Annotated in this window: 45 protein-coding genes and 5 tRNA genes (2 of these 50 cut by a window edge); 40 read left to right on the top strand and 10 right to left on the bottom strand. The window is 40.5% G+C overall.

Translation table 11 applies throughout. The features are described from left to right. From AC4PG5_RS04795 to AC4PG5_RS04770, 6 genes are all read left to right on the top strand, one after another. A protein-coding gene (locus tag AC4PG5_RS04795; protein ID WP_492030298.1) for a DUF1015 domain-containing protein crosses the window boundary here: on the top strand, positions 1 to 987 show its 3' portion. 261 nt of this gene lie to the left of the window's left edge; the window shows 987 of its 1248 coding nt (coding positions 262-1248); the start codon falls outside the window, past its left edge; it ends in the stop codon at positions 985 to 987. Between the two features lie 186 nt (positions 988 to 1173). Further along, positions 1174 to 1776 (top strand): IMPACT family protein, encoded by a 603-nt coding sequence (locus AC4PG5_RS04790; protein ID WP_492030297.1) that lies wholly within the window; start codon positions 1174 to 1176, stop codon positions 1774 to 1776. A gap of 48 nt (positions 1777 to 1824) precedes the next feature. After that, a complete protein-coding gene (locus AC4PG5_RS04785; protein ID WP_492030296.1) occupies positions 1825 to 2913 on the top strand; it encodes an HpaII family restriction endonuclease in 1089 nt (362 codons plus the stop codon). Positions 2914 to 2928: 15 nt separating this feature from the next. Further along, positions 2929 to 3492 carry a nitroreductase family protein gene (locus AC4PG5_RS04780; protein ID WP_492030295.1) on the top strand — a complete coding sequence of 188 codons (564 nt, stop codon included), beginning with the start codon at positions 2929 to 2931 and terminating at the stop codon, positions 3490 to 3492. 131 nt (positions 3493 to 3623) lie between these two features. Continuing rightward, positions 3624 to 3983 carry a hypothetical protein gene (locus AC4PG5_RS04775; protein WP_492028355.1) on the top strand — a complete coding sequence of 120 codons (360 nt, stop codon included), beginning with the start codon at positions 3624 to 3626 and terminating at the stop codon, positions 3981 to 3983. Between the two features lie 47 nt (positions 3984 to 4030). Next, positions 4031 to 4915 (top strand): IS3 family transposase, encoded by an 885-nt coding sequence (locus AC4PG5_RS04770; RefSeq protein WP_492028354.1) that lies wholly within the window; start codon positions 4031 to 4033, stop codon positions 4913 to 4915. A 596-nt stretch (positions 4916 to 5511) separates the two neighbouring features. Here the strand turns inward: AC4PG5_RS04770 and gcvP are convergent. From gcvP to AC4PG5_RS04750, 4 genes are read right to left on the bottom strand one after another with little or no spacing between them, the layout of a single operon-like run. Continuing rightward, a complete protein-coding gene (gene gcvP / locus AC4PG5_RS04765; RefSeq protein WP_492030294.1) occupies positions 5512 to 8364 on the bottom strand; it encodes an aminomethyl-transferring glycine dehydrogenase in 2853 nt (950 codons plus the stop codon). An 18-nt stretch (positions 8365 to 8382) separates the two neighbouring features. Continuing rightward, entirely contained in the window at positions 8383 to 9021 is a 639-nt protein-coding gene (locus AC4PG5_RS04760; RefSeq protein ID WP_492030293.1) for an MBL fold metallo-hydrolase, read from the bottom strand. A gap of 30 nt (positions 9022 to 9051) precedes the next feature. Then, positions 9052 to 9672 carry a 16S rRNA (guanine(527)-N(7))-methyltransferase RsmG gene (rsmG, locus tag AC4PG5_RS04755; RefSeq protein WP_492030292.1) on the bottom strand — a complete coding sequence of 207 codons (621 nt, stop codon included), beginning with the start codon at positions 9670 to 9672 and terminating at the stop codon, positions 9052 to 9054. A gap of 28 nt (positions 9673 to 9700) precedes the next feature. Further along, positions 9701 to 10558 carry an RsiV family protein gene (locus tag AC4PG5_RS04750; RefSeq protein ID WP_492030291.1) on the bottom strand — a complete coding sequence of 286 codons (858 nt, stop codon included), beginning with the start codon at positions 10556 to 10558 and terminating at the stop codon, positions 9701 to 9703. Positions 10559 to 10817: 259 nt separating this feature from the next. Here AC4PG5_RS04750 and AC4PG5_RS04745 point away from each other — a divergent pair, with 259 nt between their 5' ends. From AC4PG5_RS04745 to AC4PG5_RS04715, 7 genes are all read left to right on the top strand, one after another. After that, complete coding sequence (locus tag AC4PG5_RS04745) at positions 10818 to 13028, top strand: heavy metal translocating P-type ATPase (protein WP_492030290.1); 2211 nt, start codon at positions 10818 to 10820, stop codon at positions 13026 to 13028. Between the two features lie 98 nt (positions 13029 to 13126). Next, positions 13127 to 14266 (top strand): carboxynorspermidine decarboxylase, encoded by a 1140-nt coding sequence (gene nspC, locus AC4PG5_RS04740; protein ID WP_492030289.1) that lies wholly within the window; start codon positions 13127 to 13129, stop codon positions 14264 to 14266. A gap of 116 nt (positions 14267 to 14382) precedes the next feature. Next, a tRNA-Gly gene (locus AC4PG5_RS04735) sits at positions 14383 to 14455 on the top strand. A 29-nt stretch (positions 14456 to 14484) separates the two neighbouring features. Further along, a tRNA-Leu gene (locus tag AC4PG5_RS04730) sits at positions 14485 to 14566 on the top strand. A gap of 24 nt (positions 14567 to 14590) precedes the next feature. After that, positions 14591 to 14673 (top strand) — tRNA-Leu (locus AC4PG5_RS04725). A 9-nt stretch (positions 14674 to 14682) separates the two neighbouring features. Continuing rightward, a tRNA-Gly gene (locus tag AC4PG5_RS04720) sits at positions 14683 to 14755 on the top strand. A 23-nt stretch (positions 14756 to 14778) separates the two neighbouring features. Further along, positions 14779 to 14851 (top strand) — tRNA-Gly (locus tag AC4PG5_RS04715). A 125-nt stretch (positions 14852 to 14976) separates the two neighbouring features. On the opposite strand, the gene AC4PG5_RS04710 is transcribed toward AC4PG5_RS04715, so the two are convergent. Then, complete coding sequence (locus tag AC4PG5_RS04710; RefSeq protein WP_492030288.1) at positions 14977 to 15717, bottom strand: DUF4391 domain-containing protein; 741 nt, start codon at positions 15715 to 15717, stop codon at positions 14977 to 14979. Positions 15718 to 16082: 365 nt separating this feature from the next. Between AC4PG5_RS04710 and AC4PG5_RS04705 the strand changes: the two genes are divergently transcribed. Continuing rightward, positions 16083 to 16946, top strand: coding sequence for an endonuclease/exonuclease/phosphatase family protein (locus AC4PG5_RS04705; RefSeq protein ID WP_492030287.1), 864 nt, complete (start codon positions 16083 to 16085; stop codon positions 16944 to 16946). Positions 16947 to 16955: 9 nt separating this feature from the next. Then, the gene (locus tag AC4PG5_RS04700) at positions 16956 to 18971 is read left to right on the top strand and encodes a glycoside hydrolase family 97 protein (protein WP_492030286.1); all 2016 of its coding nucleotides are present in this window, start codon (positions 16956 to 16958) and stop codon (positions 18969 to 18971) included. Here the strand turns inward: AC4PG5_RS04700 and AC4PG5_RS04695 are convergent. Beyond that, positions 18948 to 19541, bottom strand: coding sequence for an RNA polymerase sigma-70 factor (locus tag AC4PG5_RS04695; protein WP_492030285.1), 594 nt, complete (start codon positions 19539 to 19541; stop codon positions 18948 to 18950). The two genes, AC4PG5_RS04700 and AC4PG5_RS04695, sit on opposite strands and share 24 nt — an antisense overlap. Positions 19542 to 19691: 150 nt before the next feature. On the opposite strand from AC4PG5_RS04695, the gene AC4PG5_RS04690 reads away from it, so the two are divergent. Both AC4PG5_RS04690 and AC4PG5_RS04685 read left to right on the top strand, forming a co-directional pair. Further along, positions 19692 to 20690: a FecR family protein gene (locus tag AC4PG5_RS04690; RefSeq protein WP_492030284.1), complete on the top strand. Its 999-nt coding sequence runs from the start codon at positions 19692 to 19694 to the stop codon at positions 20688 to 20690. Positions 20691 to 20854: 164 nt separating this feature from the next. Continuing rightward, positions 20855 to 22054: a uracil-xanthine permease family protein gene (locus AC4PG5_RS04685; RefSeq protein ID WP_492030283.1), complete on the top strand. Its 1200-nt coding sequence runs from the start codon at positions 20855 to 20857 to the stop codon at positions 22052 to 22054. Positions 22055 to 22181: 127 nt separating this feature from the next. On the opposite strand, the gene AC4PG5_RS04680 is transcribed toward AC4PG5_RS04685, so the two are convergent. After that, positions 22182 to 23534, bottom strand: a complete 1353-nt coding sequence (locus AC4PG5_RS04680; RefSeq protein WP_492030282.1) for an MATE family efflux transporter — start codon at positions 23532 to 23534, stop codon at positions 22182 to 22184. A 298-nt stretch (positions 23535 to 23832) separates the two neighbouring features. Between AC4PG5_RS04680 and AC4PG5_RS04675 the strand changes: the two genes are divergently transcribed. The 8 genes from AC4PG5_RS04675 (at position 23833) to AC4PG5_RS04640 (ending at position 34692) form a co-directional block, all read left to right on the top strand. Next, positions 23833 to 26634, top strand: a complete 2802-nt coding sequence (locus AC4PG5_RS04675) for an NPCBM/NEW2 domain-containing protein (protein WP_492030281.1) — start codon at positions 23833 to 23835, stop codon at positions 26632 to 26634. A 61-nt stretch (positions 26635 to 26695) separates the two neighbouring features. Beyond that, positions 26696 to 27346 carry an HAD family hydrolase gene (locus AC4PG5_RS04670; RefSeq protein ID WP_492030280.1) on the top strand — a complete coding sequence of 217 codons (651 nt, stop codon included), beginning with the start codon at positions 26696 to 26698 and terminating at the stop codon, positions 27344 to 27346. Positions 27347 to 27525: 179 nt separating this feature from the next. After that, positions 27526 to 28347, top strand: coding sequence for a 3-methyl-2-oxobutanoate hydroxymethyltransferase (gene panB / locus AC4PG5_RS04665; protein ID WP_492030279.1), 822 nt, complete (start codon positions 27526 to 27528; stop codon positions 28345 to 28347). Between the two features lie 6 nt (positions 28348 to 28353). Continuing rightward, positions 28354 to 29505: an MFS transporter gene (locus AC4PG5_RS04660; RefSeq protein WP_492030278.1), complete on the top strand. Its 1152-nt coding sequence runs from the start codon at positions 28354 to 28356 to the stop codon at positions 29503 to 29505. Between the two features lie 205 nt (positions 29506 to 29710). Then, positions 29711 to 30712 carry a YitT family protein gene (locus AC4PG5_RS04655; RefSeq protein ID WP_492030684.1) on the top strand — a complete coding sequence of 334 codons (1002 nt, stop codon included), beginning with the start codon at positions 29711 to 29713 and terminating at the stop codon, positions 30710 to 30712. Positions 30713 to 31496: 784 nt separating this feature from the next. Further along, positions 31497 to 31757, top strand: coding sequence for a hypothetical protein (locus AC4PG5_RS04650; RefSeq protein WP_492030277.1), 261 nt, complete (start codon positions 31497 to 31499; stop codon positions 31755 to 31757). A 47-nt stretch (positions 31758 to 31804) separates the two neighbouring features. Next, on the top strand, positions 31805 to 32689 hold the full coding sequence (locus AC4PG5_RS04645; RefSeq protein ID WP_492028354.1) for an IS3 family transposase: 885 nt from the start codon (positions 31805 to 31807) through the stop codon (positions 32687 to 32689). Between the two features lie 860 nt (positions 32690 to 33549). Continuing rightward, entirely contained in the window at positions 33550 to 34692 is a 1143-nt protein-coding gene (locus AC4PG5_RS04640; RefSeq protein WP_492030276.1) for an acyltransferase family protein, read from the top strand. 344 nt (positions 34693 to 35036) lie between these two features. On the opposite strand, the gene AC4PG5_RS04635 is transcribed toward AC4PG5_RS04640, so the two are convergent. Continuing rightward, positions 35037 to 37250: a RelA/SpoT family protein gene (locus AC4PG5_RS04635; protein ID WP_492030275.1), complete on the bottom strand. Its 2214-nt coding sequence runs from the start codon at positions 37248 to 37250 to the stop codon at positions 35037 to 35039. Between the two features lie 106 nt (positions 37251 to 37356). Here AC4PG5_RS04635 and AC4PG5_RS04630 point away from each other — a divergent pair, with 106 nt between their 5' ends. From AC4PG5_RS04630 to AC4PG5_RS04575, 12 genes are all read left to right on the top strand, one after another. Beyond that, positions 37357 to 38874 (top strand): DUF4301 family protein, encoded by a 1518-nt coding sequence (locus AC4PG5_RS04630; protein WP_492030274.1) that lies wholly within the window; start codon positions 37357 to 37359, stop codon positions 38872 to 38874. A gap of 53 nt (positions 38875 to 38927) precedes the next feature. After that, positions 38928 to 40094: a formate-dependent phosphoribosylglycinamide formyltransferase gene (purT, locus tag AC4PG5_RS04625; protein ID WP_492030273.1), complete on the top strand. Its 1167-nt coding sequence runs from the start codon at positions 38928 to 38930 to the stop codon at positions 40092 to 40094. Between the two features lie 421 nt (positions 40095 to 40515). Further along, positions 40516 to 42039 carry a F0F1 ATP synthase subunit beta gene (atpD, locus tag AC4PG5_RS04620; protein WP_492030272.1) on the top strand — a complete coding sequence of 508 codons (1524 nt, stop codon included), beginning with the start codon at positions 40516 to 40518 and terminating at the stop codon, positions 42037 to 42039. Between the two features lies 1 nt (position 42040). Further along, positions 42041 to 42289, top strand: a complete 249-nt coding sequence (gene atpC, locus AC4PG5_RS04615) for an ATP synthase F1 subunit epsilon (RefSeq protein WP_492030271.1) — start codon at positions 42041 to 42043, stop codon at positions 42287 to 42289. A gap of 14 nt (positions 42290 to 42303) precedes the next feature. After that, complete coding sequence (locus AC4PG5_RS04610) at positions 42304 to 42729, top strand: hypothetical protein (protein WP_492030270.1); 426 nt, start codon at positions 42304 to 42306, stop codon at positions 42727 to 42729. Next, positions 42726 to 43823: a F0F1 ATP synthase subunit A gene (gene atpB / locus AC4PG5_RS04605; protein WP_492030269.1), complete on the top strand. Its 1098-nt coding sequence runs from the start codon at positions 42726 to 42728 to the stop codon at positions 43821 to 43823. Before AC4PG5_RS04610 ends, atpB begins: the two co-directional genes overlap by 4 nt. Before the next feature lie 26 nt (positions 43824 to 43849). Then, a complete protein-coding gene (atpE, locus tag AC4PG5_RS04600; RefSeq protein ID WP_492030268.1) occupies positions 43850 to 44104 on the top strand; it encodes an ATP synthase F0 subunit C in 255 nt (84 codons plus the stop codon). Between the two features lie 9 nt (positions 44105 to 44113). Then, positions 44114 to 44617: a F0F1 ATP synthase subunit B gene (gene atpF, locus AC4PG5_RS04595; protein WP_492030267.1), complete on the top strand. Its 504-nt coding sequence runs from the start codon at positions 44114 to 44116 to the stop codon at positions 44615 to 44617. Between the two features lie 2 nt (positions 44618 to 44619). Beyond that, the gene (locus AC4PG5_RS04590; RefSeq protein ID WP_492030266.1) at positions 44620 to 45180 is read left to right on the top strand and encodes a F0F1 ATP synthase subunit delta; all 561 of its coding nucleotides are present in this window, start codon (positions 44620 to 44622) and stop codon (positions 45178 to 45180) included. A gap of 22 nt (positions 45181 to 45202) precedes the next feature. Further along, positions 45203 to 46786: a F0F1 ATP synthase subunit alpha gene (atpA, locus tag AC4PG5_RS04585; RefSeq protein WP_492030265.1), complete on the top strand. Its 1584-nt coding sequence runs from the start codon at positions 45203 to 45205 to the stop codon at positions 46784 to 46786. Positions 46787 to 46820: 34 nt separating this feature from the next. Then, positions 46821 to 47705, top strand: a complete 885-nt coding sequence (locus AC4PG5_RS04580) for a F0F1 ATP synthase subunit gamma (RefSeq protein ID WP_492030264.1) — start codon at positions 46821 to 46823, stop codon at positions 47703 to 47705. 41 nt (positions 47706 to 47746) lie between these two features. After that, a complete protein-coding gene (locus tag AC4PG5_RS04575; RefSeq protein WP_492030263.1) occupies positions 47747 to 50254 on the top strand; it encodes a helix-turn-helix domain-containing protein in 2508 nt (835 codons plus the stop codon). Positions 50255 to 50273: 19 nt separating this feature from the next. On the opposite strand, the gene AC4PG5_RS04570 is transcribed toward AC4PG5_RS04575, so the two are convergent. Continuing rightward, a complete protein-coding gene (locus AC4PG5_RS04570; RefSeq protein WP_492030262.1) occupies positions 50274 to 51173 on the bottom strand; it encodes an SDR family oxidoreductase in 900 nt (299 codons plus the stop codon). Positions 51174 to 51178: 5 nt separating this feature from the next. Then, positions 51179 to 51703 (bottom strand): occludin, encoded by a 525-nt coding sequence (locus tag AC4PG5_RS04565; protein ID WP_492030261.1) that lies wholly within the window; start codon positions 51701 to 51703, stop codon positions 51179 to 51181. 201 nt (positions 51704 to 51904) lie between these two features. Here AC4PG5_RS04565 and AC4PG5_RS04560 point away from each other — a divergent pair, with 201 nt between their 5' ends. From AC4PG5_RS04560 to AC4PG5_RS04550, 3 genes are all read left to right on the top strand, one after another. Beyond that, positions 51905 to 53575: a formate--tetrahydrofolate ligase gene (locus AC4PG5_RS04560; protein ID WP_492030260.1), complete on the top strand. Its 1671-nt coding sequence runs from the start codon at positions 51905 to 51907 to the stop codon at positions 53573 to 53575. Positions 53576 to 53746: 171 nt separating this feature from the next. After that, positions 53747 to 56485 carry a TonB-dependent receptor gene (locus AC4PG5_RS04555; RefSeq protein ID WP_492030259.1) on the top strand — a complete coding sequence of 913 codons (2739 nt, stop codon included), beginning with the start codon at positions 53747 to 53749 and terminating at the stop codon, positions 56483 to 56485. A 39-nt stretch (positions 56486 to 56524) separates the two neighbouring features. After that, positions 56525 to 57671 carry the 5' portion of a DUF4876 domain-containing protein gene (locus AC4PG5_RS04550; protein WP_492030258.1) on the top strand. 101 nt of this gene lie beyond the right edge of the window, so the window shows 1147 of its 1248 coding nt (coding positions 1-1147); the start codon lies at positions 56525 to 56527; its stop codon lies off the right edge, out of view.

The following is a 57671-nucleotide window of genomic DNA, read 5'->3' as shown; positions in this document are numbered from 1 at the left end:
GAGAATTATTATATCTACGCTCAAACGATGAATGGGAAGACTCAATATGGTTTGGTCGTTGGAGCCTATGTCCCTGATTATATGAGTGGGGTGATCAAAAAGCATGAGCTGACTCGTCGTGATAAGGAAGAAGATCGTATGAAACATGTGCGTGTAAATAATGCTAATGTGGAACCGGTGTTTTTTGCCTATCCTGATAATGATTTGTTGGATCGAATTATTGGAAAATACTCTTCTCAGAAGCCGGAATATGATTTTATAGCACCTGGAGACGGATTTGGACATACGTTTTGGGTGATTGATCAACAAGAAGATATTGAAGTGATCACTTCTGAGTTTGCTAAAATGTCTGCATTGTATATTGCTGATGGACATCACCGCTCGGCTGCAGCAGCTTTGGTCGGTGCAGAAAAAGCTAAACAGAATCCGAATCATCGTGGTGATGAGGAATATAACTATTTTATGGCGGTGTGTTTCCCGGCTAGCCAACTAACCATTATTGATTATAACCGAGTGGTTAAGGATCTTAATGGACGAAGTACTGAGGAATTCATTAGTGAGTTGCAGAAGAACTTCGTGGTTGAGAAGAAAGGTGCGGATGTTTATCATCCAACAGATTTGCATAACTTCTCACTTTATATTGATCAGAATTGGTACAGCTTAACCGCTAAAGCCGGAACTTACAATGATCATGATCCGATTGGTGTGCTTGATGTGACGATCTCTTCTAATTTAATTTTGGATGAGATCTTAGGCATTAAAGATTTGCGTTCGGATAAACGAGTGGATTTTGTCGGTGGTATACGCGGACTCGGTGAATTGAAGAAGCGCGTCGATAGCGGTGAAATGAAAGCAGCCTTGGCACTATATCCAGTTTCAATGAAACAGTTAATGGATATTGCTGATACTGGAAACATCATGCCTCCAAAGACAACTTGGTTCGAACCAAAGTTACGTTCAGGTCTTGTTATACATAAACTTTCGTAATTCTTATTTATAGTCGCTCTATTATTTTGAGCGTATTGTTTTTAATACTGTGCAACCAGAGTTTAAGCATCTTCACCGTGCTATGACTTTTGGTTGCACATTCTTTTTGTTTCATCGTTATTAATAATTGAGAGGTAAATAGACGTATTTATCTTTTTTTTCTGTAAAAGCTGTATCTTTGCAGTTATGAGTGAAGATACTTATAAAACAATTATCGAACCAGTTGAAGCTATTTACACAGAAAAGAGGAGTAAGTTTATTGCAATCGCATATCCTGTATCCTCTGTCGAGGAGATAAAATCACATCTTGAGGTCTGTCAGAAAAAATACTACGACGCCCGACACGTTTGTTATGCTTATATGTTGGGATTCGAACGGACAAACTTTAGAGCGAACGATAATGGTGAGCCTTCAGGTACGGCCGGTCGTCCTATTCTAGGTCAGATTAATTCAAATGAGCTGACTGACATCCTAATTGTTGTGGTCCGTTATTTTGGAGGAATCAAATTAGGGACGAGCGGACTCATAACGGCTTATAAAGCTGCTGCCGCAGATGCCATTGCTAATGCGTCAGTGATAGAAAAGACGGTTGATGATCTAATTACCATTGCTTTTGAATATCCGTTTATGAATGATGTGATGCGTGTCGTGAAAGAAGAAGAACCGGAAATCGTTTCACAGTCGTATGATATGGATTGCTTGATGACGTTACGTATTAGACGGTCGATGATGGATCGATTACGTGCTAGGTTGGAAAAGGTGGAAACGATCCAGGTCATTGAGGAATGATAGATTAATTATAGAGTTAGAATAAACATTTAAATTAAGATTTTGAGTATGGCATTTGAAGCAACTAAGCGGGAGTGGAGCGAATTATATACATTTTTTCGCTTGTTGGCCGATGGCAAAGTGGTGATGGGAGATCCGCAAGCTAAAGCTAGCGAGAACAATCGTCCGATTGCAATGGTTCAACGTGAGGAGCATGATGGTACACGGTGCTATTATATAGAAGGTGAAACGATTCGCATTAAAGGTGAAGAGTTTGAGAAGGAAGTTGCTCGTGAAGATTTTGCGGTTGTTGCCGGATTGATTTTAGATGCGATGAAGGAGTCGACTGAAAATGAGGTCGCTTCACCCGATGGGGTGGAAGAGTTTCTTGATGAACTCGCTATCTTTAACTTGGAAGCACAAACGAATGATCGGACAGATTTGTCTATTGCCTTCTATCATCCGGAAGCTCCACTTCATGGATTCAATGTGCGTTCTCGATTGAGTGTCATGTCTCCGCTACTGGACGGAGGGCGAACAGCCAATTTGAAATTGGAGCAATCCGGTGTGAAATTTGCAACGCCTACCGTAAATAAGGTGAATGCTGATTTTGAAGATGCTCCGAATGAGGTGGCTGCACGTATGTTGATGATTGAACGTCTAGGTGGTGTTTTAAAATATTCAGATGTTTGCGACCGCGTTTTCCGATCGAACTTATTGATGATCGATCTTCATTTCCCAAGGTTGCTTGCCGAAATGATTCGGGTGATGCATTTAGATGGACTGACACGCATTAGCGAATTGACTGATTATATGAAGCAAGTCAACCCTCTAAAGATTAAAGAAGAGCTGATTGTCAAACACGGCTATTACGAGTTTAAAATGAAACAATTCCTATCGGCCTTAGCTCTAGGAATGCGTTCGGCTAAGATCTACAACGGTACGGATTCTGCTGTTGAGGGTTTCTTAATGGTCGATCGTAATGGAGAGATTCTTTGTTACCATAAATCGGATAAAGAAAACTTCGAGAACTTTTTGTTTTATAATACCAAGTTTGAACGTGGGGCTCTTGAAAAAGATAAATACGGTTATTTGGAGAGAGAGAATGGACTTTATTACTTCAAACTAAATGCAAAAATCGGATTTGTAAAACGATAATTGAACTCCAAAAATATGAATAAGGTTATTGACGCAATAAAATCACGACGGAGTATTCGTTCGTATACTTCTGAACAAGTGCCCGAAGAACAGTTACTGGAAATCCTTCAAGCGGGTGTTTATGCTCCTAGTGGGATGAATTATCAGACTTGGCATTTTGTAGGCATACAGAATGGTGAGAAACTAGAAAAACTCAATACGGTGATTAAGCATGCATTTGGTCGAAGCGATCAGAAGTTGCTTCAAGAACGATCTCAAAGTGAAACTTATTGCTGCTATTATCACGCACCAACGTTGATCATCGTTTCTAATGATCCTACTCAATGGTGGGCACCAATGGATTGTGCTTGTGCCATAGAAAATATATTTCTTGCCGCTCATTCGCTAGGTATTGGGTCGTGTTGGATTAATCAGCTAGGAACGACTTGTGAGGATTTGGAAGTGCGTGAATTTATTACGAGTTTAGGCGTTCCTGCTCATCATAAGGTCTATGGCTGTGTCGCTTTAGGCTATCCTAGTTCGGATTTGGTCTTAAAAGAAAAACAGTTGAAGCCGGGAACAATAACTCTGGTGAAGTGATTGATTCATTCATTCATTCATTCATTCATTCATGCTATTGTGCTCTACTATAGTATTTAAGGCTATTTAGATGATCATAATAGCAAAGCATGTCTTTTTTTAAATAAGGTTGACTCCTAACATGATTGATTATGAAAATTGAAGATTATTTGAAGGCCCCCACTTGGGCCCCAAAGATTCCTGAGATTTATCGCCTTCGTATGGTTGATGGTCTGTTAATTTCTGAGATTATGCAAAAAATGGAGTGCAGTCGTACGTCGATTTATCGAGCTTTAAGTATCTTTGAGTCAGACAACCCTCAAATCGCCGAAATGATGAAAAAAGAAGGCAAATCTGTAATCCCAGAAGATTACAAACGACTCTTATCAGAGATCACCAAACTAAAGAAGGAACTCGCTCAAGAGCGTCTACGTGGTGATTTCTATGCAGAGATGGTTGAATTGGGCAAAGACGTTTATGGTCTTGACTTAAAAAAAGCTGGCACCAAGTAGCCTATAGACTTCACACACGGGATGAAAAGCGTTATCGTATTCTTCCCATGTGTCGCCTACTTGGTGTAACCAAGCAAGCCTATTACAAGCATGAGAATACGCTACTCTCTACTCTTGCTCGAGAAGCCTTTGTCGTTGAGTTTATCAAAGAAATTCGAGTCAAAGATCCTGGAATTGGAGGCAGCAAACTTTGGTTGATGTATCGTACGAGGTTTGGAGAAAAGAACAGCGTGGGCTATAATCGCTTCTATGATATTATAGAACGCTATGGTTTGAAAGTCCGCAAGCGTAAGCGTCGCGTTCTTACCACAGACTCTAGGCATCATTTCCCGATTTATCCCAATCTTATCAAAGACTTCATACCGGATGCTGCTTGCCAGCTCATGGTTAGCGATATAACCTATCTGCCTCTGTGGATAAATGAGCAAGGTGAATATACCTTCTGCTATCTATCTTTGGTTACTGACTATTACAGCAAAGAAATCATCGGATATAGTGTTGGGAAAACTTTAGAGACTAAATATACGTTAGAAGCTTTAAAAATGGCTCTAAAGCATTATAGCAAAAAAGGATTTGATCATCTTGTTCATCATTCGGATCGTGGGGTACAATATGCAAGTTATGTTTATACCAACCTGTTAAAGACACACGGTATAGTTATAAGTATGACTGAAAGTGGTAATCCCAAAGATAACGCTGTGGCCGAACGCATAAATAATACCATAAAGAATGAACTGCTTAAAGGAATGGAGTTTTATACCATAAATGATTTGAAAAAAGCTTTGCATTTGGCCATAGAATTCTATAACAACGAACGCCCACATTGGAGCTTAGAAGGCATGACGCCTAAACAAGCTGCTCAATGCACAGGGGAATTAAAGAAGAAATGGACTAGTTATAGAGAAATTGCCATTAAAAGGAAGTATGCATAAAAAATAGAATAACTTTGCATGACTTCTTAATATTATCTGAGCAGAAAAGCGCAACTGCTAAATAAATGATTTACTTGACTTTTTATTATTTGATATCAGTGTAGTCAACTCATCTTATCAATAAAAAGAAAAGTAGTCAACGTGATTTATTAATAAGTTTAACTAGGGTCAACTCATCTTATCAATAAAAAAAGAAAGAGTCAACCTGAATTAAAAGTAAGTTTAATCAGAGTCAACCGACATGGTGAATAAGGCAAAAAACGGTCAACTAAAATGGTTAACTGACAGCATTTATTGCTTCCTCTTCATTAGATACGGTTCTTGTTGTTCCGGAGTACGGTCGTCGGAGCGTTGGAATACGGTCGTTGTGACGCTGGAGTGCGGTCGTCAGGTCGCTGGGATACGGTTCTTTTGGACGTGGAATACGGTGCTGTTTTTTTGAGCTTACAATGAATAAAAATATGGGGATGTGTCCGTTTCGGCACATCCCCATTTCTGTATAATTATTGGGTTGATAGATCTTTTTTTGATCGCCTTTCATGATTAAGTCAAACCCTCTCTTTGTTCGACTGCATCATGAGAAAACCCTCAAAAGCTTAGATATTGCAGCAACCACCCAAGCTTGGTTGTAAGTTGCGATCGCCCAATGTGTTATCGACGCGACCAACGTTAACCCAGAACTTGTTTAAGCGTACACTCTCAATCGGGTAAGCAGCTTTCTCACGAGAATATGGATGAGTCCAATTGTCTGCAACAACTTCATACTCTGGATGTGGAGCATTGACTAGAACATTATCTTCGCGACTTTGCTCACCTGTTTTAACTTCTTCAATTTCATGCCAGATCTCAAGCATCGTATCTACAAAGTTATCTAACTCAGCCAAACTTTCACTTTCGGTTGGCTCTACCATAAGTGTTCCATGTACCGGGAAAGAAAGAGTCGGAGCATGGTAGCCGTAATCCATCAGACGCTTAGCAATATCATTTTCTGATACGCCAGTTTCCTGTTGAATATTTCGGCATTCTAGAATCATTTCATGGCCAACAAAACCGTTTGTTCCGCGATACACAATACCGTAAGTGTCTTGTAAGCAAGCTGCCAAATAGTTTGCGTTTAGAATGGCAATCTTTGTGGCTTGAGTTAATCCTTCAGTACCCATCATGCGGATATAACCATAAGTGATTGGCATGACTCCGGCACTACCGAATGGAGCAGCTGATACTTGATTGGTTGAATCGCCGAATAAGTCGTGACCCGGTAAGAATGGAATAAGATGTTCAGCAACTCCGATCGGACCAACACCGGGACCGCCACCACCGTGAGGGATTGCAAAGGTCTTATGAAGATTGAGATGGCAGACGTCTGCCCCTATAAAGCCAGGGTTGGTTAATCCGACTTGAGCATTCATATTCGCTCCATCCATATAGACTTGGGCGCCACATGCGTGAATGATTTGGCAGATCTCTTTGATCTCTGTCTCAAAAATACCATGTGTCGATGGGTAGGTGATCATTAATGCAGCCAAATCATTCTTATTGGCTTCTGCTTTCTCTCGAAGATCATTCACATCGACATTTCCATTTTCATCGCAAGCACAAGTTATCGTGGAAAATCCGGCTTGGATCGCTGAAGCGGGGTTCGTTCCATGAGCTGAAGCCGGTATCAGTACCTTGCTACGATGGCCTTCTCCTATACTTTCAAGATAAGCTCTGATGACTCTTAGTCCGGTATATTCACCTGCAGCACCAGAGTTTGGTTGTAAGCTGATTCCTGCAAATCCGGTGATTTCCTTAAGCTCGTTACCGAGGTTTTCGATCATTTCTCTATAACCTGCAGCTTGTTCTTGAGGAACTAAAGGATGAATGCTGTTCCATTTGGCAGAGCTCAATGATAACATTTCTGAAGCTGCATTTAGCTTCATTGTACATGAACCTAATGAGATCATGGAATGTGCAAGTGAAATATCTTTGCGATCGAGGCGTTTCATGTAACGCATCAATTCGGTTTCTGTGCGGTATTTAGAGAAAACCTCATGTGTTAAAAAGGCTGTTGTTCTCTTTAATGAAGGGTGAATATGAACTTCTTCAGTTAATTCCTCTCTCTTTTGATAATCTTTTCCGGCTGCAATGGCAAATATGGCTAATAAAACATTGGCCTGTTCAAGATCGGTCGTCTCATCGATGCTAAATCCGACGTCACCGTCTTCAAAATAACGGAGATTGACTTTCTTCTCCAAGGCGATAGTGCGCATTTGTTGGATAGAAACTCCTGCCGGAAGTGTAAATCGGAGGGTATCGAAGTAGAATTCGTTGGTTTGGCGATAGCCTAACGCCTGAATATCTTTATCAAGCATAGAAGCGATGCTGTGGATGCGTGAGGCAATCGAGGTGATGCCCTCTTGTCCGTGATAGACCGCATAGAAGCCGGCCATTGTAGCTAGGAGAGCTTGTGCGGTACAAATATTTGAAGTGGCTTTTTCACGTTTAATATGTTGCTCGCGTGTTTGTAATGCCATTCGGAAACACATTTTGCCATATTTGTCTTTCGACCATCCAATGATTCGTCCTGGAATGTTACGTTTGTATTCGTCGCGAGTAGCAAAATAACCGGCCGATGGCCCACCGTAGAACATTGGAATTCCCCAACGTTGGGTACTACCGAACACGATATCCGCTCCCCATTCTCCCGGAGGAGTTAATAAGGCCAAACTCATGATGTCGGCTGCTACTGCAACTTTACATTCTGCTGCATGAGCTTTTTCGGTGAATGCTTTATAATCTTTGATTTCTCCGTCAGCATTCGGGTACTGTATGACGCAACCAAAGATGGCTGGAGAAGCCTCAAATTCTTCATATTTTCCAATGAGCAGATTGATTCCTTGAGGGATTGCTCTGGTTCTCATAACGGCCAACGTTTGTGGGAAGATTCTCTCATCGACGAAAACCGTATTTGCACCCGACTTCTGCTGAGCACGAGAGCGCAAAGCGAACATCATTGAAACCGCTTCTGCAGCAGCTGTGGCTTCATCAAGAAGTGAGCTGTTGGCCAAAGGCATACCTGTCAGATCGGATACTGCGGTCTGGAAATTCATTAAAGCCTCCAAACGTCCTTGAGAGACTTCTGCCTGGTACGGCGTATAGGAAGTATACCATACTGGATTTTCAAAAACATTACGTTGGATCACAGCAGGTGTAATGGTGTTATACCATCCCATACCAATGTATGTGGTGTATAATTCATTCTTTTCACCTAATTGGGTTATATGTTTGGCATATTCATATTCCGTCATGGGCTTTGGAAGATTTAATGGCTCTTTCAGCCTGATATTAGCCGGAATAGTTTTGTCAATTAACTCATCCAATGTGTTTACGCCAATTTTGCGTAACATTACTGTAATGTCATTTTCATTGATGCCGATGTGACGGCAAGTTAACAAATCGGTTTTCATGTTTTTCTATAGATTTAATTATCTAAAAAATGGATTCTCTGCTTTTTCTATGCCAATAGTGGTTGGAGCCCCATGTCCGGGATAAACAATCGTTTCTGCTGGTAAGATGAATAGCTTACTACAAATATTTTCGATAAGCTCATCGAAGTTACCTCCAGATAAATCGGCTCGCCCTATGCTGCCTTGAAAGAGAACATCGCCGGAAAACATACAATGATCGGTCTTGCTGTAATAGACCAAACTTCCCGGTGAATGTCCCGGTACGTGTATAGCTTCAAGTGTTGTATTTCCAAAAGAGATGTGATCTCCATCGTGTATATAGTGACCAAGTGGAGCGGGTGTCTCTTGTAAGCGAAAGCCAAACATGCGACTTTGTTTTGGAGCTTCTTCCAACCAAAATTCATCGGCTTTATTACCGGAAGCTTCTACCTCGAACTCTTTAACCATAAATGGATTGCCAAAAATATGATCTAAATGTAGGTGCGTGTTAAGTAGATGCTTCACTTTTAATCCGTTGGTTAGAATAAAGTTCTTTAAGGTTTGTCTTTCTTCTTCATAAAAACATCCCGGATCAATGACTACTGCTTCTTTGGTCTCATCCCATAATACATAACAGTTTACGGGAAACATATTGAATTCAAATCGTTTAATCTTCATAAATTAAATGTACGTCGGTAAAACAAAGCTTTAAAGTGGTACGTAAACGACTTTCTTTGTTTCAAAGAAAGGTTCCTTAAATTCGTCTTGTAGCGGATGAATCATAACTTTATGTTTCACTGGCATGGTTTCATTTTCTAGCTCTCCACCTTTTAAGCAAATGAGTCCATTGGGTAAGGCATTATTTTGTTTGCTAGAAATATTCTTTGTGACGATTTTGATTAAATCGGCTAGTGGCATTACCGCGCGACTAACCACAAAATCGAATTTTTGTTTTTCTTCTTCTGCTCGTGCATGTCTGAAGGTTACATTCGTTAGTCCAATGGCTTGAGCGACTTCTGTGGCTACACGCACTTTTTTCCCAATGCTATCGACTAAGTGGAACTTAACGTCTGGAAATAAAATGGCCAATGGAATGCCGGGGAATCCTCCTCCTGTTCCGAGATCCATGATGGTAGTTCCCGGACGAAATTGAATCAATTTGGCTATACCTAAAGAGTGTAAAACATGATGCTCATACAAATTCTCAATATCTTTTCGTGAGATGACATTAATCTTGGAATTCCAATCTGTGTATAAATCATAGAGGGCAGCAAATTGTCTCTCTTGATTTTCTGTGAGATTCGGAAAATAGTGTTTTATAATTTCCACGTTATTCTGTAACTGGTTATACAATAAATTATTTAGTTAAATCTTTTATAATCGGATGATTACTTAGTAGATGAGCCATCATGCTAAATGGAATGGATACTTTTACAGGCCCCATAGCGTATGGAGTAATATCGTAAACATTATAGTAGAATGTGATGCCATCTGAACTCAGATAGAAGTTATCTGTAGGAGTGATATCACCGGTTGAGCCATATCCTAAGTCCTCTAAAGCTTCATGAGTGGTTACTTTGTTTTCGGCCATGAGCTGATTCCAAATCAGATCGGTTAAGGCCTCTTTATAATCGGCGATGAAGAGCTGATCGATTTTGATCGGACTTTTCTTGTTCAAATCGATGTTTAGGAACGTAGAAGTGTATATTCCATGCGCTCCTCCGGTGTATTCGTTGTAGTCAATGCGATAAACAAGTAGTGCGTTTTTGTAAAATTGCACATGACTTTCAATCGCTTTGTAATAGGAATACCATGCGCTTATCGATGCTGCATTGTCTTTGCCCCTTTCTTTCTCATCTTCAAGATACATAGGTTCTAAGTCGTGCCGATAATTGTCTACGTAATTTTGGGCAAACGACTTGATAACTTCCTTTGGATTATCTGTTAAATATTTTTCACCAAAACAAGCTGTGATGAAATAACTCTCCAGACTATCTTTTAAGACTTTATCTGCCGATTGGGTTGGATAAGTGAAATTAATCGTTAGATTACAAGCCGGCTTTGCCGTGTCACTGAACAGGTGTGAAGTCTGGTTGACTTGTATACTATCGAAAATCAGTTCACCCACTTTTTTGTTCATATTGTTATGACATGAAAATAAAAGGCAGCTTACTGAAAGTATAATTATAAGCAGACTGACATATTGTTTTTTCATAAATTTATTCTTTAAATTCAACAGATAATATTGATTTGCTTTGGAGCAAATATAGATTAAATAAGTGAATCCGGCCAATAAAAAGAGAAAATAAATTAATGAAAAAGCAAATCATGATGTTTTAATAGCAATGAGCTACAGCGGATGATCATACTTTATTGAAGGGTTATTTTTTTCTTATATTTTATTTTGTATATTTGCGTTAATACCTTAATATATTTATCTTTCAACTTGTATTTTAGAACAAAAACTTAAACCAATGAATAATATTAATAAAAAAACTTATCCTGTGCTCAATATGCATTGTGCCAGTTGTGCAGCTAATGTCGAGAAAACTGTAAGAAAACTCCCCGGTATACTTGAAGCGAATGTGAACTTTGCGACGAATAGTTTGTCTGTTTCTTTTGAAAAGGATAAGCTGTCTCCTGAAGACTTGCGTTCGGCTATTGTTTCTGCCGGGTATGATTTGATTATTGAGGAAGCGAACAAAGAAGAGCGTCAAGAGGAAGACGGGCAAAAACGCTTTCGGGATTTGAAGAGAAAGGTCGTCGGAGCTTGGATCTTTGCAGTCCCTATGCTACTCTTATCTATGGTTTTTCATGATTGGTCTTACTCTGTTGTCTTTCAGCTGCTTTTAGCTTTTCCAGTCCTTGTTTATTTTGGAAGTCCCTTTTATGTGGGGGCCTGGAAGCAGATTCGTATCGGGCGAGCAAACATGGACACGCTTGTGGCTTTAAGTACGTCAATTGCTTTTCTCTTTAGCGTTTTTAATACATTCTTTCCTGACTTTTGGTTGAATAGGGGACTTGAACCTCATGTTTATTATGAAGCTTCTGTTGTAATTATAGCCTTTGTTCTGACTGGTAAGTTGATGGAGGAACGTGCAAAAAGTAATACATCTAAATCATTGAAACGTCTAATGGGGATGCAGCCTAAAACAGCTCGAGTTTCCAAAGGTGGGGTAGAGGTCGATATTCCCATAGAACTTTTGCAGGTTCGTGATGCGGTTATTGTTCGGCCGGGAGAGCAGATCCCTGTGGATGGCGTGCTTCTTGAAGGGGAGTCGTATGTGGACGAGAGTATGATTAGTGGTGAACCGATTCCTGTTGAGAAACAAATTGGGGATACGGTCTTAGCCGGTACGATTAATCAACGTGGATCTTTCGTTATTGAGGCTCGTGAGGTTGGTAGCTCTACGGTTCTTGCCCGTATCATACGTATGGTTCAGGAAGCGCAAGGGAGTAAGGCTCCTGTGCAGCGTATTGTGGATCGTGTGACCGGAATCTTTATTCCGATTGTCTTGGGTATTTCTTTATTGACGGTATTCCTTTGGATTCTGTTAGGTGGGGATGCTAATATTTCTTATGGTATGCTTTCGGCTGTATCGGTGCTTGTTATCGCTTGTCCTTGTGCCTTGGGATTGGCTACGCCTACGGCTTTAATGGTTGGTGTTGGTAAGGCGGCCGATCATCATATTTTGATCAAAGATGCTGTGGCGCTGGAACAGATGCGAAAAGTGAATGCTATCGTGTTCGATAAGACAGGCACATTGACTGAGGGGCATCCTACTGTGACCGGCTGGTTGTGGGCTTCTACGCAAGATCCTTTATTTAAACGCATTCTTTTGTCTGCTGAATTGAAGTCGGAACATCCTTTGGCGACCTCTATTGTTGCGTCGTTAGAGGAAGAAAAGGTGGAATCGATTCCGGTCGATTCTTTCAAGAGTTTAACAGGTAAAGGGGTTCAGGTTGCTTTTGAATCGAAAACGTATTGGGTTGGAAGCCATAAGCTTCTAAAGGATTTTAATGTTACGATTCCGGAAGTGATGATTTCCATGTTGGTGGAAGATGAATCGGAAGGGAATAGTATTATTTATTTTGGCTGTGAAGGAGAGTTGTTGGCTATCATTTCTGTAGCCGATCGTATTAAGCCGACTTCTGTGGAAGCTGTAAAAGAGCTGAAACGACAAGGCATTGAATTGTATATGTTGACTGGTGATGGTGAACGTACGGCACGTTCTGTTTCTAAAAAACTTGGAATCGATCATTTTATGGCTGACGCTTTGCCTGATGATAAAGAGGAGTTTATTCGTGAGTTGCAACTGCAAGGTAAGAGAGTGGCTATGGTTGGTGATGGCATTAATGATTCGCAAGCTTTAGCACTAGCCGATGTGAGTATTGCCATGGGAAAGGGAACTGATATTGCGATGGATGTAGCGATGGTTACTTTGATGACTTCCGATCTTATTTTGCTTCCTAAAGCTATTCATATCTCCAAGCAAACTGTTAACTTGATTCATCAAAATCTATTTTGGGCTTTCATCTATAATCTGATTGGTATTCCTATTGCTGCCGGTGTGTTGTATCCGATAAACGGGCTACTTCTGAACCCTATGCTGGCTAGTGCTGCAATGGCTTTCTCTAGTGTCAGCGTGGTTCTAAATTCCTTGAGTTTGATCCGTCGGAAGTGATATTGAGGTTGAGGTGTGCATAAATAGTTTCTAAAACGCATAGTTGCATTTAAATTATAGCTATTTTTGCACACGAATTTTAAATAGAAAGAATATAAATGATAGATTTTGGGCGATTTCCTAATCCTTGTTACATCATGGAAGAGGAACTGTTGAGAAAGAATTTAAGTGTCATAAAAGGAGTAGCTGATGCCGCTGAGGTTGAAATTATCTTAGCTTTTAAGTCGTTTGCGATGTGGCGTTCGTTTTCTATTTTCCGGGAATATATCAATCACTCAACAGCTAGCTCGGTGTATGAAGCTCGCTTGGCTTTCGAGGAGTTTGGCAGTAAGGCGCATACTTATTCGCCTGCTTATACGGAGGAAGATTTTCCCACAATCATGGATTGTAGTAGCCATATCACCTTTAATTCGCTATCGCAGTTTGAGCGTTTCTATCCGTTAACTTTGGGTCATCGCGATCCCATTTCTTGTGGTTTGCGCGTTAATCCTGAATATTCGGAAGTCGAGACGGAGCTTTATAATCCATGTGCTCCGGGTACTCGTTTTGGTTTAACTTCCGATTTGTTACCCGAAAAGTTGCCTGTGGGAATCGATGGGTTTCATTGTCATTGTCATTGTGAATCGTCTTCTTATGAATTAGAGCGTACACTGCAGCACCTTGAACAACGCTTCTCCAAATGGTTCGATCAAATTAAATGGTTAAACTTGGGAGGTGGACATCTGATGACCCGCAGTGATTATGATGTTTCTCATCTGATCGAAGTTCTAAAGAGTTTGAAATCTCGTTATCCTCACCTGCATGTCGTATTGGAACCCGGATCTGCTTTTACATGGCAAACAGGGGTGTTGACATCTAAGGTTGTGGATATTGTCGAGAGTAAAGGGATAAAGACGGCGATACTAAATGTTAGTTTTACCTGTCACATGCCCGATTGCCTTGAGATGCCTTATCAGCCGGCTGTTCGTGGAGCTAAGGCGGGGGATGAGGGTCCGTTTGTTTATCGTTTGGGTGGAAACTCGTGTCTTAGCGGCGATTATATGAGTTCATGGAGTTTTGACCATGAGCTGTCTATTGGTGAAGAAATCATCTTTGAAGATATGATTCATTATACGATGGTTAAAACAAATATGTTTAACGGGATACACCATCCGGCCATTGCTCTTGCCCGAAAAAATGGAGAGGCGGAAGTTTTTAAACAGTTTGTTTATGAGGATTATCGAAATCGAATGAGTTGATAATCAAAAAGATCCTTTTAGAGCGGTTTTAAAGGAAGAAAAAAGCACTAAAAAAAGCTGATGTAATATTTGCAAGTTAGTGAAAAATGTCTACCTTTGCAACCGCAAACTAAAACGCGGAAATAGCTCAGTTGGTAGAGCATAACCTTGCCAAGGTTAGGGTCGCGAGTTCGAGTCTCGTTTTCCGCTCTTTTTCTTTGATTTATTGGAACGTCTTTGCCCAGGTGGCGGAATTGGTAGACGCGCACGTTTCAGGTGCGTGTGTCGCAAGGCATGCAGGTTCGAGTCCTGTTCTGGGCACAGACAATAAGACATATCTGTAATGGAGAGGTGGCGGAATTGGTAGACGCGCTACTTTGAGGGGGTAGTGACAATTTGTCGTGGGAGTTCGAGTCTCCTTCTCTTCACACAGTTTTGCGGAAATAGCTCAGTTGGTAGAGCATAACCTTGCCAAGGTTAGGGTCGCGAGTTCGAGTCTCGTTTTCCGCTCTTTTTTTATTTGTTTATATATTGCGGAAATAGCTCAGTTGGTAGAGCATAACCTTGCCAAGGTTAGGGTCGCGAGTTCGAGTCTCGTTTTCCGCTCATCAACTTATCCTTTTAAATTTTCCTTATTTTTTATATTTCTGAGACTCTTCGATATGAAGCTTGGCGCTTCTTATCTTCTTTCTTTGGACTTTTGTGTCTTTTTTATTGAGTGAATGGTCTTGCTATAACTCTTTTTTTAGTTCGCTCTCCTTCTGTTGTAAACTCTTTAGTTTAACCGCCCATTCCATTTTTCGATCAAACAGGGTTTCTTCTTGAATTTTATTGAGTAGTAAGGTTTGGTTTTCGCGATTAATCTCCAGTTGCTTAAGGATTAACTTATAGTCGTCAATGCTTCTTTTGTCGATATTGACAAAGTAACCGATTTCGTCCGCAACAGATAATAATGAGAGTTTGTTGACTATGCTGTCGAAGAGGTCCTTTAGGTTGTGGCACATGGGACAAGTAACATCTAGTGATTTTAACCAATCTGTAATAATCCGATCATTCGGGTCTGGCTTGAACCATCTGGTAAAGGTAAGATTGTCGACGATCATTTTATCTGTATTAGAGTAGGCGACGCGCTTATCACACCAATTGATGCAATATTTATTGTCACTTTGCACGATTAGAAACATATGAGCTGGAAAAATCTTTTGAACTAAGTAACATATGGTTTTTATGTTTTCTATCGACTTTATATTTACTTCTGATATGATGATCTGATTGTAATTATGATGATTATTCTTATAGTTTTGTAAACCTATTGTTTGTGTTTGAAATAGACCTCTCATCACTATGGACTCAATATCGTCTTGGACGAGTCGTTTTTCTGTCGCAGAAAGAGAAATCTTATCCGTAAATGCTTTTTTCTTAATGGGTATATCAATTTCTGCTTGTGATGGTATCTTGAAGTATTCTATCATAATTCTCTTTTATAAATCGGTTTTTTAAATCACTCTTATTGTTCGTTCAATGATGGTGTATTTATTGATTTGTTTTAATATATTATTTGTTCTTTTTTTACAAAACTACAAAAAATATTTTTATATTTATTATACAGTCCTCTGTTTTTTTATAAAGGCGTATTAAAAATAAATTATCTTATCCTCTGACTCTATTTTATTTTCTTATTAATATCTTGTTTTTCACCAAAGAGCTATTTAGCCTTAATATAATAACGCTTTGGCCTTTAATACTGCATCCTTAAAATATATTTTTTTTTGGATCGCTTAATATGATTTGTATTATCTTTGTACGAATTATAAATGATCTCAAAAATATATAGTTTATGAAAACACTACACATTTTCTTTTCAACTCTTCTTTTTGCCTTTACTTTTACCTTGTTTAATTCATGTAGCGTAGAAAAAAATAAAGTACGTGTGATGAGTTTTAATATTAGATACGATAATCCTGCTGATAGTGCCAATGCTTGGGCGTTTCGCAAAGACTCTGTTGCCGCTTATATCCAGTCAACAGGATCGGATATTATTGGTATGCAAGAGGTTTTGAATAATCAATTAAATGATTTGCAAACTGAATTGCCCGATTATGCTTATGTTGGTGTGGGTCGCGAGGATGGGCATACCAAAGGAGAATATGCACCAATCTTTTATCGTAAAGATAAATTTGAATTAGTCGATGGAAGCACATTCTGGTTGTCGGAATCTCCCGATAGTGTCAGCTTAGGATGGGATGCCGCTTGTGTCCGAATTGCAACTTGGGCTAAACTAAAGAATAAACAGACGGGAGCAATCTTTCTTGCGGTAAATACTCATTTCGATCATGTTGGAGTGGAAGCTCGTCGACAAAGTGCCTTGCTCATTATTGAAAAAATAAAAGAAATCGTTGGAGAACACCCTACAATGTTGACCGGTGATTTTAATGTTTCAGATTCCTCAGAGGCTTATCAAACCCTAACGACCAATGCGTTCGTGCTAAAAGATGCTTGGAAAGTCGCTTCACATAAAGAAGGAGTAGAGTATACATTCCACGATTTCGGACGCTATCCTCAAGATCAGCGTGAGAAAATCGATTTCATATTTGTAACGCCTAATATAACTGTTGGAAAAGCTGTGATTAAGTCTTCCGAGTTATCTAATGGCTTGTATCTGACCGATCACAATCCACATTTTGCCGATTTAGAATTTTAAATGATTGATATGAAACGATATTTTTTGCAATTAGGGCTCGTTTGTCTTTTGGGGCTTACGGCTTGTAAGAGCTCTAAAACAGATGTTGAATCACCTAACGGAAAACTAAAGTTAGCTTTTCAACTCAGTTCGGAGGGGAATTTATCCTATAAGGTGCTGATTGACGACTCACTATGGATTGCTCCATCGGAAATGGGACTTAAAGGCCAGGAGAGGTTGAGTTTAGATTCAGGTTTTCACCTGCTGTCGACTACTTTCTCAGAAAAAGATGAGACTTGGAAGCAGCCATGGGGTGAGAATAAATCTAATCGAAGCTACTATAACGAGATGGCGGTCAATCTAAAGAATGACGATCAAGTAGAGTTGACTATTCGTTTTCGCTTATTCAATGATGGTCTTGGATTTCGTTACGAATACAACGTACCGAGTGTCGATTCTCTGATGATCACAGACGAACAAACTTGTTTTCGTTTTGTGAACGATGGGCAATCTTGGTCTATACCAGGAAATGCCGAGACTTATGAATTCGCTTATACCGAACAACCGCTTAGTCAGGTTAAAACAGCAAATACGCCTTTTACCTTTAAGACGGTTGACGGTAGCTATGGCAGCATTCATGAAGCTGCGTTATACGATTTTCCTGAAATGACTTTAAAGCAGACCGATCGTTTGTCTTTTAAGGCAGAGTTGTCGGCCTGGCCTGACGGTATAAAAGCTCGTAAAGCGAATCAGTTTGTTACAGCATGGCGTACGATTCAGATCTCACCCGATGCTGTGGGATTGATTAATTCGTCGCTCATCCTTAATTTGAATGACCCTTGTGCTTTGGAAACAACCGATTGGATTAAGCCGATGAAATATGTTGGTGTCTGGTGGGGAATGCATCTCGGCATTGAGACTTGGAAGATGGACGAGCGCCATGGAGCGACAACAGCCAACGCATTGCGTTATATTGATTTTGCTGCGGATAATCATATTGATGGGGTGCTCTTCGAAGGTTGGAATCAAGGTTGGGAAGACTGGGGTGTTGGTCAAGGATTCGATTATACTAAGCCTTACGCCGATTTCGATATGGATGTCATTACTGCGTATGCTGCAAAGAAAGGTGTACAGATTATCGGACATCACGAAACCGGAGGTAATATTCCTAATTACGAACGTCAGTTAGACAAAGCGATGAAGTGGTATACCGATTATGGAGTGCATAATCTAAAGACCGGTTATGCCGGTGGCTTCCCCAATGGACATTTGCATCATAGTCAATATGGCGTGCGCCACTATCAGAAAGTCGTGGAGACCGCTGCTCGTTATCAAATGACGATTGATGCTCACGAACCCATCAAAGATACAGGCATTCGTCGGACATGGCCCAACATGATGACTCGTGAGGGTGCTCGAGGGATGGAATGGAACGCTTGGAGCGAAGGCAACGCCCCCTCTCATCATGAGATCTTGCCGTTTACCCGTTTGTTGGCCGGCCCGATGGATTATACTCCCGGAACTTTTGATATCTTGTTTTTGAATAGTCGGAACTCACCTCAACGTAAGCCGTGGAACCCTCTCGATAAAGGTAATAGTCGCGTTAATACGACTCTGGCAAAACAACTTGCCAATTGGGTGATTCTCTATTCCCCTTTACAGATGGCTTCCGATCTAATCGAGAATTACAAAGATCACCCCGCTTTCCAGTTTTTCCGTGATTTCGATCCGGATTGTGATGAGTCGAAAGCATTAGCCGGTGAACCGGGACAGTTTATTGTGGTCGTTCGTAAGGCTAAGCAAAATTACTTCTTAGGAGCCTCGACAAATGAACAACCTCGTACGGTCACTGTTAAGCTCGACTTCTTAGAGAGCGGTCAGAACTATAAAGCCGTGATCTACGCTGATGGCGAGCATGCCGATTGGAAAACCCGTCCAACGGATTATACAATTACGACAAAAACGGTAACGGCTAATGATTCACTTACGATAAAAATGGCTGCGGGAGGAGGGCAAGCTATTTCATTCTTTCCAATATCCAAGTAAGATTAAGAGAGGAAGATAATCCTTTAATGCAATACGCAAAAGTTTTAATGCTTGACTGATGCGGTAATTGACTGTTTGCGGAGAGACTTGAAGTTTCTCCGCAATTTCTTTATGGGTTAATTGCTGATTTCTATTCATCTCGTAAGCTTGTCTGAACTCCATCGGTAGCTTATCGAGTGCTTTTTGATAGAGATTAAACAACTCGTTATTCAAGTAAAAATCAGGTGAAGAAAACTCTTCATTATATTTATTGGCAATTTCTAAATGGACCTTTCTGCGAACTTCAAAATGAGCGATACGGTTGATTGCTTTATTCTTCACAATGGTGAAGAGTAAAGTCTTAAGCATCAAGTCGGGCATTAATCCGGTACGATTTTCCCATAACCATATCATGGTGTCTTGTACAATCTCTTCAGATTCACCTTGATTGACATATTGTGAGCAGAAAGCGCAAAGTTTACTAAAGTAACATCGGTATAATGCTTCAAAAACCTTTTTATCATTGGCTTTTAAAGCTAAAACAATAGCTTCGTTATTTTCGTGTTCGATATGAAATGTCTGTATATTCATTCCTTGTAATGATCATGTAATATAAGGCAAAAGTAATGAATGGTACAGAAAAATGAAATGAAAAGAGAGAAAAACAACTTTTTTCTTTTTTTCATTTAGTATCTTTGCTTGTATAACTGTTATTCTAATAGTAAACAGACTGTAAAAAATATGAATGAATCTATTTTATTAGATTACTTGAAAGGTATTAGTAGCGAGGAGGATTGCCTTCGCGTTGAACAATGGTGTGACGAATCACCCGATAATCGAAAGTTATTAGAGCAATTATATTATATCAATTTTATCGACGAACGTTTAAATGTGCTGAATCGTGTAGATACTGAAGCTCATTTGGAGAGGGCTAAAGCCAAGCTCTTCAACTCGTCGACTACCTCAAAAACTCAGAAGGTGCCGAAAAGGTCGTGGAGGAGATGGGCTGTGCCTGTTGCCGCTTTTCTTACAGGTATCGTTTTTATGGGCTTTTTGTTTTGGGGATGGGATAATGTCCGCAATGGAGATTATATCGTATCAACCTTGCCGGGACAGCGTGCTCAGTTTGTTCTTCCCGATGGAAGTAGGGTTTGGCTAAACTCGTCTACCCAGTTAACCTATCACTCTTCATTCTTAAAACGCAAACGTCTAGTCGATCTATCGGGAGAAGCTTACTTTGAAGTCACTTCCGATAAGCATGCGCCTTTTGTGGTAAATGCCAAAAATATCAAAACCAATGTTCTTGGTACTAAGTTTAATGTTCGTGCCCGTGAAGACGAGCGCGTTGTCGTGACCACCCTTTTGAAAGGACGTGTAAGAGTTGACTCACCTTTGCATTCGGATGATGGCATTGTCTTAAACCCCGGTCAGACATTGACGGTTAACGCAGATTCTTACCAGACGAAGCTCGTGGAATACCCTCGTCCTGACGATGTGCTACTGTGGATAAACGGTCGTTTATGTTTCCAAGAAAGTTCATTGTTGGATATTACCAACACGCTAGAGCGATTATACGATGTCCGTTTTGTCTACGAAGACGACTCAATAAAAACAGAGTGTTTTACTTGTGAATTCTCGACCGAGACTAAACCGGAAACCGTGCTTTCTGTAATTTCTCAAACTCATCGTGTGGCTTATAAGAAAGAAGGATCGGTGATTCGATTGTCGAGAGTACGATAAAAAGAGTCGTTGACTAGAGCTTAATTGAAGGTTATTGGATTCATAATGGCATTTTCTTTTTAAAAAAGATCTTTTTGAGATTTTATGCGACAGCATTTCTTTGCAAAATGATGTGGTTTTGGCTGAAAAGTATTAATTTTGCCCGTAAATAACTCAATAATTTTATGGATTCGAATAACCTTTCTCCTTTGCGTAAAGGGATCGTCGGTGTGCAATTTCTTTTTGTAGCCTTTGGTGCGACCGTACTTGTTCCTTTATTAGTGGGGCTTGACCCTTCAACAGCTTTGTTTACGGCTGGTATCGGTACTTTAATCTTCCATGCCGTGACTCGCGGAAAAGTGCCTATCTTCCTTGGAAGTAGTTTCGCGTTTATAGCGCCCATTATTAAAGCAACTGAACTTTACGGATTGGCCGGGACCTTGTCCGGTATGATTGGTGTTGCCATCGTTTATTTTGTGATGAGTGCTTTGGTTAAATGGCAAGGTGTGAAACTCATTGAACGGTTGTTCCCTCCTGTGGTTATCGGCCCTGTGATTATTCTTATTGGTTTGTCGCTTGCCGGTGTTGGTGTCAATATGGCCAAAGAAAACTGGGTGTTGGCTCTCGTCTCACTCGTTACTGCAGTTGTGATTTCGATGAAAGCCAAAGGGTTATTAAAGTTGATCCCAATTTTCGGAGGAATTATCGTCGGTTACCTTGTGGCTTTTGTTGCATACGACCTCGATTTGTCGGGTGTGCGCGATGCGGCTTGGTTCGGCTGGCCTCATTTTGTATTCCCGGTATTCTCTTGGGAACCGATCTTATATATGATGCCTGTTGCTATCGCTCCTGTGATCGAGCATATCGGTGATGTGTATGTTGTTAATACGGTTGCAAAAAAAGATTTTGTAAAGGATCCAGGCTTACATCGTACTTTATTGGGCGATGGATTAGCTTGTTTGACAGCCGGATTCTTGGGAGGCCCTCCTGTGACCACCTATTCAGAGGTGACCGGCGCAATGTCGCTGACTAAGATTACTAATCCGCAAGTGATTCGTATTGCAGCCATTACTGCCATCATCTTTTCCGTAATCGGTAAGGTAAGTGCTCTATTGAAATCTATACCTAGTGCTGTTTTGGGTGGTATCATGTTGTTGCTCTTTGGAACAATCGCTTGTGCCGGTATCTCGAACCTCATCAATAGCTGTATTGATTTGAGTCGCACTCGTAACATTGTCATTGTTTCTTTGACCTTGACCATCGGTATCGGTGGTGCAGTCTTGACGTTCGGACAGTTCTCTCTATCCGGCATTGGTTTGGCTGCTTTGATCGGAGTTCTCCTTAACTTGATTTTGCCTAACGACAGTGAAAGCGAGAATAAATAATTCCATGCTATCGGATGCTATATTGATCATAGACTGATCTCGATACCATTTAAATAAAATCAGCCCTGCTACCATTTGGTAACAGGGCTGATTTTGTTGAGAGCAGCCCCCTTGTGTGAGATTACTCCTATATTCTATTTATAGCTTTTTCCTTCTTAATGTAAATCATTAAACTGGCCATGGCTGTGATAAATGCTAAACCGTCGGATACCGGCATGCTCACCCAAATACCTTTCAGTCCCCAGAAATGAGGGAAGATTAGCAATCCGGGCAACAAATAGACCAATTGGCGGGTTAGCGATAAGAAGATACTGATTTTAGCCTTACCAATGCTTTGAAAAAAGTTAGAGATCACAATCTGTGCACCGACTAACGGGAACATCAAAATCCCGTATCGTATTCCTTCTACAGCAATGTTAATCAGTTCGTCATTATCCGTAAAGATGGCCGAGACCCCATGTGGAAACAATTCACAGATGATGAATCCGCTACTAGTGATCACAACTCCCGAAATGATACCCAAACGTAAAGTTCTCTTCACCCGTTCGTGTTGTTGAGCCCCAAAATTATACCCGATGATCGGTTGCATGCCCATGGTTAAGCCAATCACAATCATGACATAAAGCGTTAGCAGGCGGTTGATGATGCCATATGCTCCCACAGCCATATCCCCTCCGTGCGCTTGTAAGCCGTTATTGATAATGATCACGATGGCGCAGGCACAAACGTTCATTAAGAAAGGTGACATGCCTATGGCAAAGATATCTTTTACGATCGAACGCTTTATTCGCCAGATATTTCCTTCAAAATGCACCATGTTCCTTTTATCGGCAAAATGGTGTAACACCCAAACCATACCAATGGATTGTGAGATCACTGTGGCGGTAGCCGCTCCCTGCATGCCCCATTCAAATTGGAAGATAAAAATCGGAGCGAGGATAATATTAGCAAATACCGTAACCATTGAAGTCAGCATAGCCTTTTTCGGATATCCCGTTGACCGCATTACATTGTTTAATCCGATCATGGTATACGATATCGGAGTGCCAAGCAAGATGACTTGCATAAAACTCCTGGCATAGGGCAGTGTCTCGTGGCTAGCACCGAAAAACATTAAGATGTCGTCTAGAAAGATGAAAGACATCAGTCCAAACACGATCGAATTGATCAGACACAAGCTTAAGGTATGTGATAAGATTTCGGTGGCCCCATTGACATCCTTCTGTCCCAATCGGATCGATGCAATAGTCGACCCGCCGGCCGATACCAGCATACAAAAGGCAATCACCAGATTCATTAAGGGAAAGCTAACTGCCAATCCCGCAATAGCGATAGCTCCGACACCATGACCGATAAAAATACTATCGATAATGTTGTACATTGATGTTAGCGTCATTCCGATAATTGCCGGAATAGAATATTGTAATAATAGTTTTCCAATGGGAACCGTACCAAGTACGTGTGGGTCATTTTTACTCATTACCTATTGAATTTGTTACTTGGGTTAAGTTTATATTCTGAGAAGAATATCTTTTAATCTTTTTCTTGCGCGACAAAGTTACGAATTATTTGGCTGATTTGACTATGATTTGGAATTTTGACTCTCTTTTAATCCCTTTGAGATCTTTCTTTAGAGCCAACAACAGAGAAGACTCAACTAAACCTGCAAAACTAGCCGATAAACTGGAAATCTTTTTTTAATTTTGTAGATCAGACTTTCTATAAATACTAAAAAGACCAACTCGCAATAAAACACAAAATTATTAAGTAAAAATTCTATGACTAAAACGACCCTTTTATCTCTTATGACTTTCTGTTTCTCTCTTGCGGCTCAAGCCGAGGGAGTCCGGTTTTTACATGAATTAGATTTGGGAAAAGCCTATCAACAATTTGGTGGTCCACTTGTTGGAGAATCGCCCATGGGGACGATACCAACCGTTGCCGGAGTAAAACACCCCAATACTGTTTGTGTTCATAGTCGAAGCGTTATAAAAATCAATTTAAAGAAAAATGGGTTGATTTTAGAAGGAGGAATTGGTGTAGCCGACCATCATATCGATTATTCGGCTAAAGACATGACTTCAATCTCGCTCGTAGATGGCAAACGGATGTTTTATCAGTTGACCCAACAGTCGAAAAGATTTGTTGGGATCGAAGGTGCAGAAGGAAAGGTCGATCATGGCAAAGTACTCTTTAAGGTTGTTGGAGATGGAAAGACCCTCTATTCAAAAGTCATGAGACAAGGTGATGCGATGGAGAGTCTAAAGCTTGAAATTAAAACGATTGAAACTTTGGATCTAATTGTTGAAGATGGTGGAGATGGAAATAGCGGAGATTTTGCCTATTGGATCAATACCTCGATTAAATACTTTGAGATTCCCCCGGTAACAGTCAGTCCTGAGTACGTCGGTTCGGTGGGTACGATGAGTGCAAAGACCAAAGAACATCTTCGCAAACAAATCGATCGTCTTCAAACCATCAGTCAGCCACTCGAACAGCCCACTTATGATTGGCTTCTTGACGGTGAAAAAGCAAAAGCCAATGTTTACGCCACAACTGATGGTCAAAGCGTGGTCTTGTCGAATGGACTCATTGCAAGAACGTTTCGCATCTATCCGAATCTTGCCACGATCAACTATCTCAATCAGATGACCGGAGAGAATATGTTACGGGCAGTGAGTGGTGAAGGCTCGGTACAGATCGACGGGAAGAATTATTCCATTGGCGGTTTGCGAGGTCAAACACAGAGAGGATATATCCAAACAGAATGGATAGACGATATGACTCCCATACCAAACTCCTTTATCGTAGAAGATTTGAGTGTAACTCCGATCATAAAAAGCATGAAATGGACCCCTAAACGATGGGCTTTAAATAAAACCCTACCAACAGGAAAGTCACTCACCTTTGTACTGAGAGGGCAAGGAGAATTGGCAAAGGTCGTTATTAAGCTTCATTACGATTTATACGATGGGCTTCCCACCATACGAAAATATATGGAGATCATCAACGAAAGTGATTTACCGTTCAACTTAGATCAGTTTAAATTAGAAGAGTTAGCGTTTGCCGAGCCTGAGAGTCCTGTTAGCGGTGATCCCAAAACCTTCCGATTGCCCAACATCTGTGTGGAAAGCAACTATGCTTTTGGCGGCTTCACGGAGAAAGAGTCGACCACTACCGTTAAATGGGTTACGGATCCCTCTTACACTTCGCAATGCAACTATGCCTTACAAACACCTTGTATCTTAGACGTGTCATTACCTATTGGTCCCGATCAGTTAGTGTCGCGAACCTCGCCGTTTACTTCAATGGAAGTTTATGAAATGCCATACGATAGCGATGACCGTGAACGTAAAGGACTCTTTAAACGTCATTTTTACAGAACTGTAACCCCTTGGCTCACTGAGAATCCTATTTTCATGCACCTCATCAGTATTGATCCTAAAATTGTTAAGACAGCTATCGATCAATGTGCCGAGGTTGGATACGAGATGATCATACTCAGTTTCGGAAGTGGAGTCAACATGGAGACCAACGATCCCAATCATATCCGTCAGTTAAAAGAATTAGCCGATTATGCCCATAGCAAAGGCATTGAGATTGGTGGATATTCGCTCTTGTCGAGTCGATGGATTAGTGATGAGGTTGACGTGATTAACCCGGCAACCGGTAAACGTGGCGGTATGATATTCGGCTCATCGCCTTGTTTGTGTAGCGAATGGGGGTACGACTACTTTGCGAAAATAAAATCCTTTTATGAACAAACCGGGTTTAGCGTATTTGAGAATGACGGTTCCTATCCGGGTAACGTTTGTGCTTCGGTTAAGCATACCTATCACACCGGATTAAAAGATTCCCAGTGGAAACAATGGAAGAAGATCACCGAGCTTTATGGTTGGATGTGTGAGCAAGGCATTTACACCAATATTCCCGATTACTATTTTCTCACCGGATCGAATAAGACCGGGATCGGATATCGAGAAGTGAATTGGAGTCTTCCTCGAGAACAACAGTTAATCCTTGGGCGGCAAGTGAATTATGCCGGCACATACGATCGTTTAGCTTCGTCTTGTTGGACATTTGTTCCGCTGACAGAATACCAAGGTGGTGGAGATGTCGCAACGTTAGAACCTCTGGAAGAGCATATCGATATCTATAAGCAGCATATGATACAAAATTATGGTTCTGGAATACAAGCGTGTTATAGAGGCCCTAGACTATACGATACTCCAAAGACTAAATCCATGGTTAAGGAGGTTGTAGACTGGTATAAGAGATATCGCGTGATACTAAACCGTGACATTATTCATTTGCGGAGACCAGATGGGCAAGATTGGGATGGTTTTCTACATGTTCATCCTAAAGGTAAAGAGAAAGGATTAGCCCTGTTTTTCAATCCAACCCATCAAGAGATGACTCGAGTGATTACTCTACCGTTATATTATACGGGGTTGACAAAAAAGGCGTATATTCGCCAAGGAGAAGGCAAACCAAAGAAATACGTATTAGATCGAACGTTTAACTGTAAGCTGACTGTAACCATTCCGGCTAACGGATATACTTGGATGGTTATAGAATAACCGAATGGTTCGCTTTCGTTCTATTTCTGATTTTATATCTAACTAACTAAATGATTAAACGATGTGTAATTTAAACAAAATAGTGACTTTATTCGATTTTGACGGAGTGATTATGGATACTGAATCTCAATACACTTTGTTCTGGAATCGAATGGGAGAGGAGTTTCTCGGAGTGGAAAACTTCGGTCCCGACATCAAAGGACAAACCATGGTGCAAATCTACGACCGTTACTTCAAAGGGAAGCCCGATGAACAACGAACCATCAGTGAGCATCTCTATGCCTATGAACATGACATGAGTTATGAATATATTCCCGGTGCAGTGTCTTTCATTGACGATTTGAGAGCCCATGAGGTGAAAGTTGCCATTGTGACCAGCTCCGATGAACGAAAGATGGATCTGATCTACGATAGACATCCTGAGTTGAGAACGATGGTCGACGTGATCTTGACCGGTGAACGATTTGCACGTTCTAAGCCTGCTCCCGATTGTTTCTTATTAGGTATGGAGCAGTTTGAAGCGTCGCCGAAGCAAACCTTTGTTTTCGAAGATTCTTTTCACGGATTGAAGGCCGGGATGGACTCGGGAGCTACCGTTGTTGGCTTGGCCACCACCAACTCTCGTGAAGCGATTTCCGACCATTCGCATTTTGTGATTGACGATTTCACTCGGATGACATATTCCAAACTTGTTGAACGCAACTTCGAATAAGTCGTTATTTGAGTCTAAAAATCCCTTGAAATGCTTTTTAGCACGTAAAAAAGGGTGTGAATTATGAAATCTTTTCTTTTCTTTATTTGTTCTTAATTAAATGTTGTAACTTTGCGCCCAATTTCGGTTAAAAAAAGATTTGGATAATTAATTTTTATAAATCACAAAACTTAGAAAACATGGCTGGTTATATATCAGATGACACAAGAAAAGTGACAACTCATCGCCTGGTTGAGATGAAACAAAGAGGCGAAAAGATATCTATGCTAACATCGTATGACTATACGATGGCCCAAATCGTCGACGGTGCGGGTATTGACGTTATTTTAGTTGGCGACTCTGCTTCGAATGTTATGGCCGGTAATGTCACTACATTGCCAATTACTCTTGAACAAATGATCTATCACGGCAAATCAGTTGTTCGTGGTGTAAAGCGCGCAATGGTCGTTGTCGATATGCCATTCGGCTCTTATCAAGGTAATGAAATGGAAGGATTAGCTTCGGCTATTCGTATTATGAAAGAGAGTCACGCCGATGCTTTGAAACTTGAAGGTGGTGAAGAAGTGATCGATACCGTAAAGCGTATCTTAAGCGCAGGTATTCCAGTGATGGGCCATCTCGGTTTGATGCCTCAGTCTATCAATAAATACGGAACTTATACTGTACGTGCAAAAGACGATGAAGAAGCTAATAAGCTGATTAAAGATGCTCATTTGCTTGAAGAAGCCGGCTGTTTTGCACTCGTTTTAGAAAAGATCCCGGCTAGCTTAGCTGAAAGAGTAGCTTCCGAATTGACCATTCCGGTGATCGGTATCGGTGCCGGTGGCGAAGTTGACGGACAAGTATTGGTGGCCCAAGATATGTTGGGTATGAACAACGGTTTTCGACCACGTTTCTTGCGTCGATATGCCGACCTCTATACGGTAATGACCGATGCAATCAGTCGTTACATCTCGGATGTGAAGAATCGTGATTTTCCTAATGAGAAGGAACAATATTAATCATTTATGGCTGCAAGATTGTGGACCAATCAGTTTATGAAGGTATCTTTATCTAACTTTCTGTTATTTACATCCCTATATATGCTATTTCCTGTTTTACCACAGGAAATAGCTGAACATTTAGGTGTGAACGTCCAGCAAACAGCCCTAATGTTCTTGTTTTTTACGTTAGGTATGTTGGTTATAGGCCCTTTCCACGCCTATATTATTGATGTTTATAAACGGAAGTATATTTGTATGTTAGCTTCGGCGTTAATCGCTGTCTCTACGTTAGGCTACGGTTATGTCGAAAATGTCACGGAAGTGATGGCTTTAAGTGTGGTGCAAGGTATGGCTTTTGGTATGGCAACGACTGCAGGCATAACCTTAGCTATCGACATCACAAATTCTTCCTTGCGAAGCATTGGAAATATTGGCTTTGCATGGATGGGACGTCTAGGAATGATTACAGGAGTCGCATTAGGCATCTCGTTTAATCATCAGATTCCTTTTATGCATTTCTTGTATGTCTCTTTAGGCATTGGATTGCTTGGTGTTCTGTTTATCTCGCGGGTGTATGTCCCGTTTAGAGCACCAATAACGAATTGCTTATGTTCGTGTGACCGGTTCTTATTACTTCGGGGCTGGGTTCCGGGTATTAATCTTATTCTGTTGACCTTTATCTTGGGTCTATTGATTGTTTTCCCACATTCATTCACCCTCGTATCGGTACAAAATATGCAGCTTTCTGTTCCCTTCTTCGCTTTAACGGTAGTTGGCTATCTCGCTTCAATGTCGCTTTCTCGACTGAAGTTGATTAAAGATAAGACTCTACATGTGGTTGTTTTAGGACTTTTGTTTATTATGATCGCATTGATCTTCCTTGGTTATGGAACCGTTATCATTCCTGCTGCCATCTTGCTTGGATTAGGCTTTGGACTGACCATGCCTGAATTCCTTGTGATGTTTGTGAAACTATCCAAACATTGTCAGCGCGGTACAGCTAATGCGATGCACCTATTATGTTGTGAGATCGGTATCTCGCTGGGTATTGCTACTTCACTGCTGACCGATGACAAAGGATCGGTTTTATTGATGAGTCGAATTGCAATCTTAGTGGCTTTGCTGTTCTTTGTACTCATTACTTATCCGTATTTCTTGAAAAAGAAAGTACGATAAGCTGACAAAGAAGCTTTTTGCTTATCAAAATAAAATATAGCCTCGTTTATCGAGGCTTTTTTTTGAATGTTTTTCAAGTAAATCCCTCTTAAATTAAGATTATCACGTCGTTTTGAAAATTTATCTTTAATATCTGTTTCTCCATATTTGGATTGTTTGTATATTTGCTGCATGAATATGTATATCTAATAATATGGGAAATAAAATGTCTGTTTTGAGAAAAAAATGTGAGCCGGCCTTGCACTTAAATTGGTGGCTTTCATGGGGAGGAATCTTGATCGGTTGTACAATAATGGCTGCCGGTTTTGTGTTTTTCATTAACCCTTATAATATTATTCCGGGTGGGGTATATGGTGCGAGTATTGTGCTCCATAATCTATTTCCCAGTGTTCAAGTCGGTACGTTCGGGTATATGTTCGATATCCCCTTGCTGATCCTCTCTTTATTGTTATTAGGTGCACATTTAGGCTCTCGCACGATAGTGGCAGCCTTATTGACCCCTTTTCTCATGAACATGATGTCGCATCTTGTTTATCCTACCCAACAAGCTCTCGAAAAGTTAGACCCGGCGCAGCTTTTAGGCGGAAGCATGGATATGACCCAACACTTGATGTTGACCACTATCATTGGGGCGGTTGTGATTGGTGTTGGACAAGGTATTGTGGTACGCAATAGAGCTACTACCGGAGGAACAGATATCATCAGCATGATCATCCAAAAATACTTTCACATTCGCTTTTCTACAGCTATCTTGATGGTCGATGCCTTGGTCGTTGGTTTCGGATTGATCGTTATTGGCTTTGGAGTCGGTACTTCGAACGGAGATTCTTTAACTCCTTCGTGGCATCTCTCTTTCTATTCATTGATCTCTATTTTTGTCATCTCTAGAGTCTTGGCTTATGTCATTAACGGAGCGAAAGATGATAAGTTGATCTTTGTGATCAGTGAGAAGAAGATGATTGAATTCCATCAATTCATCTTGAAGGATCTTGACCGCACAGCAACTTGTATCAAGAGTAGTGGTCTCTATACGGGGGCTGAGAAGGAGATGCTTTTCTTGGTGGTTAGTCATAAAGAGGTAACTAGGGTGAAGCATAAAATAAAAGAATCCGATCCCTCTGCTTTTGTTGTGGTGACCGATGCTTACGATACCTTTGGTGAAGGATGGAAGCAGTTACCTTCAGTTGGAGAACTACAGCCGGAATAGGATATCAAAATGAAGTATATTATTATTTTTTCACTCTTGCTTTTAGTTTCATGTAATCAAAAGCAGGCGGTTCATACAGATTCGGATGTTATAGTAGAATCTTTTTTCAATACTTACAAGAATCAAAGTCCGAAGGTGGCATTAAACGAGATATTTGCCACTAATAAGTATTTTGAGATAATGCATTCTCAAAGCGTAGATGAGGTAAAGGATAAATTGCTTTCTAGTGTGGATTCTATAGGAGAATATTGTGGGTATGAAATTGTATCAAGGCGTACCATCGGTCATTCTTTAATACATTACTCATGTGTGCTTAAATATGAGATACAACCTATTAGGTTTATGCTCACTCTCTATAAACCTAAAGACAAATGGTTATTGTTCAATTTCCAATTTTGCATGAGCTTTACAAACGAGTTAGATGAGTCATCTCAGTTTTATTATATAAAATGACGACGGAAAAGCCTGTGCTATGATTAGTGGGGGACTTCAATCCTTTTTTTATATTTATGGTTACTAAATGTATAGTATTATAAATTATACAAACTAAATTATGAAAATTATTGGTTGATTCCCCTTGGTCTACTCATCTTATCAATAAAAAGAAAAGTAGTCAACCTGAATTATTACTAAGTTTAACTAGGGTCAACTCATCTTATCAATAAAAAAAGAAAGAGTCAACCTGAATTAAAAGTAAGTTTAATCAGAGTCAACCGACAGGATGAATAAGACAAAAAACGGTCAACCAAAATAGTTAACTGACAGTCTGTTAATTTCTGAGATTATGCAAAAAATGGAGTGCAGTCGTACGTCGATTTATCGAGCTTTAAGTATCTTTGAGTCAGACAACCCTCAAATCGCCGAAATGATGAAAAAAGAAGGCAAATCTGTAATCCCAGAAGATTACAAACGACTCTTATCAGAGATCACCAAACTAAAGAAGGAACTCGCTCAAGAGCGTCTACGTGGTGATTTCTATGCAGAGATGGTTGAATTGGGCAAAGACGTTTATGGTCTTGACTTAAAAAAAGCTGGCACCAAGTAGCCTATAGACTTCACACACGGGATGAAAAGCGTTATCGTATTCTTCCCATGTGTCGCCTACTTGGTGTAACCAAGCAAGCCTATTACAAGCATGAGAATACGCTACTCTCTACTCTTGCTCGAGAAGCCTTTGTCGTTGAGTTTATCAAAGAAATTCGAGTCAAAGATCCTGGAATTGGAGGCAGCAAACTTTGGTTGATGTATCGTACGAGGTTTGGAGAAAAGAACAGCGTGGGCTATAATCGCTTCTATGATATTATAGAACGCTATGGTTTGAAAGTCCGCAAGCGTAAGCGTCGCGTTCTTACCACAGACTCTAGGCATCATTTCCCGATTTATCCCAATCTTATCAAAGACTTCATACCGGATGCTGCTTGCCAGCTCATGGTTAGCGATATAACCTATCTGCCTCTGTGGATAAATGAGCAAGGTGAATATACCTTCTGCTATCTATCTTTGGTTACTGACTATTACAGCAAAGAAATCATCGGATATAGTGTTGGGAAAACTTTAGAGACTAAATATACGTTAGAAGCTTTAAAAATGGCTCTAAAGCATTATAGCAAAAAAGGATTTGATCATCTTGTTCATCATTCGGATCGTGGGGTACAATATGCAAGTTATGTTTATACCAACCTGTTAAAGACACACGGTATAGTTATAAGTATGACTGAAAGTGGTAATCCCAAAGATAACGCTGTGGCCGAACGCATAAATAATACCATAAAGAATGAACTGCTTAAAGGAATGGAGTTTTATACCATAAATGATTTGAAAAAAGCTTTGCATTTGGCCATAGAATTCTATAACAACGAACGCCCACATTGGAGCTTAGAAGGCATGACGCCTAAACAAGCTGCTCAATGCACAGGGGAATTAAAGAAGAAATGGACTAGTTATAGAGAAATTGCCATTAAAAGGAAGTATGCATAAAAAATAGAATAACTTTGCATGACTTCTTAATATTATCTGAGCAGAAAAGCGCAACTGCTAAATAAATGATTTACTTGACTTTTTATTATTTGATATCAGTGTAGTCAACTCATCTTATCAATAAAAAGAAAAGTAGTCAACGTGATTTATTAATAAGTTTAACTAGGGTCAACTCATCTTATCAATAAAAAAAGAAAGAGTCAACCTGAATTAAAAGTAAGTTTAATCAGAGTCAACCGACATGGTGAATAAGGCAAAAAACGGTCAACTAAAATGGTTAACTGACACTGACAGTCTCTAGGCATAATAAAGTACGGCCGTTGCGGCGCTGAGGTACGGTTGTTATCGCGCTGAGATGCGGTCGTTGTAGTTTCGGAGTACGGTCGTTGTGCCGCTGAGATACGGTCGTCATGCCGCTGAGGTACGGTTCTTTTTATCTCACATTTTGTTGCTTATCTTTCACCCTCTCTTAGTTATCCGACAAACGGTTTCTTTGAGGTTTTTATTCTCGTCTTTTGATTTCTGGTTTATTGTATTGATACCGCCTGAATCGCTAAAAATGGTGCGGTGTGGTAAGAAAATAGCACACTGTGATAAAAAAATAGCACGCTGTCGTAGTAGAATAGCACAGTGTGCTAGTAAAATATGACAATGCCATTTTTAGTCTTATAAGGGGGACTCTTTCTCATTTTAACAGCATGTTTTGATATAAATATTTATCGGAAGAACATCCTCCCTTTAAAAAATAGTCTTATTTTTGTTTCAATTAATATTTTCTATTCTCCTAATTCCCTTCCTAGTTTGTCATATAAAACTAGTGAAGAAATTATAGTAATAACCAATACGTATAAGTATTTTTTATGGAACAACACAATCCTTCTTTAACACTGACTCAGAAACCACACTATGTACTTCTAAATGGTTTAAGAGGAGTCGCAGCTCTCTTTGTTATCTTATTCCATCTTGGCGAAGGCTTTGCCACAAGCCCTATGGATCAGTTCTGCAACCATGGCTATCTTGCCGTAGATTTCTTTTTCATCTTATCAGGCTTTGTGATAGGTTATGCCTATGACGATAGATGGAAGGCAATGGGTATAGTAACTTTCTTTAAACGCAGGTTGATTCGATTGCACCCCATGATTATTGTGGCGGTTGTCATTGGTGCGATAAGTTATTTTATTCAAGGCAGCGTAAAATGGGATGGTACATCCGTGGCGCTATCTACCGTGATGATAGCTTTTGTACTTAACTTATTTTTAATCCCGAGTTTGCCAACGGCATCGACTGATTTACGTGGCTATGGTGAGATGTTCCCATTAAATGGTCCTACCTGGTCTTTGTTTTTTGAATATATTGCTAACGTGATGTATGCTTTGTTCTTACGCAGATTGCCAACTAAAGTGTTAGGGGGATTTGTCATTGCTACAGGTGCAGCATTATTGTGGTATGCTTTGACGCAAGCAGGTTATGGGCACATGGGCGATGGTTGGAGCTTAGCAGGCACGCAGTTCGGCGGTGGTATGTTAAGAGTTACATTCTCATATTCTGCTGGCTTATTCATCTCGCGCATCTTTAAACCGTTGCGTTGCGTAAAAAATGCTTTCTTGATTTCTAGCTTAAGTATCGGATTTATCCTTTTTATGCCTCATTTGGGAGGCGAGGATGCCACTTGGATGAATGCCATTTACGACACGGTTTGTATCGTTCTGTTTTTCCCATTGATACTTTACTTTGCAGCCTCATCAAAGCAAATGGGCACCAAAAAAACAAAAATGTGCAGTTTGCTTGGTGATTTATCTTATCCTCTGTATCTGATTCATTATCCTTCTATGTATTTATTCTACGCATCTGTTTGGAAGAATAACTATACTTTTGAGCAGGTATGGATGGTTGCAGTTGGTCTTGTCATTTTTAATATTGTATTAGCTTATGCTTGTCTTAAACTATACGACTTGCCTATTAGAAATTATTTATCAAAGAAATTTCTAAATCCCAAAAGATAAACATGATTTCAATTCTAATTTCTATCAGATGATAAAAAGATATTCATGGAATTGATTCTTTGAAATAAGGTTATTCAGGTCGAATGGTAGATAAAACATCTGCCACCTATCTGTCACCCGATCTGCAACGCTATAACTTGTTGATTATTAAATTGTTTTATCTTAAAGTGTGTAGGGTTGCAGATATTTCTCAAAAAACAATAATTATAGGAGAGGTGATTATACACGAATAAGTTAAAAGCCCACCGTTCTTTTTATGAGATGAAAGAACGGTGGGCTTAATCTATTTATATGATATACACATGCATAAAAACTCTTTTCAATTTAAGTTTTTATTTATCGTACTAGTTTCTATTAATACTTTTTACCCCTTTTACCGTACGTAGCTTTTTAATCAGAGCTTCGAGTCGTCCCGTGTCGCCAACCATGACGGTAAGCGTTCCGGAGAACAGACCATCGTGAGAGTCTATGCCGATGGAGCGTAAGGTGATTCCATTTTCTTTCGAGATGATCGAGGTAATGTTAGTGACAATACCGATATCGTCATGGCCAACGATTCTAAGCGTGATAGGGTATTGAGTCCCTTGCGACTTGCCGGCCCAACGAGCTTTCACGATTCTGTAGCCAAAACGTTCGCGCATCTGTCCCGCATTGGGGCAGTCCGATCGATGGATCTTAATTCCTCCGGTTACGGTGACGAAACCAAAGACGTCATCTCCATAAATAGGGTGACAACATTTGGCTAATTTGAATTCCAAACCTTTTAGGTCTTGGTCGATAACGAGTACGTCTTCTTTGGCCTTGGCGTCTTCGAGCATGGTTGGTTGTAGGTTATAACCTTCCGCACTGCGATAAGTAATGTCATCGTGTGAATCGGTGTCTTTCTTTTGTAGCTCAACGTATTTGTCTAGGATATCGTTGACGTCCAAGGTCTCGTCGGCCAATTTCTGATAAAACTCGGTCACATTCTTAAAGCCAAAACGCTTGATGAGACGCATCATCACAGCCTCATCGTACTCTAGTTTACGATTTTTGAATTTACGTTCTAAAGTCTCCTTGGCAAAGTCGATCTGATGGGCAGTCATCTCTTTTAAAGCCTGACGAATCTTGGTTCGTGCTTTCGAAGTGGTGACGATGGATAACCAGTCGCGTTTGGGCGTTTGGGTGTTCGAGGTCATGATCTCGACCTGATCGCCACTATTGAGCTTTTGTTTCAGCTGTACGTTTTTACCGTTCACTTTGGCGCCAATACACTTGCTTCCCAATTTGCTGTGGATGTGGAAGGCAAAGTCGAGTACGGTTGCCCCTTTCGCTAGCTTGAACAGGTCACCTTTTGGGGTGAAGACAAACACTTCGTCTTCGTAGAGGTCCATCTTGAACTGATCCATCACTTTCATGGAGTCGCTGTCGGAGTTCTCTAAAGCTTCACGAACGGAGGTTAGCCATTCGTCAAGTCCGCTTTCGCCTTTAATCCCTTTATATCGCCAGTGAGCGGCCAATCCTCGTTCGGCAATGTCGTCCATGCGGCGGGTACGGATTTGAACTTCAACCCACTTTCCTTCCGGTCCCATCACGGTGATGTGAAGCGACTCGTAGCCGTTGCTTTTGGGAATAGAGAGCCAGTCGCGCAAACGTTTTGGATTAGGCTGATACATATCGGTAACGATAGAGTAGGCTTGCCAACACTCTTGCTTTTCTCTGTCCGGTGCCGAGTCGATGATGATACGGATCGCAAAGAGATCGTAGATGTTCTCGAAAGAGGTCTTTTGCTTCTGAATCTTGTTCCAGATGGAATGGATCGATTTGGTTCGTCCTTTGATTTCGAAAGTCAACCCTTCGGCTTCTATCTTTTGTTTGATCGGATCGATAAATGCAGCGATGTAACGGTCGCGTGAAGCTTTGGTCTCGTTAAGTTTGTCTTTGAGGTAGTAGTAGGTCTCTTTTTCTCTATACTTCAATGAGAGATCTTCTAACTCCGATTTGAGCTTATAGAGTCCGAGCTTATGAGCCAAAGGGGCGTATAGATAGGCCGCTTCGTTGGCAACTTTCAAACGGGCTTCTTCGTCCGAGGCGTTCTTGATCTGCCGCATGATGTTGACTCGATCGGCAATCATAATCAGAATGACGCGCATGTCTTCGGCAAACGATAGAAGGAGGTTGCGGAAGTTTTCGGATTCGATGGCCGGGCTCTTGGTGTAGAGTTCGTTGGTTTTTACCAAACCTTTAATGATCGAAGCGACATCTTCGCCAAATTCGTCTTGAACGTTATCTATGGTGAGCTGACCGTTTTTTACAATTTCGTGCAACATGATGGCGATGATGCACGACCCTTTCATCCCGATCTCATCGGATACAATGATCGCGGTTTGAAGGTCGCGGATGACCGGATTCATATTGAAAGTGCTACGTTGTAGTTTTTTACATTCTACAGCTGCCGAGAGGTGCTTCTTTAATTTTTGACAATCTTGCCAAAAAAGACTCTCTCCGGCCGATCGCAAAATTTGCTTGTAAAGCGAAAAGAGTAACCTTTTATCTTCAATAGTAAAAAAATCGTTCATAGTTAATAGTCTTTATTCGACGTAAAATTAGTTTTTTTCTTTATTATAGAGCAATAAGTAAATAACATTTTGTATTTTTGTTCATCATTTAATTAAAAGTCGTATTATGATAACAGCACAAGATAAAGAGATGTTTGCTCTTAAGGGTATTTCCGAAGCGAAGATCGCTGAACAACTGGCTTGCTTTGAAAATGGCTTTCCTTTTTTGAAATTAGAAGGGGCTGCTTCGATGAGTAAAGGCATAAAAGTCCCCGACGATGATGAGAAAGAGACTTATGTGAAGCAGTGGCGTGCGTATAAGGAGAAGAAGAGGAGCATTACTAAATTTGTCCCGGCTTCCGGAGCCGCCAGCCGAATGTTTAAAAATCTGTTCGAGTTTCTAGAGTCTGAATCGGAGTTTCCTGTGGAACGTTTTGAGAAAAAGTTCTTTGATGGAATGTCCGATTTCGCTTTTTATGACGATTTAGATGAGGCTTGTTGTCGCTTGTTCGATCGAAATATAGAGACTTTACTGCAGCAGAATCAATACAAATTGGTGGTTCGGGCACTCTTGGAGAAAGAGGGCTTGAATTATGGGGCTTTGCCTAAAGGATTACTTAAATTTCATCGCTATCCCGATGATGTACGTACGCCGCTTGAAGAACATCTCGTTGAAGGGGCGTTGTATGCTGCTGAGAATGGGGGAAAGGTGAATGTTCATTTTACGGTATCTCCCGAACACCGTGAATTGTTTGAAGAACTGGTTCGTTCGAAAAAGACTGTTTATGAAAAGGCTTATCAGGTGGAGTATGTGATTTCTTTCTCCGAGCAGAAGTCGAGTACGGATACGTTGGCGGTCGACTTGAATAATGAACCGTTCCGCGATCATGGGGCATTGGTGTTCCGACCGGGAGGACATGGGGCGTTGATCGAAAATTTGAATGATTTGGAGGCCGATGTGGTCTTCGTGAAAAATATAGATAATGTGGTGCCGGATCGATTGAAAGCAGATACAGTACTTTATAAAGAGGTTATAGCGGGAGTTTTGGTGGATCTTCAAGAAAAGATTTTCCGCTATCTTGAATGTCTGGATCGTGGTTCGTACACCAACGAAGAGGTGCTTGAGATCTTACACTTTGTTCAGAAGGAACTGTGTTGTAAGAATCCGGAGACGAAGTTGTTGGAAGATACGGAGCTGGTGATCTATCTGAAGAATAAACTTAACCGTCCGATACGGGTTTGCGGAATGGTGAAGAATGTCGGTGAACCGGGTGGGGGACCGTTCTTGGCTTATAATGCGGATGGAACGATCTCTTTGCAGATCTTGGAAAGCTCGCAGATCGACATGACTGATCCGGAAAAGAAAACGATGTTCGAACAGGGAACGCACTTTAATCCGGTCGATCTGGTTTGTGGTATTCGGGATTACAGAGGTGAGAAGTTCGACTTATTGGACTTTGTCGATAAATCGACGGGATTTATTTCTCAGAAGTCGAAGAGTGGACGGGAGCTGAAGGCTTTGGAGTTACCGGGACTGTGGAATGGAGCAATGAGCGACTGGAATACGGTTTTTGTAGAGGTGCCTCTTTCTACTTTTAATCCGGTGAAGACGGTCAACGATTTATTGAGGGAACAACATCAATAGGAATTAGGTTTTTTAGATTCTATTTGCAACAAAATACAATACACTTCAAAGAAATGAAAAAAATACTTTTGCTTGGCTCAGGAGAATTGGGTAAGGAGTTTGTGATTTCTGCACAACGTAAGGCGCAGCATGTCATTGCATGTGATTCGTATGCCGGAGCACCGGCTATGCAGGTAGCCGATGAGTTTGAGGTTTTCGATATGCTCGACGGTGAAGCTTTGGATCGCGTCGTGAAGAAGCATGGTCCGGATATTATCGTGCCGGAGATTGAAGCGATTCGTACCGAACGCTTATACGATTTTGAAGCTCAAGGTATTCAAGTAGTGCCGAGCGCTCGTGCGGTGAACTTTACCATGAATAGAAAGGCCATACGCGACTTGGCAGCTAAGGAACTTGGATTGAAGACTGCAAAGTATTTCTATGCGACATCGCTTGATGAATTGAAAGAGGCTGCAACGAAGATCGGTTTTCCGTGTGTAGTGAAGCCTTTGATGTCTTCGTCGGGGAAAGGGCAGTCGTTGGTGAAATCGGCCGATGAACTGGAACACGCTTGGGAATATGGATGTAGCGGAAGCCGTGGAGATATCCGTGAATTGATTATCGAGGAGTTTATTCGTTTCGATAGCGAGATTACTCTGTTGACGGTGACGCAGAAGAATGGACCGACGTTATTCTGTCCTCCTATCGGACATGTACAAAAGGGTGGCGATTATCGCGAAAGTTTCCAACCGGCTTATATCGATCCGGCACATTTGAAAGAAGCGGAGGAGATGGCCGAAAAGGTGACTCGTGCTTTGACTGGTGCCGGTCTGTGGGGTGTGGAGTTTTTCCTTAGTCATGATAATGGGGTTTATTTCTCTGAATTATCGCCTCGTCCACACGATACCGGTATGGTGACTTTGGCGGGGACTCAAAACTTGAATGAGTTTGAATTGCATTTGCGTGCGGTGCTTGGATTGCCTATTCCGCATATCAAACAGGAACGTATCGGGGCTAGTGCGGTGATCTTATCGTCAATCTCTAACGAAGAGTGCCCTAACTATAGAGGATTAGAAGAAGTTACTGCGGAAGAGGATACTTATGTACGTATCTTTGGTAAGCCGTTTACTCGAGTGAATAGACGAATGGGCGTGGTGCTTTGTTATGCACCTGTCGGTAGTGACTTAGATGCTGTACGTAATAAAGCGAAGCGAATAGCCGAGAAGGTCGAGGTTTACTAGGCATCGACGTCTATCAATTGATATAAAAGTATATCCCATGCTGATCTAAACAAGATTAGCATGGGATCTTTTTTTTGTGAAAATGAGATTTGACAGTTCTCTGCTTTTATAGTGCTCTTGGTGGTGTATAGACTACTTTTCCTTTGTATTGTTGGCTTTTTGAAAGCTTTTCGAACACATTTGTGAAATGCTTTTTTAGTTTTCATAATGAGGGGAGAGGACGGACGAAAAAAAAACAGTATTTAGTGAACAATGAATGAGATTTCTTTTTACATTTGTATAATTGCTTAATCAACTATTCTTTTAAGCAATCCTTAAATCAATAGCATCGTTTGTAGTACAACCTTTGAAGAACACAATCATCGCACTACACGATCAATAAGAAAACGTTGAAGAATTATTAAATAAAGAAAGGTGGTTTATGTCAGAGATCATAGGGCATATTTCTCAGGTTATCGGACCTGTCGTTGATGTCTATTTCGAAGGAACAGATGTAGACTTGGTCTTACCTAGTATTCGTGAGGCTTTAGAGATAAAAAGGCCTAATGGAAAGATACTGACCGTTGAAGTTCAACAACACATTGGAGAGAATACCGTTCGTACGGTCGCAATGGATAGCACCGATGGATTGCAGCGAGGCATGAAGGTGTACAATACCGGTAGCCCAATCATGATGCCTATCGGTGAACAGATCAAGGGAAGACTCCTAAATGTGGTTGGAGAACCGATTGATGGATTATCCGATTTGAGCAATGAACAGGCTTATTCGATTCATCGCGATCCCCCAAAGTTTGAGGATTTAACGACTGAACAGGAGATCCTACTCACAGGTATTAAAGTGATTGATTTGCTTGAGCCGTATGTGAAAGGGGGTAAAATCGGTTTGTTCGGTGGAGCAGGTGTGGGTAAAACGGTCTTGATTCAGGAGTTAATCAATAATATTGCTAAAAAACATCATGGCTTTTCGGTGTTTGCCGGTGTTGGTGAACGAACCAGAGAAGGGAACGACTTGCTTCGGGAGATGATTGAGTCCGGAGTCATTCGTTACGGAGAGGAGTTTAAGAAAAGCATGGAGAAGGGGCAGTGGGACTTGTCGAAGGTCGATTATGAAGAGATGAAGAAATCGCAGGTTTCTTTGATCTTTGGCCAGATGAATGAACCGCCGGGAGCTCGTGCTTCTGTGGCTCTATCGGGACTGACTGTCGCTGAATCGTTTCGTGATGCCGGGTCTGAAATGGAAAGACGGAATATTTTGTTCTTCATTGATAATATTTTCCGTTTTACTCAAGCGGGGTCTGAGGTTTCGGCGTTGCTGGGACGTATGCCTTCGGCTGTAGGGTATCAACCGACGTTAGCGACTGAGATGGGAGTGATGCAAGAACGAATCACTTCTACAAGAAAGGGATCTATTACTTCTGTACAGGCCGTTTATGTGCCTGCTGACGATTTGACCGACCCGGCTCCGGCAACGACATTCTCTCATTTGGATGCTACAACTGTTTTGGATCGTAAGATTACTGAACTTGGCATTTATCCGGCAGTCGATCCGTTAGCCTCTAGCTCCCGTATTCTTGATCCGAATATTGTTGGCCAAGAGCATTATGACGTGGCTGAACGAGTGAAACAGATTTTACAACGTTATAGAGAACTGCAGGATATTATTTCGATCTTAGGTATGGAGGAGTTATCGGAAGAGAATAAGCTTACGGTTCACCGCGCACGTCGGGTGCAACGTTTCTTATCACAACCGTTTGCTGTTGCCGAACAGTTTACCGGCGTTCCCGGGGTGATGGTGCCTATCGAAGATACGATAAGGGGATTTAGTATGATTATGGACGGTGAGGTGGATGAATTACCCGAATCGGCATTCTTGAATGTAGGTACAATAGAGGAGGCTATAGAGAAGGGGAATCGGATGTTGAAACAGTTGGACGGTTGGCAGTAAGATGGACGATTTATATTTGAATATTGTATCACCCGAAAAGAGCATCTTTGAAGGAGAAATTAGCCGGGTTACCTTACCCGGAACAAAGGGCTCGTTTACTATATTACCTCAACATGCACCTATCATCTCTTCTTTGCGAAAAGGATCACTATCGTATGTCACAATGGATGGTGAGGAGTGTAAATTAGAGATAAAGGAAGGGTTTATTGAACTGAGTAATAATGTGGTTTCGGTTTGTGTAAATGTATAAAAGAACAAACGATCATGATGAACGAAATGAAACGTCGTGGAAAGTACTATTTTATGAAATGGCATACTTTGGGGGCTTTGCTTTGTGGGGTGATTGGAGCTTTGATTCTCATTCATGGCATTCCCGGAGCCCAGTATTTTAAAGCATTTCCAATGGTTCCGATCTATTTCTATTTATGGGGATCGCTGAGTATCTATTTATTCGATTATGGTCAGCGACAGATGCCTAAGAAAATACTCTTGATTTATTTAGGAATTAAGAGTGTGAAGATGATTTTGTCGATTCTCCTATTAATCGTTTTTACAATCCTTGATCCTGAAGATGGGCATGTCTTTCTATTGACGTTTGTAGCGTTTTATTTGGTTTATCTCGTTTTTGAGACTTGGCTGTTCTTTTCATTCGAGAAAATGATAAAAGGGAAATATAGAATAGAACAATGAGTGGGTATTTAAAGATTATCGTATTAATAGGTTTTGTTTTTTTAGGGATAAGTCCTATAAATATGCAAGCTCAGTCGCTGAATTCTCCTGTTCAGGAAGAGGAGGGACAGATTGAGGTAAAGGATATTGTCTTTGACCATATTGGTGATGCTTACGAATGGCATATTACCAGATGGGGCGAGAGGGATATTGTTGTGCCATTACCGATCATTGTTTATAGTTCGATGAGTGGTTGGCATTGTTTCTTGTCGTCTAAACTAGAAGAGAATCGTGGGGTTTATGAAGGATTGTATATTGCGACGAGTGGCTCCAAATATGAAGGGAAGATTGTTGAGAAGAACCGGTTAGGTGAGGAAGTACGACCTATCGATATTTCTGTGTCTAAAGTGGTTCTGGCTCTGATGGTGAATAGCTTGATTGTGATCTTCATTGTGTTAAGAGTTGCTCATTGGTATAGAAGGAGAGAGGCTGATGATCCTGCACCGAATGGTTTTGTCGGCGCTATTGAAATGTTGATCGTTATGATCTACGACAATGTGATTAGACCTTGTGTCGGACCTAATCATGCTCGGTTTGCTCCTTATTTGCTGACTGCATTTTTCTTCATCTTTATTAATAATCTGATGGGATTGATTCCTCTATTTCCGGGAGGTGCTAATGTGACCGGTAATATTGCGGTGACCATGGTTTTGGCTCTTTGCACTTTTGTTGCGGTCAATGTCTTCGGATCAAAGATGTATTGGAAAGAGATTTTATGGCCTGATGTGCCTTGGTGGCTGAAAGTACCGCTTCCTATTATGCCGGTGATTGAGCTATTTGGCATATTTACCAAGCCTTTTGCTTTGATGATTCGTCTATTTGCAAATATGCTGGCGGGACATATGGCCATGTTGGTGTTGGTCTCACTCATATTTATTTCAGTAAGCATGGGGCCGGTTTTAAATGGATCGTTGACCATTGCTTCGGTTTTGTTTAATATCTTTATGAATGCCCTTGAATTGCTTGTGGCATTTATACAGGCTTATGTATTTACCATGTTGTCGTCTGTCTTCATCGGATTGGCGCAACCTGCTGAGGAGGAGAAAAAAAGATAAAAGTATAAATCTTAAAAAATAAAGTTATGTTATTGACAGTATTATTACAAGCAACAACTGCTGTTGGAATTAGTAAATTGGGAGCAACTCTTGGAGCTGCTATTGCAGTAATCGGTGCAGGATTAGGTATTGGTAAGATTGGACAGGCAGCTATGGAAGCTATCGCTCGTCAGCCTGAAGCTGCCGGAGATATTCGTATGAGTATGATCATTGCTGCAGCATTGATTGAAGGTGTAGCTTTACTTGCTGTTGTGGTTTGTTTGTTAGTGTTCTTTTTATAATTAGAGAGTATGTCATTATTGTTACCCGATAGTGGTTTGTTATTTTGGATGCTGTTTTGTTTTGGGGTGGTCTTTTTCATCCTAGCAAAGTATGGCTTCCCGGTAATTATTGCCATGGTCGAAAAGCGGAAGGCCTATATTGACCAATCTCTTGAGGTTGCTAAAGAGGCTAATGAACAATTAGTGACTTTGAAGCAAAAGAGTGAGGCGATTGTGGCTGATGCGAATAGAGAGCAGGGGCGTATTCTTAGAGAAGCGATTGAGGAGCGAGATCGAATTATTCGTGACGCTCGTCGACAAGCCGAAGTTACCGCACAAAAAGAACTTGATGGAGTTAAACGGCAAATACAACTTGAGAAGGAGGAGGCTATTCGCGATATCCGTCGACAAGTTGCGATGCTTTCTGTCGATATTGCCGAAAGGGTGATCCGACAAGAACTTAGCAAGGAAGAGGCTCAGATGGGAATGATCGACCGCATGGTGGACGAAGTGATTACTCGTAGTCGAAATTAATTATGGAAGTTGGTATATTATCGATGCGTTATGCTAAAGCTCTGATTGACTTTGCTACTGATCAAGGAGCCGAAGGGGTGGTGTATGAGGAGTTTCTCCGACTGACCTCTGGTTTTCGAACTCATCCGGCGTTGCGGACGACACTTGATAATCCAATTGTGCCGATGAATGAGAAAATAACGCTTGTCTCTGTAGCAGCTAATGGGGATAAACCATCTAGTGAAGCTTTTACTCGATTTATCCGCCTGGTCTTAGAGCATAAACGGGAAGAATATTTGCAAACCATGGGGCTGATGTATATTGATCTGTATCGAAAACTGAAACATATAGGAGTTGGACGTCTAGTGACGGCTGTGCCGGTCGATAAGGCGACTGAAGAACGCATTCGTTCTACGGCTGCACATATCCTTCATGCTCGTATGGAGCTGGAGACTGTGGTCGACCCGTCTATCGAAGGTGGGTTTGTGTTTGATATAAACGATGTTCGCTTGGATGCTTCTGTGGCTACTCAGCTGAAACGCGTGAAACAGCAGTACATCGATAAGAATAAGAGAATTGTATAAAGAATAGAAAAAGAGTTGAATCATGTCTGAAAATATAAGAGTTAGCGAGGTCTCTGATATCTTACGCCGCCAATTGGAGGGGATAGATACCCGTATACAGCTTGATGAAATAGGAACGGTGCTTCAAGTGAGCGATGGGGTTGTTCGTATTTACGGATTGCGAAATGCTGAGGCTAACGAATTGCTAGAGTTTGAGAATGGGATTAGAGCCATTGTGATGAATTTGGAGGAAGATAATGTCGGTGCAGTTCTTTTGGGTCCTACTGATAAAATCAAGGAAGGATTTATTGTGAAACGCACGAAACGGATTGCTTCCATACAAGTGAGTGAACGTATGCTTGGACGAGTCATTGATCCGCTGGGCGAACCTTTAGATGGGAAAGGAGCGATTGGTGGCGAACTGTATGAGATGCCTCTGGAACGTAAAGCACCAGGTGTTATTTTTCGTCAACCGGTTAATCAACCTTTGCAAACCGGTTTAAAGGCGATTGATGCGATGATCCCTATTGGTAGAGGACAGCGAGAGCTGATCATTGGTGACCGACAAACCGGAAAGACGGCTATCGGTATTGATACGATCATCAATCAGAGGGATAATTACTTGAAAGGGGAACCGGTCTTTTGTATCTATGTGGCCATTGGTCAAAAAGCCTCTACGGTGGCTTCTATCGTGAATACATTACGCGAAAAAGGAGCTATGGAGTATACCATTATTGTTGCTGCGACTGCTGCTGACCCTGCTGCTTTGCAGTATTTTGCTCCGTTTGCCGGAGCGGCTATCGGTGAGTTCTTTCGTGATACCGGTCGCCATGCGTTAGTGGTTTATGACGATTTGTCAAAACAGGCTGTGTCTTATCGTGAGGTTTCTTTGATTTTGAGGCGACCTTCCGGGCGTGAGGCTTATCCGGGAGATATTTTCTATTTACATTCTCGTTTATTGGAACGTGCAGCTAAGATTATTGATCAAGAAGAGGTGGCTCGTCAGATGAATGATCTTCCGGATAGTATTAAAGACCTTGTTAAAGGGGGAGGCTCATTGACTGCTTTACCTATCATAGAAACACAGGCGGGCGATGTATCGGCATATATCCCGACTAATGTCATTTCAATTACAGACGGACAGATCTTTCTAGATACGAATCTTTTTAATCAAGGTAACCGTCCGGCGATTAATGTTGGTATTTCTGTGTCACGTGTTGGAGGAAATGCTCAAATAAAGGCGATGAAGAAAGTGGCCGGTACGTTGAAAATCGATCAGGCTCAATATCGTGAACTTGAGGCTTTCTCTAAGTTTAGCAGTGATATGGATCCCGTAACGGCAATGACTTTGGATAAAGGACGTAAAAACACACGTTTGTTGGTTCAAGCTCAATATGCACCTATGCCTGTTGAACAGCAAATTGCTATATTATATTGCGGAACACATGGGTTGCTGAGAAACATTTCATTGGATAAGGTGCGCGACTTTGAATCACGTTTTATAGAACGACTTAAGTTGAATCATCAAAAAGAGGTGCTTGATGTCTTAAAATCAGGAATCATTGATGAGGAGGTAATCGGGATCATTGAGGAAACGGTTAAAGTTGTTGAGAATCAGTATCTTTAATTTTTTTTTTTAGTTTAATCATAAAGGGATAGAGATGATTGCATTAAAGGAAGTTAAGAATAGAATTAATTCAGTAAAGAATACACGAAAAATAACTTCGGCCATGAAAATGGTGGCTTCTGCAAAACTTCATAAGATGCAAGGTCTTATTCAGCGAATGTGGCCTTATCAGCAGGAACTGAATAGGATTGTTGCCAATCTTTTGAGTTCGGAGGTCTCGATATCTTCACCTTATGTTTTGAAGAGAGAAAAGGTGACTCGCGTGGCGATTGTAGTTTTCTCTTCAAATTCGTCGTTGTGCGGTGGCTTTAATACGAATGTGATTAAGGAGTTTTCGCGAAAGATGACAGAGTATGAAGAACTGGGATCGGAGAATATTCTAATTTTCCCCATTGGACGTAAGATAGAGGAGGCGGTCAGACGCATGGGACTTCAATCACAAGGTTCTTTCGATCGTCTTTCTGATAAACCGACTTATGATGAGGCGATGTTATTGGCTAATAAACTGATGAACCTTTTTGAAACCGAAAAGGTGGATCGGGTCGATTTAGTCTATCATCATTTTAAATCGAGAGGGACACAGATCCTTAAAGATGAAGTCTACTTGCCGATAAACATCAATCATCTGATTCGGGATGTTGAACAACCGGAGGATTGTTGCTCAATAACCGATTATATCATCGAACCTTCTGCTGAAGAGCTCATTGAAAAGCTATTTCCTACGCTTCTGAGGCAGAAAATATTCACAACGGCAGTTGATTCCAGTACATCGGAACATGCTGCTCGTACATTGGCCATGCAAATAGCAACGGATAATGCCAATGATTTAATACAGGAATTAACTAAGCAATATAATAAATCTCGCCAACAGGCGATAACAAACGAACTATTGGACATCGTAGGAGGGAGTTTGCAATAAATTGGCAGTAAATCCCTATATTTACGGAAAAATACAACACAATGGAACAGAATGAAGAACTGCGACTAGCTTGGCAGTTCATCGAACATACAGGAACTCATCTTTTTTTAACCGGTAAAGCGGGTACCGGGAAAACAACTTTCTTGAGACAGCTAAAAGAGCGATCGCCAAAGCGTATGGTGGTGCTTGCTCCGACAGGGATAGCTGCAATTAATGCCGGAGGGGTAACGATTCATTCTTTTTTCCAGTTGTCATTTGCCCCTTATGTGCCTGATTCTTATCAGAACTCTTCTCAAATGCATTATCGGTTCAGCAAAGAAAAGAGAAATATTATTCGGAGTATGGATTTATTGGTGATCGATGAGATTAGTATGGTCCGTGCGGATTTATTGGATGAGATTGATGCTGTATTACGACGTTATCGGTATAGTGATCAACCTTTTGGGGGGGTACAATTGCTCATGATTGGCGACTTGCAACAGTTGGCACCGGTGATACGGGAGTCTGATTGGCAATTGCTTAGTGCTTATTATGATACCCCTTATTTCTTCGCTAGCCGTGCCTTAAGAGAAACGGTTTATAAAACCATTGAATTGAAAACGGTTTATCGTCAGAAGGATAGTGATTTTCTGACGATCCTTAACAAAATTCGAGAGAACGTCGCCGATGATCAGACCTTTAACTTGTTGAACAAACGTTATCTACCTCATTTTCGTCCGGATGAAAAAGAAGGCTATATCCGATTAACCACGCATAATTATTTAGCACAACAGATTAATGATCAGGAATTGGCAAAACTACCTGGTGATTCCTGCAAATTTAATGCTCATATTGATGGCACTTTTCCTGAACATGCTTATCCTACCGACAAACAGTTGGTCATTAAAGAGAAAGCTCAAATCATGTTTGTGAGAAATGACAGTTCGTCTGATAAGCGTTATTATAATGGTATGCTTGGTGAGATTATTGCTCTTACGGCGGATAAGAAAATCTTAGTGCGTAGTAAAGAGACCGGATTGGAATTTCTATTGGAAAGGGAGGTTTGGCCAAATTATAAGTATGTCTTAGATGAGGAGACGAAGGAGATCTCCGAAGAGTTGGAAGGTTCGTTTGAGCAGTATCCTATTCGATTGGCATGGGCTATTACCATTCATAAAAGTCAGGGGCTAACTTTTGAGCGAGCGATCATCGATGCTCGTAACTCTTTTGCGCATGGACAGACTTATGTGGCATTGAGCCGTTGTCGGAGTTTGGAAGGGTTGGTTTTAGAGGCTCCTTTACATCGGGATTCGATCATTAGTGATGCTACTGTAGATGCTTTTTCGGAGCGCATGAAGAGAACGCAGCCTCAGCAACAAGATGTTGATCTTCTTAAGAAAGCTTATTTCTTCGAATTGCTGAGAGACCTTTTTGACTTTTATCCTTTGGGTAATGCGTTTAAACGCCTCCTTCGATTATTGGATGAACATCTTTATAGTGTTTACCCTCAGTTGTTGAATGAATATAAATCCCATTTGGAGGTTTTGAATGCTCAGATTGTTGAAATCTCTACTCGCTTTCAAGGACAGTATACTCAACTGATTAGTCAATCTGATAATTACGAGGTCGATCAAAAATTGCAAGAGCGTGTCCATTCTGGAGCTAGTTATTTCTATGATCAGTTGAGGCCATTGAGAGAATTATGGGAACGTACTTTTATCTCCTCCGATAATAAAGCGATTGCTAAACAAATCACTGAGCGTAAACAGGCATTAAATGATGCTCTTTGGATAAAGGAGTTGTTGCTCGAACATTTTCGTTCGGAGTCATTTGGTATTTCTGAGTATGTGAAGGTTCATGCGAAGGTTCTTCTTGATGTTGAGATGGACAAGTCGACTCCTGCGGCGAAAAGGAAATCAACGAATGGAGAGGGCAAGGTTAAGGAGCGTTTGAAAGTAGAGGTTCCTTCGGATATTCTTCATCCGGAACTTTATGGACAATTGTGCGAATGGAGAGGAAGGAAAGCAAGTGAGCTACATGCTCCGGCTTATACTGTCGTTCAACAAAAGGCATTAATGGGGTTGACTAATCTCTTACCGGATACGTTGGATAAGATGAAGAAAGTGCCTTATGTTGGTGAGGCTACTTTATCTAAATATGGTCTTGAATTATTGGCCATGATTAGAGAATATATGAAAGCTCATCGATTGTCTTGTCCGGAGCTCATTGAAACAATCGTCGAAGTGGTACCTAAAGAAAAAAAGAAGGAGAGCCGTTTGGTGACTTATGAGATGTTTATTGCTGGGAAATCAATTGAGGATATTGCTGAAGAAAGATCACTGACTAGGGCAACAATTATTGCCCATCTAGGCACTTATGTTCGTGAGAATAAGTTAGATGTGGATCGGATTGTCGATCGCCATAAAGTTCACCGAATAGGAAGTTTTATTGAATCAAATAAAGAATTAAAGAGTTTGACAGCCATTAAAGAAGCACTAAAAGGTGATATCTCGTATGAAGACATCAAATTGGTTCTTGATGCATTGTATGCTAAAGAACAACGAGAGTAAGATGAACTCTTTAATAGCTTTATCCAAACATCTTTTTTAATCCTTCATCGATAGATAGGGGAGTATAACCGAAAGCATTTCGAGCTTTATCAATATTTAGGCCACTAAAGCGTGGACGAGCTGTGGCTTCATTTAAACTTTGTGTTGTTACGGGTTCAATGAGGGAGGTATCTAGTCTTAAATAATCTGCAACCTTAAAAGCAATGTCGGAGATCGTTAGACAATCTTTTCCCGTGAGATGAAAAAGCCCGGTTTGCGAGTGATTAATGAGTTGTTCGATTCCTTTAGAGATATCACCGACAAAAGTAGGGGTTCTCCATTGGTCAGAGACCACTCGTATGGGTTCTCCTCGTTTTAACTTTTCGGCTGTCAAATGGAAAATGTTTCCATGTTGTCCGGTAAGTGGTGAACCATAAACAATAGCTACGCGGACGATAGCGTGGTCTTCACAGAGTTTTGCAACTTGTTCTTCACTTTTCCATTTGGTGAAGCCATAATAATTGACTGGGTCCGGTTGATCGTTTTCTGAATAGAGCGAGGTTTTTGATCCATTAAAAACAAAGTCGGTTGAAAGATGGATCAGTTTGATTTGTCGTTCCTCTGAGAGTTGAGCCATTTGTTCGACTGCTGTAACATTGGTTTGGTAAGCTTCATCCCGGTGTTGTTCACAATAATCAGGGACAGATAGAGCTGACGCATTAATAATAACATCAGGTGCCGTTTGGGTGAGTAATTGTTCGATTTCTTGGGGGCAACGAAGATCCGCCCGATAGAAATCATATGGATATGGAGATTGACCTGAATATAAGTCCTCTCTCAGTGATGAACCAATGAGATGATAATGTTGTTCTGATGCTAAATCGTTAAGTAGTTGTCGTCCGGTGAAGCCATTCGCTCCAATAATGAGTATTCTTTTCATAATTTCTAATAAGGATAGTTTCGTCCTTGTCGTACTTCTATACGAATGCCAAAGGCCTTGTTTGCCGATTTTAGTTCAAATCCTCCGTTAAAATTGTTCTTTTCCCATGGGAGCGCACTTCTTTGTGGAATCTTCCACCCATCGGCATTATAGTTGCCATAAGTACTAAATTGCCATCCATTATTGAGTTTAAATGTGCTTTTTCGGAAGGTTTCGGTTTGTCCAAATGATGAGAAATCATTTAACCCTAATGAATAGGATGATCCGATCTGTTCTTGTGAGTAAATTGAACTCTCCGGTAAACGAAAGAGGGCATTATAGTCTTTAGCGTTGTCTGTAAGGGTAAAATCGAACTTTGGTAATTTAATCATTGTAGCTTGCATCAATCGCATATCAAGCAGAAAATCACCGAATTGCTTTATACCGGTTTTTGTGGTATGGCGGATGCTATCGGTGGGTAATTCAGATTGAGCTTTAAGCGTGGTTAGGCTTGCTACTGAGAGCAAAAGATAAATCATTAACTTCTTCATGTTTGCAATCGGTTTGGATACAAAAATAATAAAATGATTTGAAAAATAAAATAGAGCTGATATTTAATTGTGAATTAGTCAGATTCATCTGTCATTGTGTCTCTGTGGGCGTTTTGCTGATCATGTTTTTCAGCATTATCAATGATTTCTATAGATAGATTTATTACCTTTGTCATTCAAAACATAACTAAATTACCTCTTATGAAATCTGATATTGAAATTGCTCGCAGTATTGAACTGAAGAAGATCAAACAAGTTGCGGAATCTATAGGTATTCCTCGTGACGAAGTGGAAAACTACGGACGTTATATTGCTAAGATTCCTGAACATCTTATCGATGAAGAAAAAGTTAAGAAAAGCAACCTAATATTAGTGACGGCTATCACAGCAACTAAAGCTGGAATTGGCAAAACGACTGTATCTATAGGCTTGACTTTAGGTTTGAATAAAATTGGCAAAAAGGCTGCTGTTGCATTGCGCGAGCCGTCTCTTGGTCCATGTTTTGGCATGAAAGGAGGAGCTGCCGGCGGCGGATATGCTCAGGTGCTTCCAATGGAGAAGATAAATCTTCATTTTACAGGAGATTTTCATGCGATAACCTCTGCTCATAACATGATATCGGCTTTACTTGATAATTATCTTTATCATAACCAATCGAAAGGTTTTGGTTTGAAAGAGATTCTATGGCGCCGTGTTCTTGATGTGAATGATCGCTCTCTTCGTTCGATTGTGGTAGGGTTGGGTGAGAAGACTAATGGAATAACCCAACAGTCAGGTTTTGATATTACTCCGGCTTCAGAGATTATGGCTATTCTTTGTCTCTCTAAGGATCTTGATGATTTACGTCGGAGAATTGAGAATATCCTTCTAGGTTTTACTTATGACAATAAGCCTTTTACCGTGAAAGATTTGGGAATAGCAGGAGCTATAACGGTGTTGCTTAAAGATGCGATCCATCCTAATCTTGTACAGACAACTGAAGGTACAGCTGCTTTTGTACATGGTGGCCCGTTTGCGAACATAGCTCATGGCTGTAACTCATTGTTGGCCACTAAAATGGCTATGACTTTCAATGATTATGTTATTACTGAAGCAGGCTTTGGAGCTGATCTTGGTGCAGAGAAATTCTATAATATCAAATGTCGTAAAGGAGGATTACAACCTCGCTTAACGGTTATTGTTGCCACTGCACAAGGATTGAAGATGCATGGTGGAGTTAGCTTAGATCAGATCAAGGAGCCCAACATTGAAGGATTGAAAGAGGGATTGCGTAATTTGGATAAACATGTACGTAACCTGAAATCGTTTGGTCAAACAGTCATTGTAGCATTTAATAAGTTCGCGAGTGATACCGAAGAGGAAATGGAGTTATTACGTCATCACTGTGAGGAAGTCCTTAATGTTGGATTTGCCATTAATAACGCTTTTGCTGAAGGTGGAGATGGAGCTGTCGATTTGGCTAATTTAGTTGTTGATACGATTGAGAGTCAGCCATCTGAACAACTTTGTTACACTTATGAGGAAACAGATAGTGTACAGACTAAGATCAGTAAGATTGCAAAAGGACTTTATGGCGCAGAAACGATCACATACAACAGTGCAGCCCGTAATCGTATTAAACAGATTGAGGAAATGAATATTGCTCATTATCCGGTTTGTATCGCTAAAACTCAATTCTCTTTCTCAGGAGATGCCAAGAAGTATGGTGTTGCTGAAAACTTCGAGCTTCAGATTAAAGACGTGGTTATTAATAATGGTGCGGAAATGATTGTTGCTATTGCAGGAGATATCTTGCGTATGCCGGGATTGCCAAGAGAGGCCCAAGCGGTGCACATTGACATTGTTAATGGAAATATAGAAGGACTAAGTTAATTCTGGATTATTATCGTGTAGATTATCTTTATCACACGATTTTATTAAAATAACGAGCCGTTGTACTTATTTATTGGTACAACGGCTTTTCTTTTTTGCTTTTTATACCTACAAATCATGATTGACCCATAGCGACTATTTGGGATACCTTTGCAGCAAAATAATTTAAAGATGCGCAGCAAGGTTTTTTATTTGATTATAGTTAGTGTATTAAATGCTTTTATCGCTTTTTCCCAAGAGAAGAAGGACTGCGTGGTGATTGGAGTCGTTTGTGATGCGCAGACTAAGGAACCCTTAAGTTTTGCAACTATTCAATTATTTGCAACAGGTAATCAAGCGGTTTATAGCGGAATATCAAGCGTTAGTGGGCATTTTAAGATTAAAGGTCTTTCTTCTGGAGAATATACGGCGATTGTCTCTTTTCTTGGATATGACAAGTTTGTCTATAAGATGGTTGTTCCTTATCATGGCATTTTATCGTTTCAACTATCTTCTACTATAAATGCTTTAGATGAAATCGTTGTTACAGCTTCTGAATCGAAAGGGTTAACGAGCTCTTCGAAGATTGATCGTAAAGCAATGGAGCATCTTCAGCCAACGAGCTTTACCGACTTATTAGAGCTTCTTCCTGGTGGTAGATCGGTCGATCCTAATATGAGTGGTGCGAACTTGATTCGTTTGCGTGAAGCTGGAAATACAGATGTCGCTATAGCTTCATTGGGAGTTGATTTCATTGTCGATGGCTTGTCGATAAATACAGATGCCAATCTGCAATATGTGCCGGGTTATAGTAAGGGAGGAGATAAAGAATCGGTGGGACTGGGAGTTGATATGCGAACATTATCTACAGATAATATTGAGAGTGTGGAAATTGTTCGTGGTATTCCTTCGGTAAAATATGGTAATCTTACTAGTGGTTTAGTGAAGATTAAACGTAAGCATTCTGCTTCTCCATTTACAGCGAGGTTTAAGGCAGATCAAGTTGGAAAAAGTTTCGCTATTGGAAAAGGGATTAGTATAGGTCGGTCTCATGTCTTGAATGTGGATTTGAGCGTTCTGGATTCTAAGATAGATCCACGTAATAGTTATGAGAATTATAAACGGCTTATTGGCTCTATTCGTTGGGATGGGTATCGACAAAAAGCTTTTGGGGAGGTTAATTGGGGGGTGAATGTTGATTACACAGGTTCTTTCGATAGAGTGAAGCGCGATAAAGATGCAACAATAAAACAAGATAGTTATCGTTCGAGTTATGACAAATTTAAATGGTCCGCTAGATATCATGTTCGTTTGAATGATGATTATACCTTACGTAAGTTAGATATTGATGCATTATGGTCTTATGAATTGAACGAGATTAGAGAACGGCGATCGGTTTCTATTGATCGACCGACGGGTATTCCAACAACTTCTAATACTGGTGCTGCAGATGGATTCTATCTACCTTATCATTATGTCGCGGATTTGAGAGTTGATGGTAAACCCATATATGCTAGTTTACGCATGAATAGTGAATGGCGTTTTCGTGCTTTGGATGCTTCTCATAAAGTGCTTTTAGGGGGAGAATGGAATTTGAACAAAAACTTGGGGCGTGGGCCGATTTATGATCTTACCAGACCTTTAAATGCAGCGTCATTTATTCGCCCAAGATCATATCGGGATATCCCAGCTTTACAGCATCTTGGTTTTTATGCCGAGGATACTATGGATTGGTGGTTTCGTAAGCATCGATTGAGTTTCTCAGCCGGAGTACGTGGAACGACATTGCTTGCTCTGGATAAAGCATATCAAATGCATGAACGTGTTTATTTCGATCCTCGGTTAAGTTTTCAATGGGAATTTCCAATGTTTAGAGACGATTGGAAAGCTAATATAAATGTTGGTTTTGGTTGGTTAACTCGTATGCCGACATTGATGCAGATTTATCCGGATGATATCTATGTGGATATTATGCAACTCAACTACTATCATGTGAACGCTAATCTTAGGCGACTGAACTTGATGACCTACAAATGGAAGAATGTCAACTATGATTTAGAACCGTCGCGTAATAAAAAATGGGATTTACGTTTAAACTTGACTCATAAGGGGCATAGTTTTTCAATGACCTATTTTACGGAATCGATGAATAATGCATTTGGTGTAGAGAGCTATTTTAAGGCTTTACCTTATAAACGTTATGATACATCTTCTATCAATTCGACGGAATTAGTCGCTCCACCTAACTTGCGATTGTTGGACTATCGAGAGGATAGATTGATCAATACATATGCCAAACAAGGCAATACGATTTCTATACACAAGAAAGGAGTGGAGTTTGAATATTTTTCACCACGCATGAAAAGGATCAATACTCGAATTTCGTTTACTGGAGCGTGGTACAAGACAGTGTATCGTGATAAGAGGCTAAAATATAGAGAGGCTTCGATTCTGATTAATAATGAGCAGCTACAGTATATAGGGTTATATGATTCTGATGGTGGTGTTGAAAATGAACGATTGAGCACCAACTTAACGATTGATACTTATTTACCTAAAATAGGAATGCTGTTCTCTTTTTCAAATCAATGTACTTGGTTCACTTCTAGAAAACAGCTATGGGAAAGTGGTGTGCCTATTAGTTATATTGATCGGAGTGGGACAACTCATCCATTTACCGAACAAGATAAGGGTGATTTACAGTTAAAACATCTTCTCAAGACGTATGGGGATTCTTATTTTCAGCGAAATACGGTGCCCTTTGCATTGGATTTAAATATGAAATTAACCAAGAAGGTCGGTCAATATATGCGTTTATCTCTTTTTGTCAATAGACTGTTAAGCTATTATCCCCAATATAAGGTTGGAAATACTTTGATAAAGAGGACGTCTTCTCCTTATTTTGGCATGGAGGTCAATTTGAACTTTTAATTTCTTTGTTGAGTATTGTTAATTTAAAATTATAAAAAAATGAAAGTAAAAAAACTTATTTTATTTGGAGCCTTAATCAGTCTATTTGCATTAGGGGCTTGTAATAATGATGAGATAGTAGACTCTGAGGTAAACTTAAGTGTTTCTATGGCTACTAGCGTGAAAGAGGAGTTGACGATAACAGCTGGCTCTTATTTATTCAAAAATGTAAATACCGGATTAGAAACAATGGTCGATTATGCCGATCAGAAAGTTTGGTTGACTGATGGATTGTATAATGTTTCGTTTACAGGTACGGCAACCTATAATTACGATCCGACTCTTTCATCCTCCGGTACAAAATCTTTATTGTTTAATGTGGCGGTGCAAGGAGCTCAACAGAATGTTACGATTAAAGGAGGTGTAGTTAAGCTTAACTTGGAATTGAATGTGCGTCATCTTAATGATAAAGGTGATTTTGTCATTGCTGAGATCTTTTGTTCTGGAACTTTAAATCCGCAAACGAATAAACAGTATAATGGCGATCAATATATTCGTATTTATAATAATTCGTCCGAAACATTGTATGCAGATGGGCTAATTATTATGGAATCGAACTTTATGACTGTTAGAAAGATGAATTATATGCCTAATATAATGGATAAGGCGGTAACTGTACAAGTCGTAGCTATGATTCCGGGTACGGGAAAAGAATATCCTATAAAGCCAGGAAAGAGCATGGTGATTTGTGATAATGCAATGAACCATCGTGAAGCTAACCCTGCTTCAGCAGATTTGAGCCAAGCTAATTTTGAATGGTTTACCAATTCGACAAGTACTTCTATTGTTGATGTGGACAATCCTGATGTGCCTAACCTTAATATGTTATATAACTATACTAAGACTATTTGGGTACTGAATAAGCAAGGTAATAAGGCTTATATTATTGGCCGTTTACCTAAAGAGGTCTCTATTGAGGATTACTTAACTCAGTATACGTATACCTATAAATTTGAGTTACCAACCGGCACGATTTCCAGAGACATGAATGACTATTATTTCCCTAATGAATGGGTTATTGATGCTGTAAATTTGAGCCCAAAGAATGACTATGTTTGGAATGTGACACATGCTTCATTGGATATGGGTTTTGCATCTGTTGGATTGAATGCTACTGTTGCTGAGAATATAGGAAAAGCGGTTGTCC

This window comes from Bacteroides sp. QWL-09 (assembly GCF_058683585.1).
The sequence above is the reverse complement of the archived record's forward strand: the minus strand, read 5'-3'. Positions and strand labels throughout refer to the sequence as shown.

What these genes read in the sequence shown, in the direction of transcription:
- AC4PG5_RS04745 (WP_492030290.1), top strand. Translation starts at nt 10,818, where the DNA reads ATGAATAATATTAATAAAAAAACTTATCCTGTGCTCAATATGCATTGT.
- AC4PG5_RS04645 (WP_492028354.1), top strand. Translation starts at nt 31,805, where the DNA reads ATGTGTCGCCTACTTGGTGTAACCAAGCAAGCCTATTACAAGCATGAG.
- AC4PG5_RS04680 (WP_492030282.1), bottom strand. Translation starts at nt 23,534, where the DNA reads ATGAGTAAAAATGACCCACACGTACTTGGTACGGTTCCCATTGGAAAA.
- AC4PG5_RS04675 (WP_492030281.1), top strand. Translation starts at nt 23,833, where the DNA reads ATGACTAAAACGACCCTTTTATCTCTTATGACTTTCTGTTTCTCTCTT.
- panB (WP_492030279.1), top strand. Translation starts at nt 27,526, where the DNA reads ATGGCTGGTTATATATCAGATGACACAAGAAAAGTGACAACTCATCGC.
- atpF (WP_492030267.1), top strand. Translation starts at nt 44,114, where the DNA reads ATGTCATTATTGTTACCCGATAGTGGTTTGTTATTTTGGATGCTGTTT.
- AC4PG5_RS04705 (WP_492030287.1), top strand. Translation starts at nt 16,083, where the DNA reads ATGAAAACACTACACATTTTCTTTTCAACTCTTCTTTTTGCCTTTACT.
- atpA (WP_492030265.1), top strand. Translation starts at nt 45,203, where the DNA reads ATGTCTGAAAATATAAGAGTTAGCGAGGTCTCTGATATCTTACGCCGC.
- AC4PG5_RS04560 (WP_492030260.1), top strand. Translation starts at nt 51,905, where the DNA reads ATGAAATCTGATATTGAAATTGCTCGCAGTATTGAACTGAAGAAGATC.
- AC4PG5_RS04710 (WP_492030288.1), bottom strand. Translation starts at nt 15,717, where the DNA reads ATGATAGAATACTTCAAGATACCATCACAAGCAGAAATTGATATACCC.
- AC4PG5_RS04555 (WP_492030259.1), top strand. Translation starts at nt 53,747, where the DNA reads ATGCGCAGCAAGGTTTTTTATTTGATTATAGTTAGTGTATTAAATGCT.
- AC4PG5_RS04775 (WP_492028355.1), top strand. Translation starts at nt 3,624, where the DNA reads ATGAAAATTGAAGATTATTTGAAGGCCCCCACTTGGGCCCCAAAGATT.
- AC4PG5_RS04590 (WP_492030266.1), top strand. Translation starts at nt 44,620, where the DNA reads ATGGAAGTTGGTATATTATCGATGCGTTATGCTAAAGCTCTGATTGAC.
- AC4PG5_RS04655 (WP_492030684.1), top strand. Translation starts at nt 29,711, where the DNA reads ATGTCTGTTTTGAGAAAAAAATGTGAGCCGGCCTTGCACTTAAATTGG.
- AC4PG5_RS04685 (WP_492030283.1), top strand. Translation starts at nt 20,855, where the DNA reads ATGGATTCGAATAACCTTTCTCCTTTGCGTAAAGGGATCGTCGGTGTG.
- AC4PG5_RS04785 (WP_492030296.1), top strand. Translation starts at nt 1,825, where the DNA reads ATGGCATTTGAAGCAACTAAGCGGGAGTGGAGCGAATTATATACATTT.
- nspC (WP_492030289.1), top strand. Translation starts at nt 13,127, where the DNA reads ATGATAGATTTTGGGCGATTTCCTAATCCTTGTTACATCATGGAAGAG.
- atpB (WP_492030269.1), top strand. Translation starts at nt 42,726, where the DNA reads ATGAGTGGGTATTTAAAGATTATCGTATTAATAGGTTTTGTTTTTTTA.
- AC4PG5_RS04695 (WP_492030285.1), bottom strand. Translation starts at nt 19,541, where the DNA reads ATGAATATACAGACATTTCATATCGAACACGAAAATAACGAAGCTATT.
- AC4PG5_RS04660 (WP_492030278.1), top strand. Translation starts at nt 28,354, where the DNA reads ATGGCTGCAAGATTGTGGACCAATCAGTTTATGAAGGTATCTTTATCT.
- AC4PG5_RS04640 (WP_492030276.1), top strand. Translation starts at nt 33,550, where the DNA reads ATGGAACAACACAATCCTTCTTTAACACTGACTCAGAAACCACACTAT.
- gcvP (WP_492030294.1), bottom strand. Translation starts at nt 8,364, where the DNA reads ATGAAAACCGATTTGTTAACTTGCCGTCACATCGGCATCAATGAAAAT.
- AC4PG5_RS04570 (WP_492030262.1), bottom strand. Translation starts at nt 51,173, where the DNA reads ATGAAAAGAATACTCATTATTGGAGCGAATGGCTTCACCGGACGACAA.
- AC4PG5_RS04650 (WP_492030277.1), top strand. Translation starts at nt 31,497, where the DNA reads ATGCAAAAAATGGAGTGCAGTCGTACGTCGATTTATCGAGCTTTAAGT.
- AC4PG5_RS04575 (WP_492030263.1), top strand. Translation starts at nt 47,747, where the DNA reads ATGGAACAGAATGAAGAACTGCGACTAGCTTGGCAGTTCATCGAACAT.
- AC4PG5_RS04580 (WP_492030264.1), top strand. Translation starts at nt 46,821, where the DNA reads ATGATTGCATTAAAGGAAGTTAAGAATAGAATTAATTCAGTAAAGAAT.
- atpC (WP_492030271.1), top strand. Translation starts at nt 42,041, where the DNA reads ATGGACGATTTATATTTGAATATTGTATCACCCGAAAAGAGCATCTTT.
- AC4PG5_RS04565 (WP_492030261.1), bottom strand. Translation starts at nt 51,703, where the DNA reads ATGAAGAAGTTAATGATTTATCTTTTGCTCTCAGTAGCAAGCCTAACC.
- AC4PG5_RS04770 (WP_492028354.1), top strand. Translation starts at nt 4,031, where the DNA reads ATGTGTCGCCTACTTGGTGTAACCAAGCAAGCCTATTACAAGCATGAG.
- AC4PG5_RS04780 (WP_492030295.1), top strand. Translation starts at nt 2,929, where the DNA reads ATGAATAAGGTTATTGACGCAATAAAATCACGACGGAGTATTCGTTCG.
- AC4PG5_RS04630 (WP_492030274.1), top strand. Translation starts at nt 37,357, where the DNA reads ATGATAACAGCACAAGATAAAGAGATGTTTGCTCTTAAGGGTATTTCC.
- AC4PG5_RS04670 (WP_492030280.1), top strand. Translation starts at nt 26,696, where the DNA reads ATGTGTAATTTAAACAAAATAGTGACTTTATTCGATTTTGACGGAGTG.
- AC4PG5_RS04635 (WP_492030275.1), bottom strand. Translation starts at nt 37,250, where the DNA reads ATGAACGATTTTTTTACTATTGAAGATAAAAGGTTACTCTTTTCGCTT.
- AC4PG5_RS04690 (WP_492030284.1), top strand. Translation starts at nt 19,692, where the DNA reads ATGAATGAATCTATTTTATTAGATTACTTGAAAGGTATTAGTAGCGAG.
- atpD (WP_492030272.1), top strand. Translation starts at nt 40,516, where the DNA reads ATGTCAGAGATCATAGGGCATATTTCTCAGGTTATCGGACCTGTCGTT.
- AC4PG5_RS04700 (WP_492030286.1), top strand. Translation starts at nt 16,956, where the DNA reads ATGAAACGATATTTTTTGCAATTAGGGCTCGTTTGTCTTTTGGGGCTT.
- atpE (WP_492030268.1), top strand. Translation starts at nt 43,850, where the DNA reads ATGTTATTGACAGTATTATTACAAGCAACAACTGCTGTTGGAATTAGT.
- purT (WP_492030273.1), top strand. Translation starts at nt 38,928, where the DNA reads ATGAAAAAAATACTTTTGCTTGGCTCAGGAGAATTGGGTAAGGAGTTT.
- AC4PG5_RS04760 (WP_492030293.1), bottom strand. Translation starts at nt 9,021, where the DNA reads ATGAAGATTAAACGATTTGAATTCAATATGTTTCCCGTAAACTGTTAT.
- AC4PG5_RS04790 (WP_492030297.1), top strand. Translation starts at nt 1,174, where the DNA reads ATGAGTGAAGATACTTATAAAACAATTATCGAACCAGTTGAAGCTATT.
- AC4PG5_RS04610 (WP_492030270.1), top strand. Translation starts at nt 42,304, where the DNA reads ATGATGAACGAAATGAAACGTCGTGGAAAGTACTATTTTATGAAATGG.
- AC4PG5_RS04750 (WP_492030291.1), bottom strand. Translation starts at nt 10,558, where the DNA reads ATGAAAAAACAATATGTCAGTCTGCTTATAATTATACTTTCAGTAAGC.